Source organism: Cyclobacterium xiamenense (assembly GCF_009467825.1).
GTDB lineage: Bacteria > Bacteroidota > Bacteroidia > Cytophagales > Cyclobacteriaceae > Cyclobacterium > Cyclobacterium xiamenense.
Genome location: NZ_WIOK01000020.1, coordinates 57,672 through 115,342 on the forward strand (window position 1 = coordinate 57,672; position 57,671 = coordinate 115,342).

The following is a 57,671-nucleotide window of genomic DNA, read 5'->3' on the forward strand; positions in this document are numbered from 1 at the left end:
TGGGAAACCCACACGGACAAGATGTGGTGGGGAGAAAGTACCACCGGACTGCAAGCGACGGTCGATTCGGCAGCTGAATTGGGCCTAAGGAGCATGTTAAAGCCTCATTTATGGGTACGGGGTTCCTGGCCAGGTGAAATCGCCATGAAAACCGAAACAGATTGGAAGCGTTGGTTTCACAACTACAAAGAATTTATTCTGTATTATGCCCAGTTTGCAGAGGCAAATGCCCTGCCCCTGCTTTGTGTAGGTACCGAATTGGAAAAAACGAGTCATCGGGAAAACGATGGGAGAGCCATCATCGCGGCGGTGAGGGAGATTTATTCGGGCAAGCTGACCTACGCCGCCAATTTTACTGAATACGAAAAGGTTCGCTTTTGGGACGCGCTGGATTACATAGGCGTGCAGGCCTACTTTCCCTTGGCAGAAGGTTCGGATCCGGATCTGGCTCAGCTGCACCGGGGTTGGGAAAAAGTATTGCCAACACTGGACAAGGTCAGCCGGAGCTTTCAAAAGCCTATTTTGTTTACCGAACTTGGCTATTGCGATACACGCGATGCCGCCCAGGAACCCTGGCTCTGGCCCAACCAGCGAAAGAATGCCACACTATCTCAGGAAATTCAAGCACGTTGCTACCAGGCTTTTTTCGAAGCAGTCTGGGACAAACCCTGGTTTCAAGGAGTGTATTTCTGGAAATGGTACCCCCGCTCGCGGGATCGCGTACCGGATTTTAGCCCCCAAAACAAACTCGCCCAAGGGGTCATGAAAGCGTTTTTTAGGGAGCAGGCAGTCTCTGCTAGCGGAAGCCGTTGAGTCGATTCCTCAACGAATCAGTACTTCCATTCTCCTTTTTTCATCTTCACCAGTGGGGAGGTGTCTCGGTGGATATAGCCGTGCACACCGGCGGTGAGGAGCAACATCAGGGCCACCGCTGCAGCCAGCATACCGATAGTCGGCGCTTGCTCCCATTTGCTTACAGCAATGGCTCCAATCCCCCAGGCACCGACCAGGGCCGCTTCGCGCATGTTCCGATACAGGGTCAACAGCATGTATATCGCCGCTGCTACCAGTAAGATGACCACAGCCCAGACCGTATCGGTTTCCGGTTGGCCGGAGAATCCCAGACTACGCAGGACCACGGAGGTATTGAGCACGGTGGCCAGTATGACCCAACCGGTGTAAATACAAATGGGCCACCACACCCAAAATAGGATACGCAAAGGAACATCGTCCAATTCTAGCCTGAAGTTGATCACCAATCGAATCAAGGCCAGTAACAGGCCAGCGATAAGCAATAGGGATAGCCAAAGATGTCCGGAAGTCCAGGCCCAGACCCAAAGCGCATTGCTTAGATTCGCCAGTGAAAACCAGATGCCGGCGGGAAGAAGGGCGGTGGCGGAATTTCCCGTCAAATAGCCTTGCCATTGGAATACCAAAAAAGCCAGCCAGCCCAGATAGATTAACCCCCAAATGGAAAAGGCGTACCCAGCCGGCGTCAGCAAGGTTTGGTAATCGGCGCTGACCTCACCGACCGTGCTGCCGAAGTAATCCCCGGAGCTTCCCAGATAATTGAAGAGCAATACTACGAAAAAGGTTACACTATTGATAACTAACAGAGGTAATGGTTTCATGATCGATTAATTTTATGGTACGTGTTTGGGATTAATTTCTCTCCCAGAGGAGTGCGGATTTTTTTATGGCTCGATAGGTCCTTTTGCGTAGCAAAGGCAAACTTTTGGCATAATAACCTGCCAGGAGCAGCACGCCAATGCTTCCACAGAAGACGGTTAGCGGCGCGCCTATCGTATCGCTTATCCAGCCGATCAAAAAGCTGCCCAGCGACAAGGAACCCATAAATAGCATGATGTAAAAGCTCAATACCCGTCCTCGTTTCTCCTCCGGTGAAATCGTCTGAAGCAGGGTATTGGATCCCGTAAATACAATGACCCTGCCCAGTCCGGTGGTTACCAACGCAAGTAAGGATACCCACAATAGCGTACTAAACGAGAAAACGGCAAGACCGAGTGCAAATAGAAGGGTACCCAGGAGAATCAATTTGTCCAAACCCAGTGCATTTTTTTTGGTACTCACAAAAACGGCTCCAATTAGGGAGCCCACCCCAACAGCGCTGGTCATGTATCCAAAAATAACGGCCCCTCCGTCAAAAACATCCGCAGCAAATACAGGCAAAACCACCATGTACGAGACACCGACCAGGGTAAGTCCGGCCACAAACAGGATGATGAAGCGGATGTGCCTGGTAGAGATGGCATAGGCTGCGCCTTCGGCAAATTCTTTGGTAAACCGTTTGGCAGGTAGTTTTTTTGGGTTGGGGCGGTAATCAATACCGGAAAAAAAAGCAACCACAGAAAAGCTTGCCAGCGCATACATCAGAAAACAATACCCTTCTCCGATAAGGGGAATCAACACTCCTGCCAGGGCCGGCCCCAGGATGCGTGCGGTATTGAATAGGGAGGAGTTTAATGCAATGGCATTTGTTAGGTAGTTTTTATCTTCGACCAGATCGTTGACAAAAGCATGCCTGGAAGGCATTTCCAGCCCGCTAACCAGACCAAACAGGATTTCCAATCCAAGCAATAGTTCAAAATTTATCTGGTCTGCCAGCGTAAGGAACGCCAATACCGCCGCATTCACGGCAATGATGGATTGGCACACCATCAGCAAGCGGTGCTTGTTGTACCGATCTGCCAGTACACCAGCTACCGTGGAAAACAGAAAGGCCGAAATTTCCCGCGAAAAAGAAACCAGGCCCAGGAGCAAGGCAGAACCGGTAATCCGGTATACCAGCCAGCCCACCGCTACCTGTTTCATCATGTTTCCCAGGTTGGAAAAAGCCTGCCCCGCAAAGAAAAACCGGTAATTTTTTGAGGACAGTGACTTAAAAATCATCATGGTGTTTCCAGGTAGTTCCTTTCTTTACGATTGCTTCCTCCCCAGGAGATTACACTCAAATGTAAAGCTATTTTGGCAGAAACCTGTGGAAAATCGGTTTCAGTATTGCTGCAGGTATCCCGCTTCTTCCAAAAACGATTCCCAATCAACAAAGGTATTTTCTTTCATGACGCGGGGAAATTTCGTTTGCCCGCCTTTCTTTTTTTGTTTTTCACTGTATGCAATAAAGGCTCCGGCCGGAATCAGTATGGCTTCTACCGATTCCAGCGCTTTTTTTCGGGCAACCTGGTAGTTTTTATTGGTTTCCTTCAGGAATTGATCCAAAAATTCCGTTACCTCCCGATTCTCCGCCTCTCCGGATTCCTTTCCCAGGTACCAACGATGGAGGTAGGCGCCGTTTTCCTGAACCGCACTCACGGTATATTCCGGGACGGCCAGGCCGAATTTTTCCTGAAGCGCTTCCATCGCCTGGTCCATTTGGTGAACACTTAGCTGGCTTCCGACCACATTTAGGAAAAACTTGGTACGCCCGGTGATTTTGATTTCCGCTTGCTCTTTGTCGGTAAACGCTACGGTGTCACCGATCATGTACCGCCAGGCTCCGGCTACGGTAGAAATGATCAAGATGTATTCGGTGTTTTCTTTTACTTCACCGATGGTCAAGGCTTTTGCATCGGGTCGAACACTTCCTTTTTCGTCTAGATTTTCGGGCGTAAATGGAACAAACTCAAAAAAGACGCCATTGTCCAACACCAATCCCATCGAATCCGTTTCGGGTCTTTGTTGAAAGGCAAGAAACCCCTCCGAAGCCAGGTAGGTGTCGATGTATACCAGGGGATGTCTCAGGTTTTTCTCGAAACTTTTTCGGTGGGGTTCAAATGCCACGCCGCCGGGCGTGTATACCTTCAAGTTGGGCCATAGGTCATGGATCGTCTCCACCTGATGGTAGGCAATCACCCGTTTCATCATCAATTCAATCCAGGAAGGGATACCGGAAATGCTGCCGATATCCCAGTCCCTGGCTTGTTCGGCTATCTTCTCGATGCGCTCGTCCCAATCTTCGATGGCAGCGATTTCCGGGCCGGGTTTGTAGAAATTGCTGAACCAAAAAGGAATCTGGCTGGCACTGATACCACTTATTTCGCCTTCCAGAAAGCCTTCGTTTTCTTTTAGGTCCGTTGAACTTCCCAGCATCATGATTTGTCGTTCGAAAAAGTCCGCCGGAAGGTCGTAATGGGACAGGCTCATGATTTGCTGGACCCCCGTTTTCCGTATGGCATCGAGCATGTCGTCCGTCACGGGAATGTATTTGCTTTTGCTGGTCGTTCCGGAACTAACCGCAAAAAAGCGGTTGATCCCCGGCCAGGTGATGTCCCGATGCCCCTCCCGGATTTTGCACCACCACTGTGCATACAGGGTATCGTAATCAAAAAACGGCACGTTGGTTTGAAACCCGGAGATGGGGTTTTCGGCACCGAGCAGAAGGTCAAATCCATGGTACTTCCCAAAGGAGGTATCTTTGGCCTTCTCCAGCAATTCCTTTAATACTTTTTCCTGTTTTTCAATGGGGGTAGCGTCGGAATTCAACTTTCCTCCCAGTTCGATTGCTTTTTTTACTAGTTCACCAATTACGGGCATAATGCTATTGCTAAGAATGATTCATGTGGGTTAATGGCTATTCCGGAACAATTATCAGACCAGAAATTTCGTTGCGTAGAGGAAGGTGAATGGACCGATTCTGTTCCCAAAAATTGTACGCATGAAATATTTTAATTACATTATCCCCAACAAATTATCCACGTTCCCATGATACACTCTATAAGCGAATATTACAAAAGCAGTCCGGCTTTGTTTGTGTTTATGACATTAACGGCTGCCGTTCTGTTTCCCTTGCTGGTCCACGTAGCCCCTCCGATACAGGGAAGCCCCACGGGCGCCGTTCTTTTGCCCCTGTTTTACGTTCCGTTGATTGCCCTGGTCCTGACAGACAAGGTGCCGGCTTTACTGGCCGCTATCGTTTCTCCTTCGTTGAATTTTTTAATTACCGGAAACGAGCAATGGTCACTTTTGCTACTCCTAACGGTTGAATTGACCGTTTTTACCCTGATACTCCAGTTTCTGTTCTCCAGAGGAAGGTCGTATTGGGCAGTGATTACCGCCATTGTACTCGCCAAAGCACTGGGTGCCGGACTTATCCTGGCCTTTGGCCTGATGCCGGTCGCACCCTTTGCCTATTTCAGCCAATCCTTATCTACCGGATTGCCTGGGATACTGATGCTGCTGTTGTTGGGTTTTTTGTTACTGGGCAAGAAAAAAAATCCAACCCGTACCTAAAAGCGAATGCTTCTCAGGCCTTAAAATGAACCTATGTCGGAAAAATTGGATATTTCTTTTGATGCCATCAGTGAAGCACTGCACGGATTTGACTTTCCGGAAGTAGATCTGGTTCTGGGAATCGCCAGGGGAGGAACACCCCCTGCCTGCATGATTGCGCATCAGCTGGGAGCGGCGTTGAAAATTGTCCGCATTAGTCACCGAAACGATGCCAACGAGCCATTGTACCAGGAACCAGTGGTTGTTTCTGATTTTGACTGGGATTTATTTAGCCACCACCGGATCCTGATCGTGGACGACGTATCGGTCACCGGAAAAACCATGGCGGCGGTGAAGGAACGGCTTTCCGGCCACGAAGTACACACGTTTGTTTTGAAAGGGACAGCAGACTACGTCTTGTTTCCCAAAGTAAAGTCTTGTGTGGCCTGGCCCTGGAAAAACACGATCGATGCATGAAAACCCCTACCTTTTGCTACCTGCTCCTGCTCTTTTCCGGTTGGGCAAGCTCCCTGCAAGCCCAGGAACCGGATTCGCTTGGCATGTCCCTGGATCAGGTCGTGGTGACGGGCACCCGGGCGGCGCGGGCTGCATCCCAGGTTTCCGCCAGTATTTCCATCATTGATCGGGATCAATTGGACCAATCTTCCCATATCAACGTGTTGCCTTCCATCGTACCTCATGTTCCAGGACTGCTGTTGAACGACCGATCCACGGTAGGCTTCGGGGTGGGGCCCGGGTCGGGTGGAAACCTTTCGATCCGGGGAATAAGCGGCACGCCTAACAACCGGATTTTGGTGCTCATTGATGGCCAACCGCAGTTTATGGGGATATTCAGTCACCCAATTGCAGACGCCTATCACGCAACAGACATCGAACGCGTAGAAGTGATTCGGGGTGCGGCCTCTGTGCTGTACGGCAGTAACGCAATGGGAGGCGCCATCAATCTGATCACGGCAAAAAACAATTCACCTGGCTGGACGGGTCAGGCAGCGGCTACCGCGGGCTCTTTTGGTACCCGAACGCTTTCAGGAAAGCTATCTTTCCAATCGGGAAAATGGGAATCCGTGATTTCATTGAACCATGGAGCGACCGATGGATTCCGGGACGATGCTGCAGACGGCTTTTCCAATACCTCTGTGTTTTATAAACTGACGCATCGCCTCGGAGACGGACTTTCGCTGGCCGGTGACGTACAACTGTCAGATGCCAGCTACCAGCATCCAGGTACAGTGGAGGCACCGCTTTCCGATGATCAGCGGGATTACCGGAGGGGAAGGGTAGCGCTGGGACTGACAAACGAAGGAGACAAAGCTTCCGGAGCAGTACTGTTGTACCACAATTTTGGTGAACACCGATTTACTACCGGATTTGAATCCGTGGATTTTAACCAGGGGCTGTCCCTGTACCAAAACCTAAAACTGGTGCCCGGGCAAACGCTCACAGTGGGAGTGGAGCACAGCCGCTTCGGGGGAGAAGCCAACAACGACCGACTTCCTCCACCCGCTGCGATCGGTTTGGATGCCACGCATCGGGTACGGCAGACGGAAGTATACCTACAGGTCCAACAGGCTTTTTGGCAAAAGCTGCACCTCAATGCCGGTGTTCGGGAGGTATACAATTCCCAGTTTGGCAATATGACCGTACCTGGATTTGGTCTTTCCTTCGAGGTAAATCCCCGCAGCGTCCTTAAGGCATCCTCTTCTCGGGCGTTTCGAAGCCCATCGGTTGTGGATCTTTTTCTTTTTCCCCCATCCAACATGGAATTGCGCCCCGAATCCTTGTGGAACCACGAATTGGGGTTTCTCCGGAGCTTTTCTGGCGGAAAATGGGATTTGGAGTTGGTGCTTTACTATACCAAAGGAGATAACCTCATTCAGGTGGATGCGGAAGGTGGACCACCGCGAAACAGGAATACCGGGGCCTTTCGAAACAAGGGCCTGGAAAGTCAGGTAAATTTCAAGCCAACTGGGGATTTGGGATTTCTTTTTAGTTATAATTTTGCAGATGTGTCTGAAAATGTGTTGTTTACACCCAGGCATTACGTGAAATTACAAATGAACGGGCAGTTGGGGAAATTTCAGATCGTTCCTTTTGTGCAGCAGGTTTTTGGTCTTCGCAATTCGCTGGTTAGTGAAGCAGAATCCGAAACCTACAGCTTGCTGAATCTACAGGTAAATTACCAGATCACGGCCAGGTTGCGTGCCCATGTGCTGGGAAATAATTTATTGGACAGTAACTACCAATTGGAAAACGGGTATCCCATGCCGGGAATAAACATGGCTGCTGGAATAAACTATCAATTTAAACCCAAAAACAAATGAAAAGGGAAAATGAAAAAGACAGACGCTCCTTTATAAAAACACTGGCGGGCTTGACGGCAGGCATCATGTTACCCATGCAGGTGTCGGGCCTTCAGGCCAGTGTGGGCGAACGAAAAGAACGTACTGCCCGGGTAACGGACCGTTGGGGAGACCTGCTTCCGCAGCGGAAGTTTGGAAATACGGGAGAAGCGGTAACCATGCTTGGCCTGGGTGGGGCGCATATTGCCCGCATGCCGGAGAGCGAAGCGGAACGGACCATCGAACGGGCCATAGCGGGTGGCATTCGTTTTTTTGACAATGCGGAATCCTATGGCAATGGACGAGGAGAAGAACGCTACGGAAAATACCTGAGCCCCAAGTACCGGGATGTTGCCTTTATTCAGAGTAAATCCACGGCACGGGACGGTAAGACAGCACAGGCCCATTTGGAAGGAAGCTTGCGGCGCCTAAAAACCGATTACCTGGATTTGTGGTTGATTCATGCCGTGACCAGTCCTTCGGACGTGGACAGCCGTATTTCCAATGGCGTATTGGACGTGGTGCAAAAGGCCAAAGAAAGCGGAAAAGTACGGTACATTGGGTTTTCGGGACATTCCGATTTTAATGCCCACTTGCGCATGTTGGAACGTACCGATCTGCTGCAGGCCTGCCAAATGCCTATCAATGCGTTTGACCCCAATTACAAGAGCTTTATAACCAACGTTATGCCTCGGCTGGTGGAGAAAAAGATGGCTCCCCTCGCCATGAAAACCCTGGCCAATGGCGGGTTTTTTGGCGGGACTTCGCATTTCAATCACGGCGATAAGCCCAAAATTATTCCCAATGCATTGAGTGTGGAAGAAGCCGTGCATTTTTCCTGGTCCCTGCCCATCAGTGTGTTGATTACCGGCGCGGACAACGCGGATATGCTAACAGAAAAAATCAATTTTGCGAAAACCTTTACTGCCTTTGACGCGGCCCGAAGGGATCAATTGGTGGAGAAAGTAGCCGGTTTTGACGGAAGGATGGTGGAGTACTACAAGGTTTGACAGGCGGCAAGAAGTAAGCAGACAAATAGGTTTTGTTTTCTGAGCTAATCAGGCAGCAAGGCTGGAAACAGCCGTTTTATACTTCCAGGCCGTTGCCAGCAGCAGTCCGGAGACGATGTGCCAGATTCCCCACCATCCGGCAATGATCGACATCCCTCCCAAACCTTCAAAATAAGTAAAAATCAATACCAAAGCCAACCCGGAATTCTGTATACCGGTTTCCAGGGTCAGGGTTTTGGTTTCCGTTAGGGGTAATCTACCCATTTTTGCCAAGAAAAAACCCGACAGCAATGCCAGCAGGTTGTGTAGCAATACGATGCTGAAAATAAGGCCAATCACCCGGGTAAACAAGTCAAAGTTGCTGTAAAAAGCCACGATGACAATGGTAATAAACACCAGCACGCTGAGTGGCTTCAGGGCCGTAGCCATTTTGCGTGCTGCCAGTGGCCGCTTTCGATTGACATAGATGCCCAAGGTGAGGGGTATACCCAAGATCAATCCTACCGTTTGGAAAACCTCCGTATAATCCAGTCGAATCTGGGTAAGGAGTTCCGCAGAAGGGCCGTATAAGTCCGACCAAAGCGCAAAATTTAATGGTGTAAGAAGTACCGATGACAGGGTAGCAAAAGCAGTGAGGCTTACCGACAGGGCGGTATTCCCTTTCGCCAGATGGGTGAGAAAATTGGAGATGTTCCCTCCGGGGCAAGCGGCGACTAAAAACATGCCCAGGGCCACACTGGGGATCGGCTGAATCACCGAAACTAACAGCCAGGTAAGCGCAGGCAGTAAAAGAAATTGAGCGGAGATTCCCAAAAAAAAGGGTTTGGGTCGACGCCAAATTCGTTTAAAGTCTCCAAGCCGGATATCCAGGGCGACGCCAAACATAATGACGGCCAGGGAAACATTCATTAGAAATAGCGAATCTCCCTCAAAGTGTATCTGTAATTGGTCCAATTCCTCCATAACAATACAAGCAACAAAAGGTAAAAATAACCGAAATTTTCGAACCACATTCGGGTTTTCTCTTACTGCAAGTTTTTCCAACTAAACAAAAGCAAAATTTCAATGATAAATTAAATTTTTATAAATTTGACCATTGAAAATTTCGGTAGGATTGTTCAAAATCCTTGTTTTGCTAATTATGATTCGTTCGCCTTGCGGACAAATTATCCCGGCGAGATAAGGAATTGCAGTTGCTATTACTCTTTTAAACCTTAGAATAGAAAAGTTAGATTATGGAAAAAATCAAAGTAGGTATCAATGGATTCGGCAGGATTGGAAGACTTGTGTTCCGCGCCGCTCAGGAAAGAGATGATGTACAAATCGTAGGCATCAATGACTTAATTGATGTAGACTACATGGCCTACATGCTAAAATACGATTCCACGCACGGACAATTCAAGGGTGATGTGGAAGTAAAAGACGGGAAACTGGTAGTAAATGGAACGGCCATCCGCGTTACTTCCGAAAGAAATCCCGCGGATTTAAAATGGTCGGATATCGGTGCTGAAATCATCGTAGAATCTACGGGTTTGTTTTTGACCAAGGAAACAGCCAAAGGACACATCGACGCAGGTGCCAAAAAGGTCGTGATGTCTGCACCTTCCAAAGACGATACCCCCATGTTTGTCATGGGTGTTAATGAATCTTCCTATACCCCGGACATGGTGTACGTGTCCAACGCATCCTGTACCACCAACTGTCTGGCGCCACTTGCCAAGGTAGTAAACGATAACTGGGGCATTGAAGAAGGGCTAATGACCACCGTTCATGCCACCACCGCCACCCAGAAAACGGTAGATGGACCCTCCGCAAAGGATTGGAGAGGGGGCAGAGGCGCCGGACAAAATATCATTCCTTCCTCTACCGGTGCTGCGAAGGCCGTAGGAAAGGTGATCCCCGAGTTGAATGGCAAACTTACCGGTATGGCTTTCCGCGTTCCCACGCCGGATGTTTCCGTAGTAGATCTTACCGTTCGCCTGGTGAAAGGAGCCAGCTACGAGGAGATTTGTGCCAAAATGAAAGAAGCCTCCGAAGGTGATCTGAAAGGAATCCTTGGCTATACCGAAGACGCGGTCGTATCCAATGATTTCATTGGTGATGCCCGTACGTCTATCTTCGATGCTGGAGCCGGCATACAGTTAAGCGATAAATTCGTAAAACTGGTGGCCTGGTACGACAACGAATGGGGCTATTCCAACAAGGTAGTGGACCTGGTACAGTATATTTCCAAATAATAAACGGCCACCAAAAACCGCAACAAGTGGAGGGTTGAATGCACAGGCATTCAACCCTTTTTGTTTGCCCTTTTTGTTTTCCGCCGTAAAAATTGCTGCCCCAGCCCACCAGAGGACCAAGGTAGCGGGGACTGCTGGCTCTAAGGCGACTCCCTTCTTCTGGGACTTACCGTAGATCTTGTAGGATTTGCAGGGTTTCCCGGTGTAGAATTGGCGCCGTTTCCGGTCCCAGCGAGTTTACCTCTCCATAAGGGGCACTGTCTCTACCATAGGTAAAGGGAGGCTTCTCGTCCCATTGGCTTTTGGGTACAATGTAGCCAATCATATCATTTGCCATGCCACTAAAAAAGCGGTAGGTCCCCTGCATCTGGCTCCGAATGGAAGGAACTTCCACCGGTTCTATAGCAAAGTCCGCGCCCTCGGGTGACTCCACGCCCCCGTTGGCAATTTCGGGATACAGTTCGCCCGGAATATGTACAAAGGATGCCGGGCCAATCGTCCACGCACTGACCTCGGACCGCACGCTGCCCCATTCGACAAAGCCCCGGTCAAAAACGCCCACAAATGCGGCAAGTCGAAATAGCTTGTTTGTCATGGGAAGCGTTACGGTTTTGGCCCGCAGCGAGAGGCTTCCTTCCGCGATGCTATCGATTCCAGAATTTAGGGTTTCAAAGCTAATAGCTGCCAGGGCAAGGCCCTGTGCGTCTATTTTCTCGATCCCGGGCTCACTGAGCGCCCTGCCCGTGTACGGGTGTACAACGGTGTCGCTGGGACGCGTCGTCATCAAACCTCCAAGGGCACCGTTCATAAAGATCGCCACTCCACCTAGTCCTTCGTGAAGGACCGTGTCTCCTAGGACGATGCCCTCCTCCATGTATTTCCGCCAGTAATGGGGGAAATCGGAACTGATCAGCGTGTTTTGAGACCAAAGCGTTTCCGGATGGTTGCCCCAGTTCAGCAGCATTCCTATCGTCTTATCTGTGTCTCGTTCGCATACCTGCATCAGTCGGATGGCCGGATCGAGTACGGTTGGCTCCCGGCTATCGCCGACCAGTGGGATCGCCTCACTTTCGTTGACAGCAAATTTCAGTCGGGCGGGTCGCAGCTCTTCCAGGGCCGCCAGCACCGATGCCTCAATTCCATCGAAAACTTGCTGCTGGTAGTCCTCATTCACGCCTCTGCTAAACGGTCCGGGCCCCCACATCCCCATCAGATCCGGAGAAGAATGCACATGGGTGCTGGCGATGATCAAGTGATCCAGGTTCGTTTTTTCTAAAATGCGCTTCCGCAGAGTCACCACTTCGTCGTTTCCAAATCCGATCATGTCGATGATGCAAAGTCCCAGGGTATGGTTTCCGTCTCCCAATACCATGCTTCGCGCCCAAAGGGGATCGTTTATTCCGGAAGCAGGTTTATTCTGATGAAAGCCTGCCACCCAGATGGGGTCGAATTTTCCGTTTTGATTCAAGTCATGATAGGTGTCACCATCTTTTTCCCGGTAGCGGGCATCCCCATTGGCGTCCGACCAGGTATCAAATCCAATGGGACTGATGTCCACCTTCGCAAATCCTGCTTGAATGGTTCCCGGCTGTTTTTTTTCCAGAAATAAGTCAAGTGAATAGCCTGGATGACGGTCCCGAAATTGGTAGGCGCCGTAGCCCACAAGTAGCAGCATAACAAGCAATAAGGAAAGCAACAATACCTTGATCCAACGTTTCATCGTTCGTTTGTTTATGGTTTTCCTACCCGGTAGGTACAGGCTGTACGATCAATGGGTAGGTACAGGCATCCCGTATGCTGCAATGCAGCGCAGGGGAAGCGAGGCCTGATAAAAGTTATTTTTCGGTTGACAATTTTTGATTTTCTGAATGTTTGAGTAATATAGAAAAAAAATAATTTTATTTTAAAAAAATGGCCATGAAACGGTTTCTTTACGGGGGTGCGGTGGCGCTTTTCTTTCAGTTATTTTCCTGCAATCCGACACAACCTTCGAAACCGGACCGACCCAACATTTTGTTTATCTTCAGCGACGATCATGCCACGCATGCCATCGGCGCTTATGGACCAAAAGCAGGAAATCCCGAACTCCACCCCTATATTCAAACGCCAAACCTGGACCGGCTGGCAGAGGAAGGGGTACGGTTTACGAATGCCTTTTGCACCAATTCCATTTGTGGTCCAAGCCGCGCTGTCATCTTAACAGGCAAGCACAGCCACTACAACGGCATGCTGAACAACGATACCACGTTCAATGGTGCCCAGCAGACCTTTCCAAAAATCCTTCAGCGTTCCGGTTACCGAACCGCCTGGATCGGAAAGTGGCATTTGCTGTCCGAGCCCACCGGCTTTGATTACTGGTCGGTATTGACGCGCGGCAACGGTCAGGGGTCCTATTACAATCCGATCTTCACGGAGGCAGGGGGGCAGCAGGAGGAGACCGGATATACGGCCACCCTCATTACCGATCGCGCCATCGGATTCCTGGAAGGACAGAAGGATACGAATAAACCCTTTTTTCTGGCGTATTCCCACAAGACGCCGCACCGGGAATGGGTCCCTGCTCCGGAGGAATACGGCCTTTACAAAGACCTGGATTTGCCCCTGCCTACCAATTTTTACGACGAATACGAAAATCGTACCAGTGCCACCCGGGAACAGGAAATGGAGATCGCTGCTGACATGAATTACCGGGACCTGAAGCTGGTCTATCCTACCTACATGACCGATGCGCAGTTGGCCGAATTTGACGCTGCCTACGGGCCGGAAAATGCGGCCTTCAGGGAAGCCAACCTTTCCGGGAAGGAACTTACCGAATGGAAATACCAACGGTACCTGAAGGATTACCTGCGCTCGGTTGCCAGCATGGATAGGGAGATCGGGCGGGTATTGGATTACCTGGAGGAAACCGGCCTCGCAGAGAATACCATCGTTATTTACAGCTCCGACCAGGGGTTTTACCTGGGAGACCATGGCTGGTACGACAAGCGCTGGATGTACGAGGAATCCTTGCGTATGCCGCTGCTGGTAAAATGGCCGGGAGTGACTTCCGCAGGCACAGAGGTCAAGCAGTTGGTGCAAAATCTGGATTTTGCGCAAACCATTTTGGACATGGCGCAAAGTCCCATTCCCGACGACATGCAGGGTAGAAGTCTGCTCCCGCTACTACAAAACCCAACAGAATTAAAATCCTGGCGGGATTACATTTACTATCATTACTATGCCTATCCCGATTGGCACATGGTGCGGCAGCATTACGGGATCCGAACAGACCGCTACAAACTGATACATTACTACACCATCGATGAATGGGAGTTTTTTGACTTGAAAAACGACCCCAATGAAATGCATAGCCGCTATTCGGATGCGGAATACCAAGGCCAGGTATCCCTTATGAAGGAACAATTACAGGAAGCCAGGATTCATTACGGAGATACGGTCATTCTAAAGCCCACATCTAAATATCATCGTTAATGATTGACCGAAGGACATTTATCCGCAGGTCCGGCCTGATCGCCGCCGCCCTGACCAGCGGACCGGCCTGGATAAGCAGGGCTGCTGAGAGGCAACCGGTACGGATCACCGAAGGCCCGCAGGGGCACTGGTTTGGCTACTACGACAAATGGCAGGTGGATCCGTCGGGGCGCTATGCCCTGGGCTGTAAGGTTACTTTTGAGGGCCGATCGCCAGAGGATACCGATCGGCTGGAAATTGGTCTGATTGACCTTCAGGAAGGCCACAGCTGGAAAACGATTGGAGAGAGCCTCGCCTGGGGTTGGCAGCAGTCATGTATGCTGCAATGGATACCGGGTTCGGCTGAAGAAGTGATCTGGAATGATCGGGAAGCGGGAGGCTACGTAAGCCGAATTTACCATATCCACAGCGGACAGACACGTACCTTGCCCCAACCGGTATATGCCCTGTCGCCGGATGGGGCCTTTGCTGTGGGAACGGCCTTTAACCGGATACAAAACCTTCGGCCAGGGTATGGATACGCTGGCATTCCGGACCCCTACCAGGCGCAAAAAGCACCGGATGAAATCGGACTTTATACAATGGATTTGCGTACCGGTACTACCAACCATTTGTTGAGTTTGGCCGATTTGGCCCACCTTCCGCATGCAGGCGAGGATGTCAGCGACAATTGGCATTGGTTTAATCACATGCTGGTGAGCCCGGACAGCCGACGCTTGCTCTTTCTTCACCGCTGGCGGCCGGAAATACTGGAAAATCAACAGATGGCACGAACGGGGTTTGTCACCCGAATGATTACCGTGGACACTACTGGAAAAGACCTTTATGTAGCGGATCCTTCCGGTAATTCTTCTCATTTCGTCTGGAAGGATTCGGAACATATTTTTGTATGGACCCGCCCCGTGGGTAAAGAAGCCGGGTTTTGGTTGATCAAAGACAAAACCGCGGAAATGGAACGCATAGGTGCAGCGTCCATGGACCGAAACGGCCACAATACCTACGTGCCGCATACCAACGAAGAATGGGTCTTAAACGATACCTATCCCGACAAGGAACGGTTGATCACGCTGTACCTATACCACGTTCCGAGCAAGCGAAAGGTTATTTTGGGCAAGTTTTACTCCCCGGAGCGCTTTTTTGGGGAGTGGCGTTGTGACCTGCATCCGCGTTGCGATCAGCAGGGTAGACGGGTATTTTTTGATTCCACCCACGAAGGAAGTAGGCAAATGTATTCCCTGGATATTTCAGCTATTGTGGGCACTTAGCGATTATCCCTTGCTTTTTCCCACGCCTTCCATTAATCCCCGGATATAGCCAATGGCGTAGAGGGTGCCAATGGTACTATAGCCGGGTTTATCGTTGCTGTCCCCCGCCATGGTGGGTACGTGGTCGGGGCGGATGGGTCCGGTAAATCCAATCGAATGCAATGCACGCATGGCAGCAAACATATCGGTTTTGCCTTCGTCATGGAAGGTTTCTTCAAAATGATGCTTATGACCTTTCACATCCCGGAAGTGGACAAAATGGATGGAGTTTTTGGCGCCAAAATACCGAATGGCTGCCGGGATATCCACCCCCTCGTTACGATCCCCCATGGAGGCAAAACTCCCCTGACAGAATGTGATTCCATTGTAGTAGCTGGGCGCCATGGACAGTAGACGTTCGAAAGCTTTTGTCGAGGTCATGATTCGGGGGATTCCCTGAATGTGATCCACCGGAGGATCGTCCGGGTGCAGGGCCAGCTTCACCTGGTATTTTTCTGCTTCGGGTACCACGGCGTCCAAAAAGTACTGCAGGTTGTCCCACATGCCTTCATGGGTTAACTCACCGTATTCCCGGATGGGCGGCTTGTCCCGGACCTCTTCGATATCAAATCCGCTTACCAGTGCACCGCCTCTTCCGGGCCTATCCACTACTGTTCTGGCCCAACTAATCACCGGCATCCAATTGTAGCAAACGGTGTCGATTCCTTCCAGCGACAGGTTTTTTAGCAGGCTAATAAACTGGGAAATTTCTTCATCCCTACCCGACAATCCCAGTTTGGTTTTTGTTCCCAGTGAAGGCGGCCCTTCGATGACCCGTAAGGTAAGTCCTTCTTTTTTCCAGGCTGCTTTTACCCCTTTGATCACTTCTCGGGACCAGGGTTTTTGGCTGCCTAATCCGGCCATAGCTGGATTGATTCCTCCCACAGCACCCAGTACATCCATTTGCCGGGCAAGGGCGGTTTTTCGCTGCTCGATGCCCCAAAAATAGGCCAGACAAAGGCGCATGCCCAGGTCTCTCTGGTAGTCGGCTGTGCCCGGATGCGGACCTTGCATAAAGTCCATCGGTCCGGTCAGGCTCATTCCTGCCAATCCAGCGGTACGCTTGAGGAAAGTTCTTCTTCCCTTACTCATGACTTTTTCCGTAAAGTTGATCAGCAAAATCCATAAATCGCTGCCAATCGTAGGGAGTCAGGTTGTGTTTTCCCTCTCGGATATGGTGTCCGGCATAGGGCAAATGCAAGGGGGATTCTGGGGCGGGCAGGACGGAAGGAAAGGCACCTTCCATCCCGTAGATTTCCCGATGTACGCGCGTTCCATGGCGAAGGGAAAGAAACTCTCCCTTTGGATCGGCCCATTGATCCTCGGAGGCACTCGCCACGTATACGGCCCGGGGTGCAATGGCCGCCACCAGCAGGTGCTGATCCACAGGTAACAGGTCCTCCTGATCGTTGTACCGGTTGAAATTATCGGTAAACCAATAGGGGAAATTGGTATTGATTCGTTTGACCGTTTCACCAAACCGTCTCCGGGACAAGGCTGCCCCGCCGCATCCGGATTCGTTGGAGATGGTGATGGCCCATCGGGTGTCTTGTGCGCCGGTCCATAAAGAAGCTTTTCCTCCCCGTGAATGTCCCACGACGGCGGCCCTTCGGGCGTCAATCTGTGCATCGGTAACAAAATAATCCATGGCTCTCATGGCGCCCCAGGCCCACGCACCCAGCCCACGCATGCCATTCCCCATTTCTAACTGCTCGGGATACAGGGTGTTCAGTATATCTTCTTTAAAGGTTTCCTTGGTATCGTCCGACACGTCATTTACGTGAAAAGTAGCCGCTGCATACCCTCGCTGGACGATCTCTTCTGCCGGCCAAAATCCCGTCTTCACCTGGCGGGTAGGATCGATGTTTTCCGGGTCCCGGTGATTGATCAATAAAAAAACCGGAGCAGGCCCGGTAAGGGCATTGGGAATAAACAAGATCAGCCGCAGGCGATTGGAATCCCCATTCCGCTCCACCAGAATGTCAATTTCCTTCAAATGTGCATTTCCATTCATCGCTTGCGTGTCTTCGGAAACCAGTTCGAAACGAATTGCATCCAAATCCCGGGGAACTTGTCCGTACACCTCGTTTTCAAACAAGGAAACGATCTCGCCCCTACGTTGGATTTCCCAGTCCTGTATGGTTTCTATAGGTTCTCCCTTCAGCGAAACAAATGGATCGGGAAGTGAAAAAGGCGGGACCTTGGCTTCCTCGTAATTGAACGCATCATCCTGCGCAAATCCGGTGAAACAAGCGAGTAAATACAAAGCGAAGAATAAGGTGGTTTTGGATAGCATGGGTCGGTGCCTGTTGGGTTACAAGGGGTGCAATATAACGAAAACCTGCCAATTTACGGAAACGGAAGTTCTGTAAACCGGCAGGTATCCACGATAAACGGTTGCTGGTTTTTTATTTTTTGGTGATGATCAGGATCACGCCGTTTTTAGCCTTTGACCCAAACAAATCGGTTTGATCTCCCTTCATCACTTGGATGGACTCAATTTTCTGTGGATTGGTCGTAGTCAGGACACGTTTATCTTGCTGTATCACCCCATCGATTAGAAGCAAAGGGTCTTTGGTTGAATCAAACGGTTCGGACTGAAACTGATCTGCATAATTGATTTTTCGGAGGCCATTACTCCGCAGTGCTTCCTGCACGCGTTGAATGGTTTCCATTTTTACGCCTTCGGCAGCATAAAAGACCACTTCGGTGGTTTCCTTATTCCATTCTTGAAGTCGCACAATACTCGCGATACTATTCGATAGTCCAACCGATAGGGGAAGGGTGAATCCATCAATTGTCAGGTAGTCTTTGTTTAGGATTTTTAGGGAAACTTTTTTGTGCAGGGCTGGCAGCGCCGGCTTTCTTTCTTCGACGGCGTTCGATTTCCCGTAGCCATTCACAGTAATTTCCTCCCCATACAACCGCTTCTGAGAGGGAGGCAAGGGAATACCCTGATCCCGAAGTTGAAAGGTAATCGGTAGCAATACCAGGTAGTTGTCTTTGGGACTGACCGGCTCGAGTGGGGGCAGGTCTTTCAGTACGGTAAGCAACATTTCTCGCGTCTCGGGAGAAAGCGAATCCACAATTTCGTAGGAGAGTACCTTACCCATCCGGTCGGTTCGTATCTTGAGTAACGCCGTTCCGACGGTGGCCTCTTTCCGATCGGTCTTCGGATACGTTAGATTTTTTAGAAAATGCCCGGTAGCGGCGTCTCCCAGTTTAATGGCTCCGGATTTTAAATCGTTGATGGTTTCTCCGGATGCCGTTTTGTTTACAGAAGTTGCGTTGGGTAGTATCCGGTCGCTGACCGCCGGATTCGCTACCGGAAGCGGTGGCTGGAGGCTTTCCCTACCAGATTGTTCCCGTTTACCGGCATCTTCGGTGAGGAACAAGCTGGCCTGGACGACAACGGGGACGGAGCTGCCCGCATGCGCTCCGGGAATCCAGACAGGAGCATCCGGATGGCTGATTGCATCCAACAGCTGCTGGTCCACCGTACCGCCGAAACTCTTTTTGATAACCGGATGCATGATTTTGCCTTCCTGGTCAATAATAAATTCGAGGGCCACCGAACCCGAGATGGGACGCAAGCCTTCCCGGCTGGCATGAAGGCTTTGCTGCAGGTAATTGTACCAACTTTCCCACCCCGCAGCGGGGATTGGTTGTTGCTCCACCGATTCAAAGTCCAGGGCGTTTTCATACCGTTTGACCATGGTGGAATTGGAACGCAAGGATTCAATTAAATCCAATACCCGGAAATAGTCGTGTTCGGTCTGAATACCCGAAAACTCGTAAGAAAGTTCGCCCAATTGAGCGACTAGTTGCTGGTTTTCGAGTGCTCCGATACGTTCGTAATGCACCGGGTTTTTCATGTTTTTTATTTTGATTCCCACCTGTAGGGAATCCTGTGCCGCCAGCACCTGGTTCTTCAGCAGGTGCACCGGCCGCGTACTGATTTGATTGAAAAGAGTGATTCCTTCTTTGGTTTTCATGGATACCAGACCAAAAAGCATAACCATCAACGGAACCAACATCAGCAGCTTAAACCAATTGGTTTTTTGCGGACGCTTCAGCATCAGGATTCGGTTGAGTGTGGTGGACCGTACAAAGTAGCTTCCCAGGGGTAGGTCCAGTCCCTTGAATGCCATCTTCGCAATCAGTTGTGCGTAGGATAATTTGTTTTCGGTTCGTTTTAGTACCCGTGCATCCGCCTGGTACTCGTGCAGGTCCACCAGTGCCATACGCATCAGGTGAATCATGGGGTTGAACCAGAAAATCGTACTAAGTAGCTGGTAATAGAGAACATCGTAGGAGTGGCGTTGTCTCACGTGTTCCAGTTCGTGTTCCAGGATTTGCGCTTTCTCCCGGTCCAGTAAGTGGGGATGATCTTCCCAGAATACCTTATCAAAAAAAGAAAAAACAGGAGCCAATCCATAAGTAGGAACTTTGAAGTAATTATCCGTTAATATATAAACCGTCTGGTACCATCCCTTTTCCAATAATTGCCGCAATTGGAAATATTGCCAGAGCAAATGAGTAAGTAGGATTCCGGCAACCAGCAAATAAATCAACAGCAGGTAATCGGTAATTTCCCATAGTGTCGGTAATTTACTCCCTGTCACCGTTACTTCGGGTAAGCCAAAGGTGCCAACAATTTCAGCCGTGTCGGATGTGTCAAACGCGCGTAAGAATGCCGTATTTTCCAGCGATATACTCGGCTTGTCAAAGGCGACAGGTATCTCTACCAACGGAAATATAATTGCCAGTAAGGGGGTAAGCAATAGATAGACCCGATTGACCAAAAACGTTTTTTCATTTTTTAAAAAAACCCAATACAGCCCATAAAAAAAGGCCAGGCAGAACGTACTTTGCCACATGTAGTTGATAATGGTTGCCATAGTTAATTGATTTTCCTGGTGTAAGTATTGAATGGAACGGTTTGTATAGCGTATGTTATCTCGACGGGTGAAATGGATTCCGGCGGAAAAGCCCAAAAAGACTCCGAAGCAGGGAAATTGCTGCAATGGCTCCCGTTGGCCTTCTGCTTGAAATGACTATCGGTTGCAGCCAGCTTTAGGAAAAGAAGCGCTGTTTGCATTCCGGACAGGCAATTGGAAAACAATGCCCAATACCAGGTACTCACCGCAGTCAGATTAAAAATACGTGGATTGAATGTCATCACCTGGTTTCGTACGTTTTTGTTTCCTGAAACGATACATGCATTTCGTATAAACTTAACCATTTAGTTTTTATTTTCCAAACTATCGCTGATTTTTTTGCACCCGCTATATAATGGCTGAAAAAATACGGTTTGACCACCCAGATTTTTATCCCGATTTTGAACGGGTGGTTGAGCGGAGTAGCAGGAAAGAAAAATAGCAGGATTGACTGCCTACACCTGGGGTAGTTAATCCCTGGAAAAGCGCTGCGCAATCCGGCAACAATTCTGTTTAAAGAATGTTTTTTTTATATATACTGTTTTGGTAGTGTATTTGTATATAAAAATAGTTGTATCTTTACATTAAATATATTTATTAATTAACCTTTCATTTTAAATTAAAAGATAGAATGACGATTCAAGAGTTTTTAAACAAGTATGCAGATCTTTCAAAAACAGATGCTGTCGTTTACATGGAAGATGCCGAGGGAAATGTATTTCACTCAATTGACGATGCCCATAAAAAAGGAACCCATCCTTTTGTAACCAAAAATATCAAAGATACCGCACTTGAAGATTTGGGAGAGTTGGGAATACAGTCAAAAACCGAAGCTTCAAAATTTGTTGACCTCCTTCAGTTTATTTACGGAGCCGAGGGGAAAAGCGATAAGAGCATCCCCAGAGGTCGACGTACGTATTCAAGTCAGGAGAAGGCAGCGATATTGAAGGCCTGGAAAAAAGCGGAAGCCGAAGGAAAGACAAAAGCCGACTTTAGCAAAGAGACAGGCGTCACGTATCAGACGCTTTTTAAGTGGATCAAAGAGGCGTAATGCCCTGTAGCAGACTTCTGATCAACAACTAGGTGCTGCCTGTCCGACGGCCCGAATTAACGGGCTTTTAACCGATGCAGTACTTGGGGATCAAAAAGCAAAAAGTCCCCTTTCGTGAGAAAGGGGACTTTTTTTGTACACCCGGAAGGATTCGAACCCTCAACCCTCGGAGCCGAAATCCGATATTCTATCCAGTTGAACTACGGGTGCCTGTTTGCGATTGTGGCGCAAAACTAATAAAAATTATTTAAGGTTGCAGTACATTTTGCACTTTTTCTGCAGCTTCTTTTAAAGTTATTGCGGAAGTTACTTTCAGCCCGGATTCGTCAATGATTTTTGCGCCTTCTTCGGCATTGGTTCCTTGCAGGCGGACGATGATTGGTATCTGTATGTCTCCAATGGACTTATAGGCTTCCACAACGCCCGTCGCAATACGGTCGCAGCGAACGATGCCGCCGAACACGTTGATCAATATGGCTTTCACCTTGGGGTCTTTCAATATGATTCGAAAGCCTGCTTCCACGGTTTGTGCATTGGCGCCTCCTCCCACATCAAGGAAGTTCGCAGGCTCTCCACCGGAAAGCTTGATCATGTCCATGGTAGCCATGGCCAAGCCGGCTCCATTGACCATGCAACCCACATTTCCGTCCAGCTTTACGTAATTCAATCCGGATTCACCGGCTTCCACTTCCAGCGGGTCTTCTTCGTCCAAATCCCGCATTTCTGCCAGGGGTTTATTTCGGAAGAGCGCGTTGTCGTCTATGTTTACCTTTGCGTCTACCGCCAAGATTTGATCGTCTGACGTCTTTAAAACAGGGTTGATTTCAAATTGTGAGGCATCCGTGGCATCGTAAGCAGCATACAGCGCCATGATAAATTTCACCATTTCTTTGAAAGCATTCCCCTCCAAACCCAGCTGGAAAGCAACTTTTCGTGCCTGGTAGGGCTGGATTCCGAGAGAAGGGTCTACCCATTCCTTGATAATTTTCTCAGGACTATGCTCGGCTACTTCTTCAATGTCCATGCCGCCTTCCGTGGAAGCCATGATGACGTTGCTTCCCGCAGCTCTGTCCAGCAAGATCGACAGGTAATACTCTTTGGGTTCGGATTTTCCGGGATAGTAAACGTCTTGCGCTACCAAAATCTTCTTCACCAATTTTCCATCCTCACCGGTTTGGATCGTTACCAGTGTACCATTCAGTATCTTACCGGCCTTTTCGGGAACCTCATCGAGCGATCTTGCCAATACCACTCCCCGGGACCCGGTTTCTTTGATTTCTCCTTTTCCTCTGCCGCCGGCATGGATTTGGGCTTTCAGAACATACCAGGAAGTACCAGTGGTTTCATTGAGCTTTTTTGCGGCTTCCAGTGCGGATTCCGGGCTGTCCGCCACAATACCTTCCTGTATTTTGACTCCGTAAGACTTTAATACTTCCTTTGCTTGATATTCGTGTATATTCATTCTAGTCAAATTTTTGCCCGAAGTTAATGTCAAATGTCCGATTATTCAAGGGTTGTGTCTCGCTTTTTGGGCAAATAGGAAAACATTGTTTGTTTTTTACTACCTTATATTGATCTATGGCGTTATAAATCAGCGGTATAGTAAAATGCACACGGATAAACCGCCGCGGCTACCCGCTTTTTTGAAAATTTCATTAATTTTACCACCGTTCCAGTTTTTGAAGTTCGTCTACTTACCACGTTTATCTATGCTTATTGCACAATCGATTCAAAAATACTACGGTGATCTTCACGTGTTGAAAGGGGTAAACGTCTCCATACAAAAAGGCGAAATTGTCTCCATCGTCGGTGCATCCGGTGCCGGTAAAAGCACTTTGTTACACATTTTGGGTACCTTGGATAAAGCCGATTCCGGAACCCTGGAAGTAGAGGGATTGGATATCTTGAAATTGACCGGCGATAGACTAGCTACTTTTAGAAATGATCGGATTGGCTTTATTTTTCAATTTCACAACCTCCTGCCGGAGTTTACCGCCGAGGAGAATATTTGGATCCCCGGCCTGATGGGGAAAAAACCGGAAAACGCCCTGAAGAAGCGGACCCAAGATCTGGCGAAATTACTGGGGATACAAAACCGGCTGTCTCACAAACCCGCCGCATTGTCCGGTGGAGAGCAGCAGCGTGTGGCCGTTGCCAGAGCCCTTGTTAATAACCCCGACATGATTTTTGCCGATGAACCCAGTGGCAACCTGGACACCCAAAATGCCCAATCCTTGCACGAACTTTTTTTTAAACTGCGGGACGAATTTGGGCAGTCCTTTGTAATTGTGACGCATAACCAAAGCCTGGCCGGCATGTCTGATCGGATGCTGACCATGGAGGACGGAAAGATATTGGCTTGAAATAGAGGACCTGCGGTATCTTTGGTTCCCGTTAATCATGGATTCAAAAATTAATTTTTATCTTTGGTACTTCAAAACTGCAGGCTATGGTATTAGAATTTGAAAAACCTATCGCTGATCTGGAGCATAAACTCCACGAGATGATACAATTGGCAAAAGGGAAAAACATTGATTTATCGGCTGATATACAGTCTCTGGAAGAAAAACTTCAGACATTGAAAAAAGAGACCTTTCAAAACCTTACCCGATGGCAGCGGGTACAGCTTTCCCGCCACGGTGACCGGCCCTATGCCCTGGATTACATCTACGAAATGACCAATGATTTTATCGAATTGCACGGAGACCGCACGGTAAAAGACGACAAGGCCATGATTGGAGGTTTGGGCGATATCGATGGTCGGACCGTTATGTTTATTGGTCAGCAGAAGGGAAGAAATACCAAGCAACGACAGGAACGAAATTTCGGCATGGCCAATCCCGAGGGGTACCGAAAGGCCCTGCGGTTGATGAAAATGGCCGAAAAATTTAATAAACCCATCATTACATTGATTGACACACCGGGGGCCTTCCCTGGCATCGAGGCCGAGGAGCGTGGTCAGGGAGAAGCGATCGCCAAAAACCTCCGGGAGATGTTCAAGCTCAGGGTGCCGGTGATTTGCATCATCATTGGGGAGGGGGCATCTGGAGGTGCACTGGGTATCGCTATCGGTGACCGGGTCTTGATGTTGGAAAATACCTGGTATTCAGTGATTTCCCCCGAATCCTGTTCCTCGATCCTATGGCGAAGTTGGGACTATAAGGAACAGGCTGCCGAGGCTCTGAAACTCACCGGCCCGGACATGAAAAATCACGGCTTGATCGATGGCATCATTGAGGAACCGCTGGGAGGTGCTCATCGAAACATGCTGGACATGGCTGCGCGTATCAAACAAACCATTATCAAATCATTAAAGGAGTTGGATAAAATCAGTCCTGAGAAACGCATTGCCAGTCGGATCGAAAAATTCTGCTCCATGGGGGTTGTCAATGAGTAAGCCAAATCTGTCCAAGCTTCCCAAATCCAGTACCGTATTTTGAAAAAAAACCATTCGATAGGAATTGTTCTTTCCGGTGGTGGGGTAAGAGGAATCGCCCACCTGGGAATCTTACAGGCGCTAAACGAGAAGGGTATTTACCCGGACTACCTGTCGGGCAGCAGTGCCGGCGCCATCGCAGCGGTGATGTATGCTTACGGCTACAAACCTCAGGAAATATTGGACATCATCGTTCAAACGAACTATTTCAAGTTCTTCAAACCAGCCATCAGTTTCAAAGCATTGCTGAAAATGGACAGGCTTGCGGATTTGTTTAAAAAATACCTTCCGGTGGATGATTTTTCAGCGTTGAAAATCCCCACCTTTCTCGCAGCCACCAATATCCTTACCGGGCAGACGGTGTACTTTTCCGAGGGCCCCATCATTCGGCGAATCATGGCGTCCTCCTGCATTCCCGGGATGTTTGAGCCCATTTCGTTGGATGGCGCCTATTTCGTGGACGGAGGAGTGCTGAATAACCTTCCGGTGGAGCCGCTATTGGATCGCTGCCAGACCATCATCGGTGTCAATTGCAACCATTTACCCGAACTCCAAGCCATTGGTCACGTGAAGGGGCTCATCGAACGTACGGTGATTTTGTCGATGAACTACAATGTCTACAGCCGAAAACACCATTGTGATTTTTTTATTGAGCCCCCGGGATTGGCCAGTTTCGGCGTGTTGGAAATCAAGAAAGCCAAGGAAATATACGCTGCAGGCTATGCTGCCTGCCTGGAGGCCTTGCAGGACAGTCCCGCACTGGAAGCATTAGGCAGCAAAAACCTGGATTCGATCAAACCATGAAAGTACTCGCTCGTTTTGTATTTTGGATCACTGGCTGGAAAGTATCCGGCGAATGGCCAGAAGGGGTCAAAAAGGCCGTATTGATCGCCATTCCCCACACCAGCAACTGGGACCTGCTGTACGCCAGGTCTGCTTTTTACCTGATGGGAGTTCCCGTCCGGTTTACCATCAAAAAGGAAGTGATGGTCGGTCCCCTGGGCTGGCTTATCAAGGCGCTGGGGGGGATTTCCATCGACCGTAGCCGCATGCCCGGAAAACGAAAACAAACCTATACACAAGCCATGATTCAAATGCTGCGCGAACGCGAGGATCTGGTCATTATGGTTACCCCGGAAGGTACCCGTAGTTATGCCCCGCGCTGGAAATCCGGATTCTACCACATCGCACAGGGAGCCGGCGTTCCGGTGGTAATTGGGTTTTTAGACTACAAGCGAAAGCTGGCAGGAATAGGCCCTGTCATCATTCCGGACGGCAACATGGAAGCCCAAATTGAAGAAATGAAAGCCTTTGGCCGGACCATTACCGGAAAGTATCCCGAGCAGGGAATTCGCTGATTAGAACAATAGCGGGGGGATCGAAAATTCAGGAATGATTTTTGAAGCAGATCCGGTAGTTAACCGAACCACTACCGATGATCAAACGAAACCTTAAAAAGCTTAAAAACTATACTGTTTTTGAGATACTTTCCGACAGCGTAAAGGAATTTGGAAAAAGTGATTCAATGACCTTTGCGGCTTCTACCGCGTTTTACACCATTTTTTCACTACCTGCGCTGCTTATTATTGTATTAAATATCGCGTCTGTTTTGTACAGTGAAAATACCGTAAAAGACGAATTGCTGGCGCAGGTATCCGGATTGGTGGGCGATGAAAGTGCAGAAACCCTGGACGAAGTCATGAAAAACGTATCCATTAGCGGTCAGGGCATGTACACCCGGGCTTTGGGAATCGGGATCTTGATCTTTTCCGCCACGACGGTATTTGTCAGCCTTCAAAACAGCATCAATCATATCTGGCACATCAAATCCAAACCGGAAAAAGGCTTGCTGAAATTTGCGGTAAACCGGCTCCTTAGCTTTTCCATGGTGGCTTCCATTGGCTTTTTACTCCTGGTATCCCTGCTGGCAGATGCACTGATTGTGATTTTTTTGAATTACTTTTCGACGATTTTTGATAGCGATACCTTAAAAATGGCCTCGGTTATCAACTTTTTTGTGACGCAGGGTATATTAATTCTGGTATTTGGCCTGATGTACAAAATACTTCCGGATGCCGTGGTGAAATGGAAGGATGTCTGGTTGGGCGCATTTGTAACCATGCTGCTGTTTGGCCTGGGTAAGTACCTGATCGGGCTGTATATGGGAAATGCGGACGTGGGCAGCTATTACGGTACGGCAGGTTCACTGGTGGTAGTGCTGATTTGGGTGTACTATTCGGCGGTGATTTTTTTGTTCGGCGCCCAACTAACCTATTTTATCGCAGAGAACATCGGTGGACAGGTAACCCCCATCAAGGAGGCAGTTAAAATTCAGACCATAGAAATGGACGCCGACAATGCCGTTGAAACGGCAAAAGATACTGCCTGAATGGTATCTCAGGCATTGAATCCGCCATCTACCGTGAAAACGGCTCCCGTAGTGTAGCTGGATGCTGGCGAGGCCAAAAACAAGGCCATGGCTCCAATTTCCCCCTCTTCCCCGATTCGTTTGAGGGGAAGATCAGATAGGAATTTCTCCTTAATCGTTTCATTGGACCACAGCACTTCACTAAATTTTGTTTTGATCAACCCGGGACAAATGGCATTTACGCGAATATTATACGTCCCCCATTCTTTGGCAAGCGCCTTCGTTAGGGAATTCAGTGCCGACTTGCTGACGCTGTACAGTCCCAGTCCCTTTTCCGGCGATAAGGCAGCGGTGGAGCTGATATTGATAATGGATGCCGAAGCAGATTGCCTCAGGTAGGGTAAACTAAGCTTGGAAAGCTCAAACGGAGCCTTGAGGTTCACGTCAAGAATTTTGTCAAACACCGCCAGTTCATTTTCTTCAATGGGCCCAAATACGGGATTGGTCGCAGCATTATTCACTAAAATATCAATTTGGCCGTACTTTTCAATGGTCTGATTGATTAGGTTTTGCCGATCTTCGGGATAGCCAATATTGTTAGCAATCCCGATCACCTCGTATCCTTTCTCCCGAAGCTTGTGCGTCACCTCATCCAATCGTTCCTGATTCCGGCTGTTGATCACAACCTTTGCACCAGCGGCCGCAAAAAAATGAGCAATCGAAAAACCAATACCTCTACTGGCACCTGTAACGATGGCAACTTTGTTTTGAAGCGAAAACAGCGAACTTAAATCCATGGTCTTTTTGGTAGAAAAATCAATTTTTAATGTTTCAGGTACAATTTAGCGTATTCCTATGAATTTCACACATCCGCTTATCATTTAATTTTCGTGGATTATTGCCCCAAAGGTATCAACTGGAAAAACCTGGGCCCGCCTTGAGCAAACGGGCATGCCGCTACCAACCCGCAGAGGGATTTCCCAGTGGATAACGACGGGAAAGCGCGGGGGACTTTCCCAATTCAGGAATGGGATAGGGTAGGAGACTACCGGACGGCGGTTAGATCAGGTGCAAGAGAGCCAACTAGGGGTTTTTGGACGATTCATCCGTTGTATCCCCTTTTTGGGTATCTGCATCAAAATTTGATACCTCCTTGCCGATCACCTCCTTGGATGAGAGTTCCTGCGTCCGGTCTACCTGGCCCTTTTTTCGACTAAAAATTCGCTTGAAAATCAAATACAACGCAAGCGCGACAGCCAGTACAAACAAAAATCCGATTACTAAATCCATAATTCATAAATTTGGTTTTACATGCTTTGGCCTAACTAGCACAAGAAAGGTGCCTAATCGCTTTTCTACGCTAGTTTATTTCCGAAAACCCAGTAAGTGTGGACCCGGTACAATCACTAAAACAGTTTGCCCTGAACCGGCTGACTTTTAAAAGGCGTATTGCTTCCCTTGAGAATCTCAAAAATTAATTTTAAGAAGCCGTTTTTCCAGCTCTCGGCATTTATCTTGATATCACCGGGCTCCAGGGATACCGAACCCGTCACCTTGGTGTAGCCAATCATCATGCTCCATAGGGTATAAAACGCACTTTCTGCATGCAAATCCGGACGGATGCTGCCGTCCTGTATACCCATGGAAATGGCTTTGATTCCCAGTTTAGCCAGATCGTGATGACTTTGAAGCAGTTTGGTAAAATAGGGACTTTCCAAAATCAGGGGGCTGACCTTTTCTCTTTGCACCTGATAAGAATCAAGCACGGACAGAAAGTCGAGCAGGGCGCCATGGAAGACCGCTTTTTCCCGGGCAAACGAGAGGTAGCCCTCGACCAGCGTGGTCATTATTTCCAAACCGGTTTTTTCCTTTGGTTTTCCAAAAGATTTGTTGAACAGCTCTTTCAACTCATCCATGCCCTTTTTTGTGAGGGCCAGGTACAGGTCTTCTTTACTCTTGTAGTAAAAGTAAATCAGTCCCTTACTAATTCGCGTTTTCCTGGCAACGTCCGCCATTGTGGTAACATGCAGCCCCTTTTCACCAAAAAGCTGGATCGCCGCCTCCAGGATTTTTTTCTCTCGCTGTTGTCTTTCGTAAACGCCCATTCTTGAGTCTGGCTGTTCATCGGGATTCCACGCATGCCGTGGGTTTCATTAACCGGTGATGGTGATGATAAAATAGTTCTTTTTCCCCTTTTGCACGAGCAGATAGGTTTCCTGAAGCAAGGGGATCTCCGGTTTGGCATGGGGATCCGTGATTTTAATCTTATTGATAGAGAGTCCTCCCCCCTGTATCAATTTTCGCGCTTCGCCCTTTGATGCGAAAATCGTTTGGTCTGTACAAAGCAGTTCGACCACATTTTCCGCGTTAAGATAGGAGGAACGTTCCACCGGCATGACGGGCACGCCGTCAAACACCTGAAGAAAGGTGCGTTCGTCCAGGGAAGCAAGGTCTTCCAGGGAGGATTTGCCAAAAAGGATTCCGGAGGCTTTTAGGGCCATTTCATAGTCTGCCTCACTGTGGATACGAATGGTTACATCTTTGGCGATGGCTTTTTGGAGTAGGCGAAGGTGTGGTCCTTCTGCGTGCTCTTTTTCCAGCGCTTCGATTGCCTCACGGTCCAGCGTGGTGAATATGCGAATGTATTTTGCGGCATCGGCATCCGATACGTTAAGCCAGAATTGATAAAATGCGTAGGGAGAGGTTTTTTCCGGGTCCAACCAAACGCTTCCCCCTTCGGTCTTCCCAAATTTGCTTCCGTCTGCCTTGGTGATCAGGGGAACGGTCAGCGCATACGCTTCTCCGCCTTCTTTTTTTCGAATCAGCTCGGTCCCGGTCACAATATTGCCCCATTGATCGGAGCCCCCCAGTTGGATGCTGCAATTTTGATGCTTCCACAGGTGGTAAAAGTCGTAGCCCTGTATGAGTTGATAGGTAAATTCGGTAAAGGAAAGACCATTTCCCTCTTCCAACCTCCGCTTTACGGAGTCCTTGGCCATCATGTAGTTGACCGTTATGTATTTCCCCACATCCCGAATAAACTCCAGGAAGGAAAAGCCGGCCATCCAGTCGTAATTATTGACCAACAGCGCCTGATTGGGCTTGTCCGAACCGAAATCAAGGAATTTTTCCAGCTGCTTTTGAATTCCGGCGATGTTCCGATCAAGGGTCTCTTCGTCAAGCAGGTTTCGTTCGGCGGATTTAAAGGAGGGGTCACCGATCATTCCGGTGGCGCCGCCTATCAGGGCTACCGGCTGATGTCCGGCCCGCTGAAAGTGAAGCAAGGTCATGACGCCCACCAAATGCCCAATATGCAGGGAGTCTGCCGTAGGGTCAAAGCCCAAATAGGCGGTTGCCTTCCCCTTGTTGAGATGTTCTTCAATACCTGCGGTCATGTCTTGTAGCATTCCCCGCCACCGTAATTCCTCTATAAAATTATTCATGCGTGTGCTCCTGGTTACTTGCGAGCGCAAATATACGGGTTCCGTACCAAAGGAAGGAAGATTTGTTCCTTATTCTATCCACTACCCAACATAGCGACACTTGTTCCAGAGGCGGATTTTGTCCTATCCACCTGAATTGTGGAAAGCAATCGGTTCTACATTGCGTTTTTTTGCCTAACTTTTGTGTCAAATAACCACCGCCATGAAAAATTTCTTGTTACTTCTGGTACTTGGTACCCTTAGTTTCGGTAGCCCCAGTCCGGCTCAGCAAGTTGAACCCAACTACGAAGAGTCCGGGGTACCGGATTATTCGCTACCCGACCCGCTACGGTTTGAAGCGGGTGGTCAGGTAAACCATGTGGAGGACTGGTTGGAACGTCGAAAGGAGCTGGTTACGCTATTTGAAAAGCATGTGTACGGAAAATCCCCGGACTGGGATGGGGAGCTGCATGCCGAAACCTTGTTTGAAAATCCGAATTTCCTGGCGGGAAAAGCCAGCAGAAAGGGCGTCAGGCTGCACCTGAAACGAAATGGGAGAGAAGTGTTTTTCGATCTTTTGCTGTTTTACCCGAACACGGGCCAGCCGGTTCCGGCTTTTCTCGGGTTGAATTTTTATGGGAACCACACCCTCGCTGGCGATGCCCAGGTTCCTGTGACCGAGGCCTGGATTCGAAACAACGAGGCCATGGGCAGTAGCGGTAACCGGGCTTCTGAGGTCGGCAGGGGAAAACGGATTCCCAATTGGCCCTACGAAGCGATCATTTCCAGGGGATACGGCTTGGTCAGCCTGTACTACGGCGAAGTAGATCCGGATTTTGACGATGGCTTTCGGAATGGGGTACATGCTCTGTATCCGGAAGAACGTAGAAATGAGGCATCCTGGGGCAGTATTGCAGGCTGGGCATGGGGCCTTTCCCGGGTGATGGATTTCCTCGAAAGCGAATCCTGGGTACAGCCGGAAAAAGTAGCGGTGTTGGGCCACAGTCGTTTGGGAAAAGCGGCGTTGTGGGCTGGTGCCGTGGACACCCGTTTTGCCCTGGTCATTTCCAACAATTCCGGCTGCGGGGGAGCGGCACTTTCCCGGAGGAAATACGGAGAAACGGTAGCCAGGATCAACCGTTCGTTTCCCCATTGGTTTGCCGCAAATTTTAACCAATACAACGAAAACGAAGCCGCTTTACCGATCGATCAGCACCAGCTGCTGGCCCTTATGGCACCACGTCCGGTTTACGTCGCCAGCGGCGTGGAAGATCGCTGGGCGGATCCCAGGGGAGAGTTTTTGTCTTGTGTAGCGGCAAGTCCCGTATATGCGTTGTTTGGTCTGCAGGGGATGCCCGTCACCGCACAGCCGCCGGTGGACGAGCCGGAAATGGGGCATATTGGCTACCATGTCCGTTCCGGAGGCCATGGTTTATTGCCGTACGACTGGGAGCAATACCTGGACTTTGCTGACCTTCATTTTTAATACCTCCAGTTGGCGTTACCGGGAGGGCAGGGGAGGATGGTCTGGATGAGGCGTTTCTTTCTCAAATCGGTAAAATAAATCGATACCTCGTGCGACACGTGCGCTGGCGTGCTAAATCGGTTCAGCATATAATCGTAGCTGTACGCCATGGTAATCCCGTCCAAAAGGCTAAATCCCAAGACGGCGTTGATGGAGTTTTGGTCGGGCAGGTCGTTAAATCGGGTGACGTTTCGAAAACCAAGACCACCGATGAAGTTTTCTACCTGTAGTTGGGGGATGACCTCGATTTGTTGAAAGGTACCCTGTCGCTTGTAGTTAAAGGAGACAGAAAAAACATTGCGAATCCGGTTAGTTTTGAACATGCGGTTGTCGAGGTCTTTGACGTACCCGCCATGAAACCCCCATTTTATGGGCAGGTTGTTGCCAACGCCATCGTCCAAAAAGCCCACATTGGGTTGCGTCAGATGGGCACTGCTGACTCCCAACCAAAAGTCCCGTCCCTGCAGCAGCGCGCCAAAGGAGATATCCGGGTACCAGTTGCTGTCTTCGCCGGGAAGCCGGTCGATGCTGCTTGGATTGATGCTTCGGGTAAGTAGGTTGATCTGGTCGCCAAAAACCAATTCCTGTAAGGTAAGGCTGCGGTTGACCACCCCAAACTGCCCGCCAAAACGGAGAAAGGTAGATTCATCCAGGTTGAGCCGGTAGGAGATATAGCCCGCAAGGTCTGCCGAGCGGATTTTTAAAAAGGATTCGGTAAACTGGGAGGCAGAAAGGCCCACACCCAGCCTGGAATCTGTCAGGTAGGTGTCGTAGTAGAAACCGGCGGCATTGAAATCGTAGCCGAAACCCGGCCACTGCTTGCGGTAGTTGATCCCGATGCGTGTCGTTTCCATCGCTCCGGCAAATGCAGGGCTGAGGTTTAGCGGCGCCGCATAAAACTGCGTAAAATGAAAATCCTGCGCCCGGATTTCTGCCAAATTCATCAATAAGTAGGCCCAGATAAGGGCGACGATCCGTAAATACCTCATTCCAAAAGCATCAATGCACCGGTATCAGAAAAGTTCCTGCCATCGGTAGTCGTAAAATCAATTTTGTACACGTAATTACCCGGGATGGCTTGTTGCCCCCGGTAACTGCCATCCCATCCCTGGGAATCCAGGTCTTCGGTATGGAATAAAATCTCTCCCCATTTGTTCATGACGGTGAAAGAAAGCGTTTCGATGTAGAGAAATTTCGGGAAGAAGTGGTCGTTGATACCGTCCCCGTTTGGACTAAATACGTTTGGTACTTTCAGGAAATAATCCAGGATTTCGATTTGAAAACTGCTGTTCGTAGCACAGCCCCAGTCATCATAAGCCGTCAGCTCCACAGTGTAGGTTCCGGCTTCCTGATAGCGGTGGGCTGGCGCCGCTTCCAGGCTGTTGTTGCCGTCCCCAAAATCCCAATAATAGGAGCGGATATTGCCGCTGCTGTTGTTGATAAATTGCACCTCGTAGTTGACCAGGTTTTCTCCGTAGACCGGGAAGGAGGCGGAGGCAAAATCGCCTTCCACCAGTACCTGACTGTTGTCCACCACAAAACTTCTGGATTGCCAGCATCCGAAGCCGTCGGTCACCGTTACCGAATAGGTTCCGGGTTCGCTGGTGACCATGCGGTACCCATCTTCAGAAACGTTTCCACTGCTCCATTCGATGGTATAGGGCGCTACGCCTCCATCCACGTTGATGTCAAAAGTCTCCGTAATCTCCCTGGGTTCGCAACTTGAAGTGGTGGTGGACACCATGTCGATACGGATGGGAGAAGGCCGGTTTACCTGGAACGTCTGACTGACAAAGCATCCGGATTGATCGGTGATCTCCACGGAATAGCTCCCGTTGGTCAGATTTGCTATCCCGGCGGTAGTGGCTCCATTGCTCCAGTTGTAAGCATAGGGTGGCGTTCCTCCCGATACCACCAGGTCAATGGACCCGCTTTGCCCGTCTTCACAGGAAAGCGCATCCTGAATTTGCTCTACCACCACCAAGAGGTCAGGCTCCACCAAATTGAAGGTTCGTTCCAGCGTACAGCCCTTTGCATCTTCGAGCAGCACCCGGTATTCGCCCGGACCCAGGTTGAACAGGGACGACTGCTCGGGTCCGTGATCCCAAATGGCCCGAACCGGTGCCTCCCCACCCTCCAGGTTGAGGAGAATGCTTCCATCCGCCGCCCCGTGACAGGAGATGGGGACCACCTCCGGATCGATCGCAAATACCGGAAGATCTTCAATGACGGTTTCCCGCACCTGCGTACAGCCATTTGCATCGGTGACCGTCACCTGGTAAAAGCCCGGTCCGATGCCGGTAAATTCCCGTAAGGTGGAACCGATGTTCCAACTTACCTGATAGGGTTCCACACCGCCCTGAATGTCCACGGACAGGTTGGCGTCGTTGGCATTGTAGCAGGAAATGGGCGTTTGATTGAGTGTCACCTCAAGGGCTGCCCCCGGCTGCACCACCTCAATTTCCCCGATTCCGGCACTACAACCGTTGGCATCCACCACGGTCAATGCATAGTTTCCGGACGGTATGTCGGTCAGGTTTTGGCTGTTCGTATCGATGAGCTGCCCATCCCTTTTCCACTCAAAGCGGTAGGAATCGGGGATACCCCCAGACACAGCGATCGCAATGGATCCGGTGGACTCGCCAAAACAAAGTACGTCCACCTTTTCGTCCAGGGATACCTGAAGCGGATCGGGTTGAACCAGCTCAAATTCGCGCAGCACTTCGCAATCGTTTTCATCGATGACCCGTGCCTGATAGGTGCCGGGAGAAAGTCCGGAAATAGCCGCAGCATCCGATAGAAAACCATCAGGACCCGTCCAGCTGTAGCGGTAGTTGCCCGTTCCCCCTGCCGCGGTCAGGCTGATAGATCCATTGTCTACCCCGTGGCATTGAATGGCAAAGCCGTTGAAATCGGATACCTCCGCATCCACCGTCACCGGTTCAGGCGACTGGATTTCCAGCAGATCGGATTGCTGCGTACACCCGTTCTCATCCCGAAGGCTCACCTGATAGGTACCGGGAGCGAGGTTTTCGACAAACGGTTCCGAGGAAATAAACCCATCCGGTCCGGTCCAGTCAAACGTATAGGTACCCGATCCACCGGAAACGTTGACCCGAATGAAGCCGTCTGTGGCGCCAAAGCAGCTGACACCGAATCCGTAGTAATCCGAGAGCTCAATGGAGTCGATCCGTACGCCTGCCTCGGGCTGGGTGATTACCAGCTCGGTCATGTCTTGTTGGCAACCGTTGCCGTCCGTTACTTCTGCGCGGTAGGTGCCGGCAGGAAGGTTTTCCACGATCCAACTCGTCTCTGCGCTGTCGTCCAACTCACGGACAATGGTACCCCCGGCATCCAGTAGCCGGTACCGGTACGGAGGAAGGGAGGATTGGCTTAGGCTGATTCCCAGCCTGCCCGTTTCCTGTCCAAAGCAGGCTATGTCTACTTTCTCCTCGGTCAACTCGATGATTTCCAGCCCCTGTGGTGCCAGCAGGTTGTAGCTGCTGCTAATCTGACAGCCGTTTTGGTCGGTGATGATTACGTCGTACAGGCCGGCCTCCAGGTTTTCCAGTCCGGCAGTCCCGGCACTGAAGCCATTGGGCCCGGTCCAGTTGATGGAAAGCGGGGCCACTCCTCCGGAAAGGGATAGTTCGATAAAGCCGTTGTTCCCCCCATCACACTGAATGGCAAATCCGTTGTAATCGGAAACGTTATCTCCAAGTGTTAGGGGTTCGGGACTGGTCAACTCAGCGGTTTCTGAAAGGATGCAGCCGTTTTCATCCGTGACGGTCAGTACATAGCTGCCGGGCTCCAGGTCGGTGAGTGAAGCCTGTTCGGAGGTAAAGCCATTGGGGCCTTCCCAGGAAAAGGTGTAGGTCCCGGAACCTCCGCTCACGGTTGCCTCGATAAATCCGTCTCCGGCACCAAAACAACTGATGCCAAAGCCATTGTAATCGGAAGTCTCGATGGATTCGATTTGCACCCCTTGCGCTGGTTGGCTGACCTCCAGGTCTGCAAGCTCCTGTGTACAGCCGTTTGCATCCGTTACCTGCACCCGGTAGTTGCCGGCGGGAAGGTTTGATACGATCCAGCTGGTATCCGCAAGGGAGGGTGCTTCCCGTACGAGCCTGCCCTCGGAATCCTCCAGCCGGAAAGCGTAAGGAGCCGACGATCCACGCGTTAGGGTAACCCCCAGGCTTCCTGTTTGCTGCCCAAAACAGGCCACATCTACCTTTTCATCGGTCAATTCAATCAGTTCCAGGCTCTCAGGTTCCAGCAAATTGTAACTATTGCTGATCTCACAGCCGTTTTGGTCGGTGACGATGAGTTCGTAGAGGCCTGCGCTCAGGTTTTCCAGGGAAGGAGCATCCGAAACAAACCCTTCCGGACCGGTCCAGGCAACGGTAAGCGGTGCCGCGCCCCCGGAAAGGCTCAGGTTGATGAATCCCTGATCGCCACCATTGCATTGGATAGCAAAGCCATTGAAATCAGAAACTTCCGCCGATAGCTCCAGGGGCTCGGGTTCCGTTACCTCAAAGGTTTCGGCAAGCGTACAGCCTGTATTGTCGGTAACCAGTAACTCGTAGGTTCCGGGATCCAGATTGGCGATGGAACTGCTCTCAGAGGTAAAGCCGTTTGGACCGGTCCAGGCGTAGCTCACATCGCCCAGGCCACCGATGGCCTCCAGGGAGATAAAGCCATCTCCTGCCCCCTGGCAGGAGATACCGAATCCAGCGTAGTCAGAGACACTCACGTTTTCCAGCGCCAATCCGCTTTCTGGCTGAATAATGGGGATGTCTTCGACTGTATCCGTACAGCCGTTGCCATCGGTGACGCGTACCCAGTAGTTGCCTGCCTCCAGGTTGGCAAATTCATACAATTCTTCGGTAAATTCGCTAATGGTCCGCAGCGGGTCGGCTTCCCCCATCAGACCAAGGTCCAGCTGAAAAGAAGGTAGGGAAAGGGTCAATGATACAGTCAAGGCGCCCGTATCTTCACCAAAACAAGTAATGTTCACCCGCTCTTCGGGTAATTCGTTGATGACCAGTTGCGTCGGTTGTTCGATCAAATAATTGGCTGCTGCAGTACAGCCGTTTTCATCCGTAACGGTAAGTTCGTAGTTCCCCGGCTCCAGATTGCTTAGCTCGGGCTGATCCGATGTGAATCCATCCGGACCGGTCCAACTGTAGGTATAGGTACCGGTGCCCCCTTCGGGCAGGGAGCTAATCCGCCCATCGGCGGCACCGAAGCAGCTGATTTGGAAACCGTTGTACTGCGGAATATCCGCGCCTACCGTCAATGGCGGAGGCGCGCTCATTTCAACCGAACCCAGGGTAGCCGTACAGCCGTTTTCGTCGGTGACCACAAATTGGTACTGGCCCGGTGAAAGATCAAAGATATCCTTTTCGGTGGATTCAAAGCCATCCGGTCCGGTCCAGAGGAAATCCAATTCCCCCTCACCTCCTGTAATGGTCAATTCGATGCTCCCGTCGGTGGCACCGGCACAAGAAAGCTGAAATCCATTGTAATCCGAGATTACCGGCTCCTCAATGAGCAGACCGGTGGCCGGCTGTTCGATTTGAATGCCATCCAGATCGAAGGTACAACCAAAAGAGTCGGTGATGCGCACGCGGTATTCTCCCGCCGGGAGATTGTTGAAAAATACCGGGGCAAAGCCCAGCGATACGATGGGCGCGCCGATCGGGTTTGTATCCCCATCCCGGAAAGCCTCGAAAAAGTAGGGAGGCGTGGTGGGCCCGTCCACTTCTACCACAATGGTTCCGGTCGCTTCACCGAAACACAGCACATCTTCCCGCAAATCCGTGCGCTCCGTCATGGAAAGGGGCGGAGGCTCCGCGATCGAAAAGTTTTCGGCAAGGAAACAACCGTTTGCATCGGTAAGCAAAACGGCATAATCTCCGGCAGGCAATCCCTGGCGTAGGAACGGACCGTCTCCGGCTTGCTCCACCAACTCCGTCAATCCAGTCGGGTCCGGAAGTTCCAGGTCGGTAAAATTGCCCCGATACCAATCGACGGTGTACGGATTCGTTCCTCCGGAGGGCGAGATACTCAGCAAGCCGTCTCCCGCACCGTTGCAGGATATGTCGGTGGAGTTGGCATTGAGGTCCAACGGATCCGGACCATCCAATACAAAAATAGGGGTAGTAATCGTACAGACCAGGGGCTCGGCATCGGGAATCTCAAACCGCCGCACGCTTTCGGTTATCTCGGCGTAATACCCCCCGGCAGCCAGGCCCGTAAGGCTGCTGTTCATGCCCGTCACGGTACCACCCTCCACCACCAATTCATTGGCTCCAACACCCAGTTCGGTCCCGCCAGCGGTAAACCATTCAATAGCATATTCCCGGGCAGCGTTGATGGGACTACCCGCAAAGGGCTGTGACCAGCCCCCGCTGATATACAAATCAATTTGCCCGTCGGACGCTCCAAAGCAGGTAGGATCGGTTAGTGTTTCCACTGCCTGAATGGGTTCGGGCAATACGATTTCAAAGGGTTCCGATCCCATGCATCCGAAGCGATCGGTTACCTCAAGGGTGTAATTACCTGCCGCCAGATTATCTGTACTCACGACGATGTAATCCTCGGTAAGGCTGACGATGTCGAATAGTTCGGTTACCAGATTTCCCTCGTCGTCGAAAATACCAAAAAAGCCAAGCGGCACTTCGGCATTGTATATGATGTATTCGACCACCCCTCCGGGATCGCCGGCACACAAGGGACCGGCTACGTTCAGGTCAAAATCCAGGGAATAGGCTTCCCCAATGGGTCCGGCATCCCGCTGGAAGGTTCTTCCCTGGTTGTCTTCCACCTGGATGATGTAGGCACTGTTTCGATCCAGTGGCAGACCCGTCCCGCCAAAGGTAGCGGACGCACTGCTCTGACCGGGAAAGTTGCTGTTGAAGGTGATGACGTCGATGACCTCCTCGTCCTGAGTCAACAAGGTAAAGGTAAAGGGAAAGGATTCGGAGGCCACACCCGGATCAGGTCTGTAGGCCCTCACGGTTAGGGAGATGGTACCCAAACAAGTATTTTCGCTGTAGTTGGTTTGGGTCATCGGGGGAACCACCAACACGGTTAGTCCGTAGGTTGCATCATCGGCACCGTCGCTTACCCGAACATTGACCGTGACTTCCTCCCCGGCTGCTGCCCAGTTTTCGTCGTATTCGATGGTTCGGGTAATGGCGTTTCCCGAACGGAGGTAACCCGTCCCATCCTCAACCTGCAGGGTAAGGTTCGAAGGGTCGCCATCGTAATCGATGGAAAGCATGTCCAGGGTAATCTCTAGCGTTTCGTCATAAAATATGCGTACATCCTGCTGTCCGGTAATGGAGATCGGTGCAAAACTATCCCAGACAGTTCCGCTTGTCTGCAAAGCTGTAATCCCGAGCACCAGCCCCGTCAGCCAGCCTACACTTCCCGTTATTTTCAGGCGAAAAATCAACCTCCTCAAAAAATCCCGCACGATAAAAAACAATTTTAATTATCAGAAATACAAATTTGTGAGTATAATCTATCCCAAAACCAAAATTAGTGAATTGTACCAGAAATTTTCTTAATTCGGTTGATTATTTATGGAATTATTTCAGAATATAGGCAAATAAGTCCCTGACCTGCTGTTCGTTCAATGGCTCCAGCAAGCGTTCCGGCATGGTAGAATGTTCCAGGATGTGCATTTCCCGGATTTCCTGGTCCGGTATGGATTCTCCTTTTCCGCCCAGAGGGGGACGGATGTATTTCGTTCCGCCTTCGTCTTTTTCCAATTTCCCCCAGATTTTTCGTCCGTCACGAGTTTCGATTTCGATGGTTTCGTAGCCCTCCCGTATCCCCGCATTTGGATCCACCGTATGTAAGAGCCAGTAGTCCAAATCGGTACGATCGTATCCGGTCAATTCCGGTCCAATACTTCCCCCACCGCTATCCAGCCGATGGCAACTTCCGCAGGTTTGCACAAATAGCTGCTTTCCCGCCACGGCGTCTCCCTTACCGGAACGGATTTGTTGTTTGTAGGCTGCCATGGAGCGGGTTTTCTCTTCTGCCGTGAGTAGCTTGCTTTCCGGCCAGATTTCTTCGGTCAATTGCCGGACGGATTCGTCCTCCAGGAGGTAAAACTGACGCGCCTGAGAATAGGAGACGTCTTCCTTGTGAACGACCTTATTTTCACGGATTTCCGCAAAAAAAGCGGTTGCCCATTCCGGTCGGCTACCAAACAGGCGGATCGCCTCTTCGCGTACGTAGCTATCGGCCCGAATGCCGGGGTAAATGGCTGCCATCTGTTTACCGATTTCCGGGTCGTCAAATTTTTTCACGGCATGAATGGCCTCTTGCTTCAGGGATCCCGGGCTCGCACCGGACTGAATCAGGGTAAGCAGGGCCGGCAGCGCCGATTTGGGACGAAGTTCTCCCAGCAAATGTACCAGGTTGAGTCGGACGTTTAGGGGCTGTTCGGCCTCACTTAGCAGCTCGATGGCCTTATCCAGGTTGGAAAAATCGCCGGATCTCAGGGCCAGTTCGAAGCCCTTGGTGTCGGGTTCCTTTTCGGATACCAGGTCAATCAGTGTGCGAGGAATATTGACCAGGTCCCTTCCTACCAGGCCTTCGTAAAAGCCGGCGACCAACACCTGATCGTAGCTTTTGTCTGGAGAACGCTTCAGAAATTCGGTGGCGGCTTCGTGTTCCCCGGCCATTACCAGGCGTTGCATCATTCGTCCGGCCAGGTGTCCTTTGCTTAGGGGACTTTCCCAGATGCGGCTGTCTTTCCAGAAAGCCATGACCGCGTTCAGATTTTGTTCTACCTGGGCTTCCATGGCCCACCAAATCAGCAGGGGAATATCCGGATCATCGGGGTCGGGGTTGGCGTGTAGCAGGGCTTTTAAAAGGGGGAGCGCCTGCGCTCCGGGAAGCCGTTTTGCGGTGGATGCAATCTGGCTGCTTACTTCCGCCACGGATTCTATTTCGGCCTGCTCGACCATTACCTCCCATACCCGGTTTCCCACCGACTCCTGATCCCCTACCAGCCGGTAGGTCCAACTGCGTATTGCTGGATCGGGATGCCGCAAGGCGTTTACTACAAAAGAATCGTCAAAGCCGTTGGATAAATGAATCGCCCAAAGGGCTTCCAGGGCATGTTGGTGGTTTTCAGATGCAAACAACCGATGCAAGGCCGGCAGGGCGGCCGGGTCTTTGCGGTCCGCAAATTGCCGCAAGGCTTGCTGCCGAAACCATTTGTTGGGGTGCTGCAGCCATTCAGTGAGTTCTCGTAGATCTGCTTTGGCCAGGTCAAAGGGCTCGTTTTTTGGTAGTCCACTGCCAGGCACGATCCGGTAGATGCGTCCGCTGCTTTTGTGCCAGGTATCCCGTGGATCCACGTGGGAAAGCCGGCTATCGTACCAATCGGCCAGGTATACGGCCCCATCCGGACCGGTTTTGATATCGACGGGCCGAAACCACTTGTCTTCTGTCTCCACCAATTTGCCTGCATCCCGTGTGGCGAAGGAGGAGCCGTTTGGCGCAAGTTCGGTCAATTGAATGTAATTGTGTAGGGGGTTTAGTGCCATGATCTTGCCCCGGTAGGCCGGGGGTAACAGGGCTGCCTCGTAACGCATCACGGCATGGGTAAACCGCTTGTTTTCCCCATCCAGGGGCATGTTGGGCAAATGCCCGAAGGCATAGGGATTCGTCAGGGGCCCGTGTTTGCCCCAGCTCTTCACGTAATACCCGCCTTGCTTGTAATAGGGGCCCCGACCGTAGCCATTCGAGCCGGAAAAAATTCGTCCTTTCCGGTCAAACTCCAGGTAAAAGGGGTTGTTTCCGCCTCCTTCGGCAAAAAGCTCAAATCGCTTGCTGTCCGGCTGGTACCGCCAGATTGCCTGCCCTTGAAACGCCAGGTCGGTTCCGTTTTCGTAGGTGATGTTGGCGGTGGTGGTGCTGCCCTGAACGCCGTACAACCAGCCGTCCGGGCCCCATTGCAGGCTGTTGGCAATGGAATGGGTGTCTTCCAGCCCGAATCCCTCCAGGTGGATTTCCGGCGCTGCATCGGGTTTCCCGTCTCCATCCGGATCGGGATAGGCCAACAGGTAGGGAGGATTCAGCACCCAAATCCGGTCCCGGCCCAGGGCAACCGAGCTGGCGATGTTTAGTCCCTCAATGGCATTGAAGGCATGGGTATACCTGCCGTCGCCGTTTTTGTCTTCAAACACGGCGACCACATCCGCTCCCCGCGCGCCGGCCGGAGGCGCTTCCGGCACCCGATCAAATTTTACCCGCGTATGGTTGTCGATGGAGGTGATTTTCAATCCTTCCGGGTAGGGGTATTGCTGGTATTGCACCACCCAAAGTCGACCCTGTGGATCAAAGCTCAGGTGAAGCGGCTGCACCACATCCGGTTCGCTCAGCACCAGTTCGATACGCAAATCTTCCGGTAATTGGAAGGCCTCTAGGGATGTTTCCGGAGCCAGGGGCTGGGAATTTGGATCGGTCAGGTCCCCTCTGCCCTCAAAGTTTTCCATGTACTGAGCCACATCCGGCGAAGCAGCCAGCGGATGTTCGAAGGTTTTTTCCTTTTGCGTACAGGCTCCGAGCAGAAAAATAACCAGCCCGGCAAGGAATGGAAATCCAATACGGGGGAATGCGGTAGGAGTGGAACGGATAATCATTTGAAGTTTAGGTAGATGAACGGACGGTGTGTTACAAGCACCGCTTTAAATTATGGATTTTTACCTTAGATTCGGTGTCATTATCCATATTTTTTAATATTTTCGCCTTATTCCAAATAGAATTTCGAAACTTTCAACAGTACCACCCTAAATTTAACCGATCCAATGAAGTTACTTTTCTCCGTACCATTGCTTGTCGTCGCCCTCGTTGCGTCAACGTTTGCACAGCAGGCCTCCTGGCGTCCGGTGGATACCAAAATCCTGAGCCCCTGGGCGGCGGAAATTGATCCGGCCAACCCACACCCCGAATACCCCCGTCCCCAAATGACGCGGGAGGACTGGGTCAACCTAAACGGCTTGTGGAACTATGCCCTGGCACCCAAAGGGGCAGGCATGCCCGAGGCCTATGCGGGCGAAATTCTGGTACCCTTCGCCATCGAATCTGCCCTTTCCGGGGTGGGAAAAACCGTGGGCAAAGACCAGGAACTTTGGTATTTTCGGGAGATCGAAATCGATCGTTCGCTTAGAAGGGAGAAATTACTACTCCACTTTGGAGCGGTGGACTGGGAAGCCGAGGTCTTTGTAAACGGACAATCCGTAGGGACGCATCAGGGCGGATACGATCCCTTTTATTTTGACATCAGCGAGGCCCTGCAATCCGGGAAAACACAATCTCTGGCCATTCGGGTATGGGACCCGACAGATGAGGGGCCGCATCCCCGCGGAAAACAAGTTAACGAGCCCCGCGGAATTTGGTATACCCCGGTGACCGGAATCTGGCAAACCGTTTGGCTGGAAGCCGTGCCGGAACACCACATTCGGTCCCTAAAAAATACGCCCGATTTCGACAATAAGCAGATTCGGGTGCAAGCCGATGTGGCAGGTGCTACAGCGGGACAGCGCCTGCGGATACGTTTGCTAGCCGATGGAACTCCGGTGGGGGAACAACTCGTGGCCAATCAGGAAGAAGCCGTTTTCACGCTGGAGGCTCCGCAGGTTTGGAGCCCGGAAAACCCCTTTTTGTACGATTTGGAAGTAGCCTTGATGGATGGAAAGAAAGTGGTGGATCAGGTCAACGGCTACACCGCCCTACGAAAAATCAGTACCGCCCGAGATGCCAATGGCATCCAACGCATGCTGCTCAACAATGAATTTGTGTTCCAATACGGTCCCCTCGATCAAGGATGGTGGCCCGACGGCTTGTATACGGCTCCCACAGAGGAAGCCTTGCTTTTCGACATTGAGAAAACCCTGGACATGGGATTTAACATGATCCGAAAGCACGTAAAAGTAGAGCCTGCCCGCTGGTACTACCACTGCGACCGTATGGGCGTGTTGGTCTGGCAGGACATGCCCAGTGGAGACATGGGCAATCGCTGGGAATCCAGGCCGGGTGTTATCGGCAAGGGTACGGAAAAAGACCGGACTCCGGAATCGGAGGCGATTTTCCGGAAAGAATGGAAAGCCATTATGGATGCCAATTACAACTTCCCATCCATAGTGGTCTGGGTACCGTTTAACGAGGCCTGGGGACAGTTCGATACGGACGAAATCGTGCAATGGACCGTGGACTACGATCCTAGCCGCCTGGTAAATGGAGCAAGTGGCGGAAACTACACGCTGAAAGGACAGATTATGGACATGCACAACTATCCCGACCCGGTAATGCCTGATCCGCAAATCTGGGGGGACCAACAGGTCATCGTCCTCGGAGAATATGGAGGGCTGGGGCTACCGGTGGACGGCCATACCTGGCAGGAAAAAGACAACTGGGGCTACCAGAGTTTTAAAAACGAGACCGAGCTGCAGGAGCGCTATAGCCGGCTAATCCAGGATCTAAAGCCGTTGATCCCCAAAGGTCTGTCGGCTGCCATTTACACCCAAACGACCGATGTGGAGGTGGAAGTCAACGGACTGATGACCTACGACCGGGAAGTGATTAAATTTGATCCCGCATTCCTGCGAAACAAACACCAGGAACTGTATACCATTAAAATCCCCATGAAATGAACGCATTACGTATACCCATCGTGGCCCTTCTTGGACTTGTTATTTCCTGCGGGCCAGCAGAAAAACAAGAAGCAGCAGAAGCACAAACGACAAAAACCTTATCGGCAATGGATCCAGCAAAATTTGAAAAAACAATTAACGGCAACCAAGTAAGACTGTACCGCCTGAGCAATGCCAACGGTATGGAAATGACCGTTACCAATTTTGGCGCCCGGGTAGTGGAGCTCTTCGCCCCGGACAAAGAAGGGAATTTTGCCGACGTGGTGCTGGGTTACGATAACCTGGACGACTACATCAATCATCCGACGTCTTATTACGGTGCCCCCATCGGCCGCTATGGCAACCGCATCGCCGACGCGCAGTTTACGTTGAATGGAGAAACCTACGAGCTGGAGGCCAATAACGGCCCCAACAACCTGCACGGTTGGCCCGGCGGGTACCACATTGCGGTATGGGAGGTACTGGAAGCCACCGATCAAAAACTGGCGATGAAATACGTTTCGCCTGACGGTGAGGCGGGATTCCCCGGAGAACTCACGGTTTTTATGAACTATTACCTCACGGACGACAACGAGTTTCGAATCACCTACGAGGCAACAACCGATCAGCCTACCGTGGTCAACCTGACCCATCATTCCTTTTTTAACCTGAACGGACATGGAGAAGGAGATGTCAAAAACCACATGCTGGAACTAAATGCCGATCGCTTCACGCCGGTAAACGAGGTGCTGATCCCATTGGGTGATTTGCGATCCGTGGAAGGAACGCCCATGGACTTTACCGAACCACACCGGATAGGTGAGCGGATAGACGATGCCTACGAGCAGCTACAAAAGGGTGGGGGCTACGATCACAACTGGGTGATCAACCGGGAAGAAGGTAGCTCCGAGACCATTTTGGCCGCCTCGGTATGGGTACCCGAAAACGGTCGAAAAATGGAGGTGTACACCGATCAGCCTGGTGTGCAGGTGTATACCGGCAATTTTATGGACGGCACCTCGGCGTCCAAGGGCGAAAAGACCTACGGCAAGCGGGGAGCCATTTGCCTGGAAACCCAGCATTTTCCGGATTCCCCGAATCAGCCGCAGTTTCCTTCGGTAACCTTGAACCCGGAGGAAACCTACACGCACGAGTGTATCTATAAATTTTCTGTGACCGACTAATCATGAAACCGGCAAATCAAATCAGCCTGACGGTGTTCGTCATGGTACTTCTGGCCGCCTGTTCGGGAAATTCGACCGACCGGGTAGCGGACAGCTCTTCAAGCGATTCGGCGAAGAAGGAAGCTACACTTCCCCTCCAACTTATCGCAGCGCAGGAGGCCCTATACGAGGTCATTGATCGGGAGGCCAAAGCCGAAATTCTTGGTAGCGGCTATGCCTGGACCGAAGGCCCCTTGTGGATTCCCTCCGAGGGTATGTTGCTTTTTTCGGAAATTCCGGCAAACCGGGTGCATGCCTGGAAGCAGGGAGCCGAAGCTCCGGAAGTATACCTGGATCCCGCGGGATTTACTGGAGAGGGTACCCGTGGGGGAGAACTGGGTTCCAACGGTTTGCTCCTGGATCCGGAGGGCAACCTGGTCCTGTGCCAGCACGGGGACCGACGGCTGGCCCGCATGACCGCTCCGATTGCCAATCCGGCAGCCGAATACGAAACCATTGTGGGTGAATTTAACAATCAGCGATTCAATAGTCCCAACGATGCCGTGTACGACGCTGCCGGGAATCTGTACTTTACCGACCCGCCCTATGGGCTGGAACACCGGATGGAGGATCCGGCAAAGGAAATTCCCTATCAAGGTGTTTACCGGTATTCGCAGGCGGGCGACTTGTCACTGCTCCTGGATAGCCTTACCCGTCCCAATGGCCTGGCCTTTTTTCCCGGTGAAAATCACCTATTGATCGCCAATTCGGATCCGGAAAAGCCCTATTGGTACCGGTATGCCGTGGCAGAAGACGGAAGTCTTTCGCAGGGAGAAATCTATCGCGATGCCAGCGACGTAGGCGCCGAGGAACCCGGGCTGCCGGATGGGTTAAAGATCAGAAGTGACGGCACCGTATTTGCGACTGGCCCCGGCGGTGTGTGGATTTTTGATCCGGAGGGACAGGAATTGGGAAGAATTGACGTCGGGCAGCGCTGCTCGAACGTGGCGTTGAATGAAACGGAGGACGTGCTTTTCGTTACGGCGGATAGTTATGTGCTGCGGATTGAGCTGAAATAGGGGGTGTAGTTGTAAACTACACCCAGCCGGGGATTTAGTAACATAAACATCAGTCAATCAATCGTTTATAAAGTAAATTTCCGAAAAGGTCACCCTCGCCCGCCAGGTCGCCGGAAATCCTTCGGGTGAGATTTTTAGGTACGGACGAGCCAGTGATATAACGGCCTGGTGTTGGGAAATCAAGCGGCAAGTGCAATGCCAGGAGCTACCTTCCCAATCGGCCCTTCGCAAACAACTCCCCCTTTTCAAAAAGAGGAGAGGAGTAGTAATTCCGTCCATTTCCAATTGCAAATTGGAAATGATATAAGGGTGTAGTTGCAAACTACAACCAGCCGGGGCCAGCGGGATTTCGTAACGTAAACCTACGTCAATCGCTCGTTTAAGAACTAAATTTCCGAAAAGGTCACCGTCACCCGCCAGGTCGCCGGAAATCCGTTCGGGTGAGATTTTTAGATACGCACGAACCAGTGATATAACGGCCTGGTGTTGGGAAATCAAGCGGCAAGTGCAATGCAAGGAGCTACCTTCCCAATCGGCCCTTCGCAAACAACTCCCCCTTTTCAAAAAGAGGAGAGGAGTAGTAATTCCGTCCATTGCCAATTGCAAATTGGAAATGATATAAGGGTGTAGTTGCAAACTACACCCAGCCGGGGGAAAATGAATACTGCTGAAGATGTAGAAAGGTTCTTCTTTTATCAACCGATTTTCAGCCAAACCGCAGCAACGGGATTCGATCAGCCAACTTCTGCTTCAAATTGTCCGGAAAGGGTTGGTTGCCCATAAACATATCCGTTAGGATTTCGCAGCCCCGCTGCCCGTATTTTTGCAGCAGCCAATTCCGCACCTGGGGCTGGGCATAGAAAACCCAGGCCATCAGGGAAGAGGTTTTAAGCTCGGGAAGCAAGCGTTCTTCCAGCAGGCGTTGATAGGTCTCGCCTGCCTGCCCGACAGATTCCCCGCTTGCTACCAGGGCCTGAGCGGCCAACTCCCCGGAATACAGGGCATTTGAAATGCCCTCGGCGGTTAGCGGATCCGCAAATCCTGCTGCGTCCCCCGCCAGGAATACCCGCCCCCGCGAAAAACCGGATTGCCTGGGGGCGATGGGTATCTGAAATCCGTGCGCCGATGCGGACCGTATTTCCCGAATTTCCAATTTTTCCAAATAGGCGGCGTAGTAGGCTTTTAGGTTGATCTTTTGCTTTTTCAAGCAGCCTACGCCGATGGACAAATGATTCTTTTTAGGAAAGCACCAGGCGTAGCCATACGGTACCGCGTCCACGTCAAAACGCGTGCGCCGGGACAAGCGCTCAAAATCCGCCGGATTTACCTCAACCTCGTATTCCAGGGCAGGAATCAGTTTTCGGCTATCTTCCCAGCCCGCCAGTTTTGCCGTGGGACTGAGCGCTCCGTCCGCAGCGATCAGGTAGCGGGTGCGAAACGCCCCACGAGAGGTCTGCAAGAGTAGTTCCTCGTCCTCCTCCTGCAATCCCTGCAGGGCGCACTGTTGCAACAGCTCCGCGCCTTTTTCCCGGGCCTTATCTACCAGCAGGGAATCGAAGGAGTCCCGCATGACCATGCTAATAATGGGCTGCTCCCGCCGGGTCAGAAAGTAATGATCCGATCCTTCAAAATAGACCTCAATTTCCCGGCATTCCTTTTCCACCGTCCCATCGAGGGCAAATGGCAGCCGGCTTCTTCCCCGAAAGACCAATCCCCCGCCGCAGGTCTTGTAGCGGGGAAGCTGCTCTTTTTCGATCAAAAGTACGCTTTTACCTCCAGCTGCTGCCGTATAAGCAGCCATGGCGCCTGCCGGTCCGGTGCCAATAACGGCGATGTCGTACGTTTTCATATGTTTATAATTGTCTCTAAGTTGCCACATGCCTGCCTTTCTGCAGACAGGGAATCTTCGCATGATTGATAATCATCCTACTGTGTGACGTTTTCGGCATGCGCGATTTCATGTAGGAATTCAAAGCTCATCCGGTTCCCTTTCGGGAATATCCGGACCGGTTAAAACTAGTTTTTCTTCCGAACGATTGGCAGCAAAATCTACCCGGATTTTTTCCGGATCGGATTCATGGATGTTCAGGCAGGCATTGTAATAGACTTTATGGAAACCCAACCAAATACTCCCCCTGAGCGCGGGTTTGGCGGCGGTAACTTCCAACAGCCGTACGTTTTCGGCAATCGCCCCTGCTGCCCGCGTGTAGTAGCTCAGAAAAATCCCAAACTCCGTTTTCTTTTCCGAAAGGAGGGTTTCAAAAACGGATGTCAAACTCCCTCGTTGTGCATTTTTGGGCCAGTCAAAAACCCAGGTTTCCCGCATGGTAACTAAAAATTGGTGAATGGATACGCGTGGGGAATTCGACCAAAACAGGAATAGTCCATTCGTGAAAGAATCCTGTAATACATGCGAAAATCCCATCGCGCTTTAAATATAAATAGTTAACTTGGAATCGAACAGTTTATGTACCCACAATTCTCATTTTCCATGATACCTACGGTCTTTTTTTTGAATTTTCCCAACTTTTCGTACCGCCCTTTCCATCGCGTTTACCACTAAGCCCTGATCCGAAATAGTCAGTTCATACTTTTGCAAGCAATCCATTATCGTTTACTAAATAACCCACACGAATGAAACCTATCGTTCAAATCAGTTTAGATCTTACAAATATCGACGAAGCGCTGGAGACGGCGGCCCTGGCCATGCGGGCCGGGGTAGACTGGCTGGAAGCCGGCACCCCCTTAATTCTAGCCGAAGGCCTGCACGGCGTGCGCAAGCTACGCGAAGCCTTTCCCAACACACCCATTGTGGCCGACCTGAAAACCATGGATGGGGGCTACCTGGAGGCCGAGATGATGGCCAAGGCCGGTGCCACCCACGTGGTGGTGATGGCACGCGCCCACGAAGAAACCATCAAATGCGTGGTGCAAGCCGGAAAGGATCACGGCGTGAAAGTCATGGGCGATAACCTGGGTTGCCCCGACATGGTCGCCGGGGCCAAATTTTTGGAAGACCTGGGATGTGATTATATTGTGCACCATATCGGCTACGACGAACGCCGGGGCATAGCCGCGCAGGGTCGACGCATGCCCAGCCCCCTGGACCAGTTGCGGGAAGTGGTGAAAGCGGTAAGCATCCCCGTTCAGGCCGTTGGCGGACTCAGCCTGGAGCAGGCCATTTCCACCCCCACCTACGGAGCGCCGCTGGTGGTGTTGGGTGCCCCGCTAACCATCGACGCGGATGCCTTTAAAACGGCCGACGGAGACCTGGAAGCCTCCCTACGCAAAATTTGCGATGCCGTACATGCGCATGGCGATGTGGATATTTCTAACTAAAACCAAGCAGGTAGATGAAATCGAACCTGCCTGAGTCAGAAAAGCTATCTGACCAATAAAGACAAGTACAATCCTATGAAATCAGCAGCAGTAGTCAATTACGCAGAAGCCAAAGGCTCTGTAGAAATACGCGAAATCGAACAACCCGAAATCGGAGAGGGGGAGGTATTACTGGAAGTAGCCAATGTCGGAGTTTGCGGCAGCGACCTGCACCAATGGACTTCCGACCATAGCTGGCCGGTCAACTACCCCGTGGTGCTGGGACACGAATTTGGAGGCAAAATCGTGGAAGTCGGACCCCGGGTAGAGGGATGGAATACCGGCGACCGGGTGGTCAGTGAAACCGCCGCCGTCATCGATCCCCTAAACCCCATGAGTCGGGTAGGGCTTTACAACCTGGATCCCAGCCGAAAAGGCTTTGGCTATGGCGTTAACGGGGCCATGACACGCTTTGTCAAGGTGCCGGCGCGTTGCCTGCACCATGTTCCCGAGCAAGTACCGTTTGAAGAGGCCTGCCTGACGGAACCCTGTTGCGTGGCGTACAACTCCGTGGTCGTGAACTCCAATATCCGCCCGGGGGACCGGGTAGTCGTCATTGGACCAGGTACCATCGGCATGCTTTGCGCCGTTATGGCCCGCCTCAATGGCGCCGAGGTGGCCGTTCTTGGGCTGGAAGCTGACCGGGGCCGCCTGGAAATAGCCAAAGGCTACGGCTGCGAGGGGCTGATCGGCGATGCCAGCGAATGGGCTCGTTCCCGGGATGGCCTGGGTGCCGACCTGATTGTGGACGCTGCCGGTGCCAGCGCCACCCTGAAAATCGCCATGGACCTGGTGCGCCCCAACGGGCAAATCACCAAAGTGGGCTGGGGACCGCAGCCCTGTAATTTTTCCCTGGACCCCATTGTCCAAAAGAACGTGCGCCTGCAGGGCAGTTTCAGCCATAACTGGCCCATCTGGGAAAAGGTCATCGGCATGATGGGCTCCGGCATGCTGGACGTCAAACCCATCATCGGAGGCGTATGGCCCGTCACCTCCTGGCTGGAAGCCTTCGAGAAAATGCACCACGGAGAAGTGGTAAAAAGCGTACTCAAACCCGTCTGATCATGCGATTAAAAGGAAAAGTAATCATCGTCACCGGCAGCACCACGGGTATCGGCAAGGCCATTGCCCTGCGTTGTGCCGCCGAAGGAGCGCAGGTAGTGCTGCACGGACTGGAAAAGGATTGGGGAGAAGCGGTGTTGCAAAAAATTGGAGTGGAGCAGGCCGTACTCCACATCGAAGACCTGCAAACGGAGGGCTGTGCGGAGCGCCTGGTAGCCCTGGCCCACGAACGTTTTGGAAAACTGGATGCCGTCGTCAATAATGCCGCCTGGGTGGTTTCCTCCGATTTCGACAGCGTGGACCGGCCTTTTCTGGAGAAAGTTCTGTCTATCAATTCCATTGCCCCCTTTCTGCTGATCAAAGCGGCATTGTCCGCCCTGGCCGCCAATCGGGGCAACGTACTGAACATCGGTTCGGTCAATGCCTGGAGTGGGGAACCCAACCTGCTGGCCTACAGCATGTCCAAAGGTGCCTTGATGACGCTTACCCGAAACCTGGGCGATAGCCTGTTTCGCGATAAGGGCGTGCGCGTCAACCAAATCAATCCCGGCTGGGTGCTCACCGAAACCGAGAAACAACGCAAAAAAGAACACGGGCTCTCGGATACCTGGTACGAAGACCTTCCCAACATGTACGCCCCAGCCGGGCGGATCATTGCTCCGGAGGAAATTGCTGCCGCCGCTATCTTCTGGCTCTCCGACGAGTGCGGGCCCGTCAGCGGACAGGTCATGGAACTGGAACAATACCCGCTGATCGGCCGCAATGCCCCCAAAGATGCAAGTACCATTCATTAATTTTTCAATCAACACACTATGCCAAAATTAGCCGCATTTCCCAAAGCCTACATGCAGGCCCTGTGCAAGGATGGATCCATGAAACTGGAAGAATGGATTCGCCTTGCCAGTACCCTGGACATCGCCGGACTGGAATGGTACGCGGGTTTTATGGAAATGGAAGACCGCTCCCGCTGGCCCGAATTCAAGGCCCGGGTGGAGGATACCGGAAAAGTAATCCCCATGATGTGCTGCTCCCCGGATTTTACCCATCCGGAAGCCGCCTTTCGGGAAAAAGAAATCGCCAAACAAAAACACTGGATCGACATGACCCATGCCCTGGGTGGTAGCTATTGCCGCGTCCTTTCCGGACAGAAGCGTCCCGAGCTCAGTCTGGATGAAGGCGTAAAGCTGGCTGCCGATTCCATTATGCGCTGCATTCCCTATGCCGAAGAGCGGGGGATCACGCTGATCCTGGAAAACCACTACAAGGACGATTTTTGGACCTACCCCGAATTTGCCCAGAAAATGGACGTATTCTGTCAACTCGTGGACAGCATACAGCACCCCCATTTCGGCGTCAATTACGATCCCAGCAACACCTTTCTGGCCGGGGAGGATCCCCTGGAATTGCTGCATCGGGTGTCGGACCGGGTGGTTACCATGCATGCCAGCGACCGTTTCCTGAAATACGGGACCATCGAAGATTTAAAGAAAGAGGAAGGCGGGGCCGTGGGCTATGCCAAACGACTGAGTCACGGAGAGATTGGCAAAGGCCTGAACGATTACGATGCCATCTTTACCGAACTGAAGCGCGTGGGATTCGACGGCTGGGTCAGCATCGAAGACGGGGTAGACGGCATGGATCAATTGGAAAGAAGCGTGGCTTTCCTAAAGAAAAAGCTCGCTACCTACTGGACCGAACAAGCCGGATAGAAGCGCAGTCCAACCGGCCTGTCTACTGCAGGCCAGTCAAAAAAAACAGATTTCCATGACAAACGCACGATTACTGGTCGATTCCCGCTGCATCCTGGCAGAAAGCCCAGTTTGGGAGCAAGCCCGGGAAAGTTACCTCTGGGTAGACATTGAAAATGGGGTTTTGTACCGGTTGAAGCGGGGGGCAAGCCGTCCCGAAACCTGGACCTTTCCCCACCGGCTTCCGCTGGTAATCCCCGATCATGCGGGCAGCTACCTGCTGGCGCTGGATCGGAAACTCGCCAAATTTAATCCCGAATCGGAGCAACTGGACTGGCTTTGCGAGGTAGCGCAGGACAAGCCGGACAACCGCTGGAACGACGGGGCTTGTGACAGCAAGGGCCGCCTATGGGCCGGTACCATGAGCACCCGATTTACCCAAAACGCCGGATCCCTGTACCGAATCGATACGGACCGGGTTCCGGAGAAGGTCATCGATCAGGTGAGTATCTCCAACGGCATTTGTTGGTCCCTGGACGAAAAGACCCTGTACTACATCGACAGCCCTACCCGAAAGATACAAGCCTTTGATTTCGATTTGGAAAAGGGCTTTATCAGTTTTAACCGGGTAGCCGTGACGATTCCGGAGGAACTGGGTGCACCGGATGGCCTATGCATGGACCAAAACGGCAAGCTCTGGGTGGCCCATTACGGAGGATTTGGTGTGTACTGCTGGGACCCCGAAACCGGCCTGCAACTGCACAAGGTCGATGTGCCCGCGCCCCACGTCACCTCCTGTGCGTTTACCGGTCCGGAAAACAACGAATTACTGATCACCACCGCCCGGGAAAACCTTTCCGCGGAGCAACTGCAGCAGTATCCCCAGAGTGGGGGCGTCTTTCTCGCGACCGTGCCGGCAACAGGCGCGAGCGTCTACGGACCGGGCTTTTGATAGACCGGGGCAGGAAGATAAAGGTATGTCTTTACCAGCAAAACAGGCAGTGTCACCCGTACATTTTTGGTGGGGTAGGAGGGACTGCCCGGGTTTTCTGCCGTATGTTTTTTTGCTTTCCAGCAATTTTTATGGAATGCCGAATTTTTTGGACCGCATTCCGGCCCATTCTTAAAAAAAATCTACTATATTGATCGTGCATCGGGGCATTAACCAGCGGGGTATCGCCCAGATTTATCTGGAGCAGGGCACCTATTCTTAGGCCACTAAAAGGTTAGGTTAGATGGATTCCTTTCCTACCGGACACAGTACAAGTCGAAGAACTAACCCCTGACAAAAAAGCAGCCCGATTAGGGATAGCTAGTTGTTACAGGGAAGTTGAAGAAGAACCAAGTAGAATGGAAATCAGTTTTACGATGTAATTTCATATATTTAGTAAAATTTAGGCTATGACACATGCAGAACGCTATATCATTGAAACTTATTCTGAGCTTTTTGAAAGTTTGAGTTCAGTAAGCAAATTAGAGCTGCTTGAGCGACTTGCGAAATCTATAAGGAAGGGGAGAAAGTCTCAAGAAAAAGATTTTTTCAGTTCTTTCGGAGGATTTGTTTCAGAAAAGCCAGCCGAGGAAATTATAAAAGAAATCAGAGAAAGCAGGAAATTCAAATCTAAAGACTTGAAAATTTGATGTATGCAATATTTGCTTGACACGAGTACATGTGTTTTTTTTTTGAGAGGTAAACTCCATCTCGATGAAATCATCAAGGAAAAAGGTCTTGAGAATTGCTTCATCTCTGAAATAACAGTTTTTGAATTGAAATACGGAGCAGAAAAAAGCGATGATCCCAAGAAATCTCACAGAGCGGTTGATAAATTTGTGAAAGGGCTAACCATCATACCGATTTTTGGGATAGTAGACCAGTATGCCAATAACAAAGTCTTGCTAAGTAAAAACGGAACACCGATGCATGATGAATTTGATTTGATCATTGGTGTTACCGCACTAGCTAACGAAATGATTTTAGTAACAGACAATAGTAAAGACTTCAGGTACTTAGAAAACCTGAAATTGGAAAACTGGTTGGAAAGAAAATAACCTCCCTGTAACAGTACCTAAGAAGAAGTGGGGCGCACGGTGCCAGGGGAAAGGTTTATTTCCCGAACTAACTTCTACTATGGTGGACAGCTAATCGCTTCGAAATGCCCTATGTTTCTTAGCCGGAACGTTGGTTTGCCCCTTGTAAACGTAAGGGTATCAGGAAAGTGGATCGCTATGAAATCCCGCACGACGCTTATACTTGACCCTAGCCGTAAAAAATTGACCCGATATGCACCTCAACCCCCTGAAACCACGAAAAGCCCTTAACAAGGCCTTTTTAAAAGTAAAACCGAACCGGAAGGAGATCGAAGCGTTCAAGGCCAATTTGATCCAGCTGCTGGATCGGACCAACGATACCGAATCGGAGGAGTTTCATAAAAACCTGGTCAGTGATTTTCTCAAAAAGACCTACTACGAGCCCCGGCATTTTATCAATACCAAGGGCAGAAACGACCTGGTCATCCACAACGGGGAGAAGGCCTCCAGTACGGTCGGCGTCATCATCGAAGCCAAAAAGCCTACCAATAAAAACGAAATGGTCCGCAAGGAGGACCTAAACGCTAAGGCTTTTCAGGAGCTGGTGCTGTACTACCTACGGGAGCGGATCACACAGGGCAACCTCGAAACCCGGCACCTGATCGTCACCAATATCAACGAGTGGTTTATCTTCGATGCCACCACCTTTGACCGGCTTTTTGCCCAAAACAAAAAGCTGGTCCAGCAATTTACCGAGTTTGAGGCCGGCCGCCTGGCGGATACCCGGACGGATTTTTTCTACAAGCAGATCGCCGAGCCATTTATCGCCGGCATCGATTCCGAGATCGATTTTACCTATTTCAACATCCAGGAGTACCAAAAGCCCCTGCGGAATGCCGATAAGGCAGACGACAACAAGTTAATTGCCCTCTTTAAGCTGCTCTCTCCGGAGCACCTGCTCAAACTGCCCTTTACCAACGATAGCAACAGCCTGGACAAACGTTTTTACAGCGAGCTATTGCACATCATCGGCCTGACGGAAACGAAGGAAGGCAGTAAAAAACTGATCGGACGAAACAAGCCCGGAGAGCGCCATACCGGAACCCTGCTCGAGGACACCATTATCCAGCTGGACAGCCTGGACAAGCTCAGCCGGTTAGACCGCCCCAGCCAATTTGGTAACAGCCACGAGGAACAGCTATTCAATGTCGCGCTCGAGCTGAGCATTACCTGGATCAACCGGATCCTATTTTTAAAACTATTGGAAGCCCAACTGATCACCTACCACAAGGGGGATACATCGTATTCCTTTCTCAACCTGGACAAGATCAAAAACTACGATCACCTCAATGGCTTGTTTTTCCAGGTGCTGGCGCGAAAGCACGAAGACCGGAACGAAGACGTGATCCGGGTATTTGAGAAAGTGCCCTACCTAAACTCCTCCCTGTTTGAGCCGACGGATATTGAGCAGGACACCCTTTTTATCAGCAACCTGCGGGACGATAAGACCATTCCGATTATCCCCAAAACCGTACTGAAAGACCGGCAAGGGAAAACGCGTACCGGTCAGCTCAATACGCTCGAGTACCTCTTTGAGTTTCTGAATGCCTACGATTTTAGCAGCGAGGGCTCCGAGGAGATCCAGGAAGAAAACAAATCGCTGATCAATGCTTCGGTGCTTGGATTGATCTTCGAAAAAATCAACGGCTACAAGGACGGTTCCTTTTTCACACCCGGTTTTATCACCATGTACATGTGCCGGGAAACCATCCGCAAAGCCGTGGTACAAAAATTTAATGAGACCAAGGGCTGGAACTGTACCGACTTGGAAGCGCTTTACGATAAGATCGAGGACCGGGACGAAGCGAATGCCATCGTCAACAGCCTAAAGATCTGCGATCCGGCCGTCGGTTCTGGCCACTTTTTGGTGTCGGCGCTGAACGAAATGCTGGCCGTCAAGAACGACCTGAAGATCCTGCAGGACCGGGACGGCAAGCGCCTGAAGGAATACCAGGTGGAAGTCGTCAACGATGAATTGATCGTCACCGACGAAGACGGCGAATTATTTGACTACAACCCCAATAATAAAGAACGGCAGCGGATCCAGGAAGCACTTTTCCACGAAAAGCAAACCATTATCGAAAACTGCCTTTTCGGCGTAGACATCAACCCCAACTCCGTCAAGATCTGCCGCCTGCGCCTCTGGATCGAACTACTCAAAAACGCCTACTATAAGAACCCCACCGAACTCGAAACACTCC

Annotated in this window: 44 protein-coding genes and 1 tRNA gene (2 of these 45 cut by a window edge); 26 read left to right on the forward strand and 19 right to left on the reverse strand. The window is 51.0% G+C overall.

The annotated features are described in order from the left end of the window. A protein-coding gene (locus GCU44_RS15410; protein WP_241684980.1) for a glycoside hydrolase family 113 crosses the window boundary here: on the forward strand, positions 1 to 813 show its 3' portion. It extends 261 nt beyond the left edge of the window; 813 of the gene's 1,074 nt are visible here — the last part of the coding sequence; its start codon lies off the left edge, out of view; its stop codon occupies positions 811 to 813. Between the two features lie 17 nt (positions 814 to 830). Here GCU44_RS15410 and GCU44_RS15415 read toward each other — a convergent pair whose 3' ends face one another. The 3 genes from GCU44_RS15415 to GCU44_RS15425 all read right to left on the reverse strand — a co-directional run bounded on the left by GCU44_RS15415 (position 831) and on the right by GCU44_RS15425 (position 4,551). Next, positions 831 to 1,631, reverse strand: a complete 801-nt coding sequence (locus GCU44_RS15415) for a hypothetical protein (protein ID WP_154857409.1) — start codon at positions 1,629 to 1,631, stop codon at positions 831 to 833. Between the two features lie 31 nt (positions 1,632 to 1,662). Then, positions 1,663 to 2,913 carry an MFS transporter gene (locus tag GCU44_RS15420; RefSeq protein WP_154857411.1) on the reverse strand — a complete coding sequence of 417 codons (1,251 nt, stop codon included), beginning with the start codon at positions 2,911 to 2,913 and terminating at the stop codon, positions 1,663 to 1,665. A 99-nt stretch (positions 2,914 to 3,012) separates the two neighbouring features. After that, entirely contained in the window at positions 3,013 to 4,551 is a 1,539-nt protein-coding gene (locus GCU44_RS15425) for a GH3 family domain-containing protein (protein ID WP_154857413.1), read from the reverse strand. Between the two features lie 168 nt (positions 4,552 to 4,719). Between GCU44_RS15425 and GCU44_RS15430 the strand changes: the two genes are divergently transcribed. Genes GCU44_RS15430 through GCU44_RS15445 form a run of 4 tightly spaced genes read left to right on the forward strand, consistent with a single transcriptional unit; the run spans position 4,720 to position 8,596 of the window. Continuing rightward, the gene (locus GCU44_RS15430) at positions 4,720 to 5,247 is read left to right on the forward strand and encodes a hypothetical protein (RefSeq protein WP_154857415.1); all 528 of its coding nucleotides are present in this window, start codon (positions 4,720 to 4,722) and stop codon (positions 5,245 to 5,247) included. Positions 5,248 to 5,280: 33 nt separating this feature from the next. Then, positions 5,281 to 5,703: a phosphoribosyltransferase gene (locus tag GCU44_RS15435; protein ID WP_092168780.1), complete on the forward strand. Its 423-nt coding sequence runs from the start codon at positions 5,281 to 5,283 to the stop codon at positions 5,701 to 5,703. Further along, positions 5,700 to 7,568: a TonB-dependent receptor plug domain-containing protein gene (locus GCU44_RS15440; protein ID WP_154857416.1), complete on the forward strand. Its 1,869-nt coding sequence runs from the start codon at positions 5,700 to 5,702 to the stop codon at positions 7,566 to 7,568. Before GCU44_RS15435 ends, GCU44_RS15440 begins: the two co-directional genes overlap by 4 nt. Next, positions 7,565 to 8,596, forward strand: a complete 1,032-nt coding sequence (locus GCU44_RS15445; protein WP_154857418.1) for an aldo/keto reductase — start codon at positions 7,565 to 7,567, stop codon at positions 8,594 to 8,596. Before GCU44_RS15440 ends, GCU44_RS15445 begins: the two co-directional genes overlap by 4 nt. A gap of 48 nt (positions 8,597 to 8,644) precedes the next feature. Here GCU44_RS15445 and GCU44_RS15450 read toward each other — a convergent pair whose 3' ends face one another. Then, complete coding sequence (locus tag GCU44_RS15450) at positions 8,645 to 9,640, reverse strand: bile acid:sodium symporter family protein (protein ID WP_317175342.1); 996 nt, start codon at positions 9,638 to 9,640, stop codon at positions 8,645 to 8,647. Between the two features lie 191 nt (positions 9,641 to 9,831). On the opposite strand from GCU44_RS15450, the gene gap reads away from it, so the two are divergent. Beyond that, a complete protein-coding gene (gap, locus tag GCU44_RS15455) occupies positions 9,832 to 10,833 on the forward strand; it encodes a type I glyceraldehyde-3-phosphate dehydrogenase (protein ID WP_092168792.1) in 1,002 nt (333 codons plus the stop codon). A 166-nt stretch (positions 10,834 to 10,999) separates the two neighbouring features. Here gap and GCU44_RS15460 read toward each other — a convergent pair whose 3' ends face one another. Further along, positions 11,000 to 12,553 carry a hypothetical protein gene (locus tag GCU44_RS15460; RefSeq protein ID WP_154857420.1) on the reverse strand — a complete coding sequence of 518 codons (1,554 nt, stop codon included), beginning with the start codon at positions 12,551 to 12,553 and terminating at the stop codon, positions 11,000 to 11,002. 197 nt (positions 12,554 to 12,750) lie between these two features. On the opposite strand from GCU44_RS15460, the gene GCU44_RS15465 reads away from it, so the two are divergent. Continuing rightward, on the forward strand, positions 12,751 to 14,304 hold the full coding sequence (locus tag GCU44_RS15465; RefSeq protein ID WP_161993951.1) for a sulfatase family protein: 1,554 nt from the start codon (positions 12,751 to 12,753) through the stop codon (positions 14,302 to 14,304). Then, entirely contained in the window at positions 14,304 to 15,569 is a 1,266-nt protein-coding gene (locus GCU44_RS15470; RefSeq protein WP_194201673.1) for a hypothetical protein, read from the forward strand. Before GCU44_RS15465 ends, GCU44_RS15470 begins: the two co-directional genes overlap by 1 nt. Before the next feature lie 3 nt (positions 15,570 to 15,572). Here the strand turns inward: GCU44_RS15470 and GCU44_RS15475 are convergent, their stop codons facing one another. The 3 genes from GCU44_RS15475 to GCU44_RS15485 all read right to left on the reverse strand — a co-directional run bounded on the left by GCU44_RS15475 (position 15,573) and on the right by GCU44_RS15485 (position 20,509). Further along, a complete protein-coding gene (locus GCU44_RS15475) occupies positions 15,573 to 16,700 on the reverse strand; it encodes a mannonate dehydratase (protein ID WP_154857425.1) in 1,128 nt (375 codons plus the stop codon). Further along, positions 16,693 to 17,904 carry an alpha/beta hydrolase family protein gene (locus GCU44_RS15480; RefSeq protein ID WP_154857427.1) on the reverse strand — a complete coding sequence of 404 codons (1,212 nt, stop codon included), beginning with the start codon at positions 17,902 to 17,904 and terminating at the stop codon, positions 16,693 to 16,695. The genes GCU44_RS15475 and GCU44_RS15480 overlap by 8 nt, the downstream gene beginning before the upstream one ends. A gap of 112 nt (positions 17,905 to 18,016) precedes the next feature. Next, on the reverse strand, positions 18,017 to 20,509 hold the full coding sequence (locus GCU44_RS15485; protein WP_154857429.1) for a M56 family metallopeptidase: 2,493 nt from the start codon (positions 20,507 to 20,509) through the stop codon (positions 18,017 to 18,019). Positions 20,510 to 21,179: 670 nt separating this feature from the next. On the opposite strand from GCU44_RS15485, the gene GCU44_RS15490 reads away from it, so the two are divergent. Then, positions 21,180 to 21,599, forward strand: coding sequence for a transposase (locus GCU44_RS15490; protein WP_154857431.1), 420 nt, complete (start codon positions 21,180 to 21,182; stop codon positions 21,597 to 21,599). A 136-nt stretch (positions 21,600 to 21,735) separates the two neighbouring features. On the opposite strand, the gene GCU44_RS15495 is transcribed toward GCU44_RS15490, so the two are convergent. Together GCU44_RS15495 and sucC are read right to left on the reverse strand one after the other, a co-directional pair. Further along, positions 21,736 to 21,809, reverse strand: a tRNA-Arg gene (locus GCU44_RS15495). A gap of 37 nt (positions 21,810 to 21,846) precedes the next feature. After that, entirely contained in the window at positions 21,847 to 23,061 is a 1,215-nt protein-coding gene (gene sucC, locus GCU44_RS15500; protein ID WP_092168807.1) for an ADP-forming succinate--CoA ligase subunit beta, read from the reverse strand. 247 nt (positions 23,062 to 23,308) lie between these two features. Between sucC and GCU44_RS15505 the strand changes: the two genes are divergently transcribed. The 5 genes from GCU44_RS15505 to GCU44_RS15525 all read left to right on the forward strand — a co-directional run bounded on the left by GCU44_RS15505 (position 23,309) and on the right by GCU44_RS15525 (position 27,424). Next, the gene (locus GCU44_RS15505; protein WP_154857433.1) at positions 23,309 to 23,962 is read left to right on the forward strand and encodes an ABC transporter ATP-binding protein; all 654 of its coding nucleotides are present in this window, start codon (positions 23,309 to 23,311) and stop codon (positions 23,960 to 23,962) included. A gap of 86 nt (positions 23,963 to 24,048) precedes the next feature. Continuing rightward, positions 24,049 to 24,996 carry an acetyl-CoA carboxylase carboxyltransferase subunit alpha gene (locus GCU44_RS15510; protein WP_092168813.1) on the forward strand — a complete coding sequence of 316 codons (948 nt, stop codon included), beginning with the start codon at positions 24,049 to 24,051 and terminating at the stop codon, positions 24,994 to 24,996. 39 nt (positions 24,997 to 25,035) lie between these two features. Next, entirely contained in the window at positions 25,036 to 25,839 is an 804-nt protein-coding gene (locus tag GCU44_RS15515; RefSeq protein WP_154857436.1) for a patatin-like phospholipase family protein, read from the forward strand. Beyond that, positions 25,836 to 26,393, forward strand: a complete 558-nt coding sequence (locus tag GCU44_RS15520; RefSeq protein ID WP_092168819.1) for a 1-acyl-sn-glycerol-3-phosphate acyltransferase — start codon at positions 25,836 to 25,838, stop codon at positions 26,391 to 26,393. The genes GCU44_RS15515 and GCU44_RS15520 overlap by 4 nt, the downstream gene beginning before the upstream one ends. Before the next feature lie 77 nt (positions 26,394 to 26,470). Beyond that, positions 26,471 to 27,424, forward strand: a complete 954-nt coding sequence (locus GCU44_RS15525; protein ID WP_154857438.1) for a YihY/virulence factor BrkB family protein — start codon at positions 26,471 to 26,473, stop codon at positions 27,422 to 27,424. An 8-nt stretch (positions 27,425 to 27,432) separates the two neighbouring features. Here the strand turns inward: GCU44_RS15525 and GCU44_RS15530 are convergent, their stop codons facing one another. From GCU44_RS15530 to tyrS, 4 genes are all read right to left on the reverse strand, one after another. Continuing rightward, positions 27,433 to 28,200, reverse strand: a complete 768-nt coding sequence (locus tag GCU44_RS15530; RefSeq protein WP_092168825.1) for an SDR family NAD(P)-dependent oxidoreductase — start codon at positions 28,198 to 28,200, stop codon at positions 27,433 to 27,435. Positions 28,201 to 28,486: 286 nt separating this feature from the next. After that, positions 28,487 to 28,693 carry a hypothetical protein gene (locus GCU44_RS15535; RefSeq protein WP_092168828.1) on the reverse strand — a complete coding sequence of 69 codons (207 nt, stop codon included), beginning with the start codon at positions 28,691 to 28,693 and terminating at the stop codon, positions 28,487 to 28,489. A gap of 116 nt (positions 28,694 to 28,809) precedes the next feature. Beyond that, the gene (locus tag GCU44_RS15540; protein WP_154857441.1) at positions 28,810 to 29,508 is read right to left on the reverse strand and encodes a TetR/AcrR family transcriptional regulator; all 699 of its coding nucleotides are present in this window, start codon (positions 29,506 to 29,508) and stop codon (positions 28,810 to 28,812) included. A 48-nt stretch (positions 29,509 to 29,556) separates the two neighbouring features. After that, positions 29,557 to 30,846: a tyrosine--tRNA ligase gene (gene tyrS, locus GCU44_RS15545; protein ID WP_154857443.1), complete on the reverse strand. Its 1,290-nt coding sequence runs from the start codon at positions 30,844 to 30,846 to the stop codon at positions 29,557 to 29,559. 202 nt (positions 30,847 to 31,048) lie between these two features. Here tyrS and GCU44_RS15550 point away from each other — a divergent pair, with 202 nt between their 5' ends. Next, positions 31,049 to 32,311, forward strand: a complete 1,263-nt coding sequence (locus tag GCU44_RS15550; RefSeq protein ID WP_154857445.1) for a glucuronyl esterase domain-containing protein — start codon at positions 31,049 to 31,051, stop codon at positions 32,309 to 32,311. Here GCU44_RS15550 and GCU44_RS15555 read toward each other — a convergent pair. From GCU44_RS15555 to GCU44_RS15565, 3 genes are all read right to left on the reverse strand, one after another. Beyond that, complete coding sequence (locus tag GCU44_RS15555; RefSeq protein ID WP_154857447.1) at positions 32,308 to 33,339, reverse strand: PorP/SprF family type IX secretion system membrane protein; 1,032 nt, start codon at positions 33,337 to 33,339, stop codon at positions 32,308 to 32,310. The two genes, GCU44_RS15550 and GCU44_RS15555, sit on opposite strands and share 4 nt — an antisense overlap. Further along, positions 33,336 to 39,821, reverse strand: a complete 6,486-nt coding sequence (locus GCU44_RS15560) for a PKD domain-containing protein (RefSeq protein ID WP_154857449.1) — start codon at positions 39,819 to 39,821, stop codon at positions 33,336 to 33,338. The genes GCU44_RS15555 and GCU44_RS15560 overlap by 4 nt, the downstream gene beginning before the upstream one ends. 127 nt (positions 39,822 to 39,948) lie before the next feature. Then, positions 39,949 to 43,023 (reverse strand): PVC-type heme-binding CxxCH protein, encoded by a 3,075-nt coding sequence (locus GCU44_RS15565; RefSeq protein WP_154857451.1) that lies wholly within the window; start codon positions 43,021 to 43,023, stop codon positions 39,949 to 39,951. A gap of 165 nt (positions 43,024 to 43,188) precedes the next feature. Here GCU44_RS15565 and GCU44_RS15570 point away from each other — a divergent pair, with 165 nt between their 5' ends. The 3 genes from GCU44_RS15570 to GCU44_RS15580 are packed head-to-tail and all read left to right on the forward strand — an operon-like array spanning position 43,189 to position 47,254. Beyond that, entirely contained in the window at positions 43,189 to 45,033 is a 1,845-nt protein-coding gene (locus GCU44_RS15570) for a glycoside hydrolase family 2 protein (protein ID WP_154857453.1), read from the forward strand. After that, positions 45,030 to 46,196 (forward strand): aldose epimerase family protein, encoded by a 1,167-nt coding sequence (locus GCU44_RS15575; protein WP_154857455.1) that lies wholly within the window; start codon positions 45,030 to 45,032, stop codon positions 46,194 to 46,196. The genes GCU44_RS15570 and GCU44_RS15575 overlap by 4 nt, the downstream gene beginning before the upstream one ends. A gap of 2 nt (positions 46,197 to 46,198) precedes the next feature. Further along, positions 46,199 to 47,254 carry an SMP-30/gluconolactonase/LRE family protein gene (locus tag GCU44_RS15580; protein WP_154857457.1) on the forward strand — a complete coding sequence of 352 codons (1,056 nt, stop codon included), beginning with the start codon at positions 46,199 to 46,201 and terminating at the stop codon, positions 47,252 to 47,254. Between the two features lie 706 nt (positions 47,255 to 47,960). Here GCU44_RS15580 and GCU44_RS15585 read toward each other — a convergent pair. Both GCU44_RS15585 and GCU44_RS15590 read right to left on the reverse strand, forming a co-directional pair. After that, positions 47,961 to 49,103 carry a geranylgeranyl reductase family protein gene (locus GCU44_RS15585; protein ID WP_154857459.1) on the reverse strand — a complete coding sequence of 381 codons (1,143 nt, stop codon included), beginning with the start codon at positions 49,101 to 49,103 and terminating at the stop codon, positions 47,961 to 47,963. A 120-nt stretch (positions 49,104 to 49,223) separates the two neighbouring features. Next, positions 49,224 to 49,580: a hypothetical protein gene (locus tag GCU44_RS15590; protein ID WP_154857461.1), complete on the reverse strand. Its 357-nt coding sequence runs from the start codon at positions 49,578 to 49,580 to the stop codon at positions 49,224 to 49,226. Between the two features lie 308 nt (positions 49,581 to 49,888). On the opposite strand from GCU44_RS15590, the gene GCU44_RS15595 reads away from it, so the two are divergent. The 8 genes from GCU44_RS15595 to GCU44_RS15630 form a co-directional block, all read left to right on the forward strand. Further along, entirely contained in the window at positions 49,889 to 50,593 is a 705-nt protein-coding gene (locus GCU44_RS15595; protein ID WP_092168866.1) for an orotidine 5'-phosphate decarboxylase / HUMPS family protein, read from the forward strand. Between the two features lie 75 nt (positions 50,594 to 50,668). Then, positions 50,669 to 51,694: a zinc-binding dehydrogenase gene (locus GCU44_RS15600; RefSeq protein ID WP_154857463.1), complete on the forward strand. Its 1,026-nt coding sequence runs from the start codon at positions 50,669 to 50,671 to the stop codon at positions 51,692 to 51,694. Positions 51,695 to 51,696: 2 nt separating this feature from the next. Beyond that, positions 51,697 to 52,488 (forward strand): SDR family NAD(P)-dependent oxidoreductase, encoded by a 792-nt coding sequence (locus GCU44_RS15605; RefSeq protein ID WP_154857465.1) that lies wholly within the window; start codon positions 51,697 to 51,699, stop codon positions 52,486 to 52,488. A gap of 18 nt (positions 52,489 to 52,506) precedes the next feature. Further along, positions 52,507 to 53,403: a sugar phosphate isomerase/epimerase family protein gene (locus GCU44_RS15610; protein WP_154857467.1), complete on the forward strand. Its 897-nt coding sequence runs from the start codon at positions 52,507 to 52,509 to the stop codon at positions 53,401 to 53,403. Between the two features lie 55 nt (positions 53,404 to 53,458). Further along, positions 53,459 to 54,334 (forward strand): SMP-30/gluconolactonase/LRE family protein, encoded by an 876-nt coding sequence (locus tag GCU44_RS15615; RefSeq protein ID WP_154857469.1) that lies wholly within the window; start codon positions 53,459 to 53,461, stop codon positions 54,332 to 54,334. Between the two features lie 449 nt (positions 54,335 to 54,783). After that, positions 54,784 to 55,023, forward strand: coding sequence for a hypothetical protein (locus GCU44_RS15620; protein ID WP_154857471.1), 240 nt, complete (start codon positions 54,784 to 54,786; stop codon positions 55,021 to 55,023). Positions 55,024 to 55,026: 3 nt separating this feature from the next. Next, complete coding sequence (locus GCU44_RS15625; RefSeq protein WP_154857473.1) at positions 55,027 to 55,431, forward strand: PIN domain-containing protein; 405 nt, start codon at positions 55,027 to 55,029, stop codon at positions 55,429 to 55,431. 232 nt (positions 55,432 to 55,663) lie between these two features. After that, positions 55,664 to 57,671 carry the 5' portion of a class I SAM-dependent DNA methyltransferase gene (locus GCU44_RS15630; protein WP_154857475.1) on the forward strand. Its footprint extends 1,754 nt past the window's final position, so only the first 2,008 of its 3,762 coding nucleotides appear in the window; the start codon lies at positions 55,664 to 55,666; its stop codon lies off the right edge, out of view.

Bases quoted from the DNA above. Each gene is read 5' to 3' on its own strand.
- GCU44_RS15505 (WP_154857433.1), top strand. From the start codon at position 23,309: ATGCTTATTGCACAATCGATTCAAAAATACTACGGTGATCTTCACGTG.
- GCU44_RS15610 (WP_154857467.1), top strand. From the start codon at position 52,507: ATGCCAAAATTAGCCGCATTTCCCAAAGCCTACATGCAGGCCCTGTGC.
- GCU44_RS15580 (WP_154857457.1), top strand. From the start codon at position 46,199: ATGAAACCGGCAAATCAAATCAGCCTGACGGTGTTCGTCATGGTACTT.
- GCU44_RS15550 (WP_154857445.1), top strand. From the start codon at position 31,049: ATGAAAAATTTCTTGTTACTTCTGGTACTTGGTACCCTTAGTTTCGGT.
- GCU44_RS15415 (WP_154857409.1), bottom strand. From the start codon at position 1,631: ATGAAACCATTACCTCTGTTAGTTATCAATAGTGTAACCTTTTTCGTA.
- gap (WP_092168792.1), top strand. From the start codon at position 9,832: ATGGAAAAAATCAAAGTAGGTATCAATGGATTCGGCAGGATTGGAAGA.
- GCU44_RS15600 (WP_154857463.1), top strand. From the start codon at position 50,669: ATGAAATCAGCAGCAGTAGTCAATTACGCAGAAGCCAAAGGCTCTGTA.
- GCU44_RS15510 (WP_092168813.1), top strand. From the start codon at position 24,049: ATGGTATTAGAATTTGAAAAACCTATCGCTGATCTGGAGCATAAACTC.
- GCU44_RS15480 (WP_154857427.1), bottom strand. From the start codon at position 17,904: ATGCTATCCAAAACCACCTTATTCTTCGCTTTGTATTTACTCGCTTGT.
- GCU44_RS15470 (WP_194201673.1), top strand. From the start codon at position 14,304: ATGATTGACCGAAGGACATTTATCCGCAGGTCCGGCCTGATCGCCGCC.
- GCU44_RS15445 (WP_154857418.1), top strand. From the start codon at position 7,565: ATGAAAAGGGAAAATGAAAAAGACAGACGCTCCTTTATAAAAACACTG.
- GCU44_RS15435 (WP_092168780.1), top strand. From the start codon at position 5,281: ATGTCGGAAAAATTGGATATTTCTTTTGATGCCATCAGTGAAGCACTG.
- GCU44_RS15555 (WP_154857447.1), bottom strand. From the start codon at position 33,339: ATGAGGTATTTACGGATCGTCGCCCTTATCTGGGCCTACTTATTGATG.
- GCU44_RS15585 (WP_154857459.1), bottom strand. From the start codon at position 49,103: ATGAAAACGTACGACATCGCCGTTATTGGCACCGGACCGGCAGGCGCC.
- GCU44_RS15485 (WP_154857429.1), bottom strand. From the start codon at position 20,509: ATGGCAACCATTATCAACTACATGTGGCAAAGTACGTTCTGCCTGGCC.
- GCU44_RS15460 (WP_154857420.1), bottom strand. From the start codon at position 12,553: ATGAAACGTTGGATCAAGGTATTGTTGCTTTCCTTATTGCTTGTTATG.
- GCU44_RS15620 (WP_154857471.1), top strand. From the start codon at position 54,784: ATGACACATGCAGAACGCTATATCATTGAAACTTATTCTGAGCTTTTT.
- GCU44_RS15535 (WP_092168828.1), bottom strand. From the start codon at position 28,693: ATGGATTTAGTAATCGGATTTTTGTTTGTACTGGCTGTCGCGCTTGCG.
- GCU44_RS15520 (WP_092168819.1), top strand. From the start codon at position 25,836: ATGAAAGTACTCGCTCGTTTTGTATTTTGGATCACTGGCTGGAAAGTA.
- tyrS (WP_154857443.1), bottom strand. From the start codon at position 30,846: ATGAATAATTTTATAGAGGAATTACGGTGGCGGGGAATGCTACAAGAC.
- GCU44_RS15625 (WP_154857473.1), top strand. From the start codon at position 55,027: ATGCAATATTTGCTTGACACGAGTACATGTGTTTTTTTTTTGAGAGGT.
- GCU44_RS15565 (WP_154857451.1), bottom strand. From the start codon at position 43,023: ATGATTATCCGTTCCACTCCTACCGCATTCCCCCGTATTGGATTTCCA.
- GCU44_RS15440 (WP_154857416.1), top strand. From the start codon at position 5,700: ATGAAAACCCCTACCTTTTGCTACCTGCTCCTGCTCTTTTCCGGTTGG.
- GCU44_RS15525 (WP_154857438.1), top strand. From the start codon at position 26,471: ATGATCAAACGAAACCTTAAAAAGCTTAAAAACTATACTGTTTTTGAG.
- GCU44_RS15430 (WP_154857415.1), top strand. From the start codon at position 4,720: ATGATACACTCTATAAGCGAATATTACAAAAGCAGTCCGGCTTTGTTT.
- sucC (WP_092168807.1), bottom strand. From the start codon at position 23,061: ATGAATATACACGAATATCAAGCAAAGGAAGTATTAAAGTCTTACGGA.
- GCU44_RS15595 (WP_092168866.1), top strand. From the start codon at position 49,889: ATGAAACCTATCGTTCAAATCAGTTTAGATCTTACAAATATCGACGAA.
- GCU44_RS15590 (WP_154857461.1), bottom strand. From the start codon at position 49,580: ATGCGGGAAACCTGGGTTTTTGACTGGCCCAAAAATGCACAACGAGGG.
- GCU44_RS15465 (WP_161993951.1), top strand. From the start codon at position 12,751: ATGAAACGGTTTCTTTACGGGGGTGCGGTGGCGCTTTTCTTTCAGTTA.
- GCU44_RS15530 (WP_092168825.1), bottom strand. From the start codon at position 28,200: ATGGATTTAAGTTCGCTGTTTTCGCTTCAAAACAAAGTTGCCATCGTT.
- GCU44_RS15420 (WP_154857411.1), bottom strand. From the start codon at position 2,913: ATGATGATTTTTAAGTCACTGTCCTCAAAAAATTACCGGTTTTTCTTT.
- GCU44_RS15425 (WP_154857413.1), bottom strand. From the start codon at position 4,551: ATGCCCGTAATTGGTGAACTAGTAAAAAAAGCAATCGAACTGGGAGGA.
- GCU44_RS15615 (WP_154857469.1), top strand. From the start codon at position 53,459: ATGACAAACGCACGATTACTGGTCGATTCCCGCTGCATCCTGGCAGAA.
- GCU44_RS15475 (WP_154857425.1), bottom strand. From the start codon at position 16,700: ATGAGTAAGGGAAGAAGAACTTTCCTCAAGCGTACCGCTGGATTGGCA.
- GCU44_RS15540 (WP_154857441.1), bottom strand. From the start codon at position 29,508: ATGGGCGTTTACGAAAGACAACAGCGAGAGAAAAAAATCCTGGAGGCG.
- GCU44_RS15605 (WP_154857465.1), top strand. From the start codon at position 51,697: ATGCGATTAAAAGGAAAAGTAATCATCGTCACCGGCAGCACCACGGGT.
- GCU44_RS15490 (WP_154857431.1), top strand. From the start codon at position 21,180: ATGACGATTCAAGAGTTTTTAAACAAGTATGCAGATCTTTCAAAAACA.
- GCU44_RS15575 (WP_154857455.1), top strand. From the start codon at position 45,030: ATGAACGCATTACGTATACCCATCGTGGCCCTTCTTGGACTTGTTATT.
- GCU44_RS15570 (WP_154857453.1), top strand. From the start codon at position 43,189: ATGAAGTTACTTTTCTCCGTACCATTGCTTGTCGTCGCCCTCGTTGCG.